The following is a 45,178-nucleotide window of genomic DNA, read 5'->3' on the forward strand; positions in this document are numbered from 1 at the left end:
GGCGCCCGCGATGATGCAGCCCGGGCCGTAGTTCTCGTAGAACGGCTCGAAGATGATGACCTGGTCGCCCGGGTTCAGCACCGCCAGGAGCGTGGCCAGCATGGTCTCGGTCGAGCCGCAGCACACCGTGACGTGGCGGTCCGCCTCGACGTCCATGCCGTAGAAGCGGCGGTACTTCTCGGCGATCGCCTGCCGCAGCCGCGGCGTGCCCCACGTGATCGCGTACTGATGGAAGTCGCCGTCGATGGCGCGGTGGGCCGCGTCGATCAGCTCGCGGGGCGGCGGGAAGTTCGGCATGCCCTGGGCGAGGTTGATGCCGTCGTACTGGTTGTTGACCCGGGTCATCTCCCGGATGACCGACTCGGTGAAGCCCTGGACACGCCTGGAGATCATGACCGCCCGGTTCCACCCACCGGCCTACACACCTCCCGCGATCGCGGGCACGATCGACACCTCGTCACCCTGCTTGAGCGTGGTGCTGGCGCCCTGCAGGAAGCGGATGTCCTCCTGGTTGATGTAGATGTTGATGAAGCGGCGCAGCTCGCCGCCGTTCTCCACCAGCCGATCCCGGAGCCCGGGGTACTGGCTCTCCAGCACGTCGATCAGGTCCTGGACGTTGGAGGCGTCGGCCTGCACCTCGGCGGCGCCTCGGGTCAGCGAGCGAAGGGGGGTGGGAATGCGAACCAGAACGGCCATTCGTTTCTCCTCGGTTCGGCGGCCTACGCCACCGTCTTGGACTCGAGATCGGCCAGCGCCCGGTCGAACGCGGACAGCGACGGCCGGATGGTCACGTCGCGGCTCAGCCGGTCCTGCAGCACGTCCGGGGTCTTCAGCCCGTTGCCGGTGATGCAGATCACGACGGGCTCGTCGCGCGGAATGCGCCCGGACTCGATCAGCTTGCGGGTCGCGGCCACCGTCACGCCGCCGGCGGTCTCGGTGAAGATGCCCTCGGTGCGGGCCAGCAGCCGCATGCCCTCGATGATCTCCTCGTCGGTGGCGTGCTCGCCGTGGCCGCCCGACTCCTTGACCGCCCGGTAGGCGTAGTAGCCGTCGGCGGGATTGCCGATGGCCAGCGACTTGGCGATGGTCTGCGGGCGCACCGGGCGCAGCACGTCGGTGTCGTTCCGGATCATCGTGACGATGGGGCCGCAGCCGGCGGCCTGCGCGGCGTGCATGGCGGTCCGGCCCTCCGGGATCAGGCCCAGGTCCTGCAGCTCCCGGAAGGCCTTCGCGATCTTGGTCAGCAGCGAGCCGCCCGCGCACGGCACCACCACGTGGGCGGGCGCGCGCCAGCCGAGCTGCTCGGCGATCTCGTAGCCGTAGGTCTTCGATCCCTCCGCGTAGTACGGCCGCAGGTTGATGTTGACGAAGGCCCAGTGGTACTTGTCGCCGATCTCGGCGCAGAGGCGGTTGACCTCGTCGTAGGTGCCTTCGACCTCGACGACGGTGGGCTCGTAGACGAGGGTGCCGATGACCTTGCCCGACTCCAGATCGGCGGGGATGAAGACGTAGGACCGAAGCCGCGCCTCCGCCGCGTGCGCGGCCACCGAGTTGGCGAGATTGCCGGTCGACGCGCAGGCCACCGTGTCGAAGCCGAACTCGAGGGCCTTGGCCACCGCCATGGACACCACGCGGTCCTTGAACGACCACGTCGGGTGCGACACCGAATCGTTCTTGAGGTACAGCTCCTGCACGCCCCACGCGTCGGCCAGGTTGCGGGCCCGGACCAGCGGCGTGAATCCGACCGCGGCGCCCACCGGAGGGCCACTCTCCGAGAGATCGAACGGCAGGAGATCGGCGTAGCGCCACATGGATGTGGGGCCGGCCTCGATGCGGGCGCGACTGATGCGGCGGCGGATCGCCTCGTAGTCGTAGTCGACCTCGAGGGGACCGAAGCAGAACTCGCAGACGTGAATCGGGGAGGAAGGGTAGCCGCGGCCACACTCCCGACACTTCAGACCCAGTGCTCTGTCCAATGGCCTCTCCATCGGTAGGGGATTTGAGCCCCGGAATGAGCTGCACGGCTCAGGTTGGCCTCACCTGCGCCACCGATTTGTCGACAACGATTCCGTTTACTTAACACTCGCCGCCGCGGATTGTCAACGCGATGCCGTATGATCGGCACCCGTGACCCGCCGCCGGCTGCTCTCCCGGGCCCCGCTGCCCGCTCTCCTGCTGGCCGCGTTCGCCGTCGCGTTCGGCTGGCGCGCTCTCGGCGGCGGGCTCCTCGTGTTCGACGATCACCCGGGGCAGCTCTATCGGTTGCATCACGCCATCACCGTCGGGCTCGCGCCGTGGCGCTTCGATCCCGGCTGGTGGGCCGGATACGCGGAGCTGCAGTACTACCCGCCGGGCTTCGCCTGGCTCGGTGCCGCGCTCCATCGCGCCGCCTTCGGCGCGCTGGGCCCAGACGCCACGTATCGGATCCTGCTCTGGCTCGCGTGGCTGCTGCCGGGCGCGGCGACGTACGCGCTGCTACGCCGGGCGCTCGGCGAGCCGTGGCTCGCGCTGCCCGGCGCGTTCGTCGCGCTCACCCTGTCGGCCGGCTGCCGGAGCGGCGTCGAGGAGGGGCTGCGGTGGGGCCTCGTGGCCGCGCGGCTCGGCTGGGGCTGCCTGCCCCTGCTGGCGTGGAGCCTCCTGCCCTGGGCCGGGGGCGCCACGCGCCCGCCGCTCGCCGCGCCGGGGCTGATCGCGGCGATCACGCTGCTGCATCCGGCGCACGCGCCGACCGCGGTGGCCATGGTGGCGCTGGCCGCTTCGCACGCGGAGCCACGAACGCGCCGCCTGCGCGACGCGGCGCTGCTGGTGGCCCTGGGGCTCGGCCTCGCCGCGGTGTGGCTGCTGCCGCTGCTCGCGCACCTGGACATGGCGCTGCCACTCGCGTGGCAGGACCTCTCGATCGGCGGGCTCGCCGGGCGCCTGGTCGCCCAGCCGATCGTGCTCGTGCTCGCGCTGCTGACCGTCGTCGCGTGGCGATGGCGCGCGCGGATTCCCGCGGACGCGCGCTGGCTGCTCACGCTCTCGCCCGTCGTGGCCGGCCTCGTGATCGTCGACGCGTTCGTGCTCCGGCCCCTGGGCATCGCGTGGCTGCCCGCCGATCGCGTGATGGACGGCCTCTACTGGGCGCTGGTGATCGGCGCGGCGCTCGGCTTCGGGGTCGCCGCTCGCGCCGGCGCGCGCCCGGCGGTCACCGCCCTCGTCGCCCTGGCCGCCTGCCTGCCCCTGTCGTGGGGCGCCTACGAGCCCGGGCTCTCGCTCTGGCCGCGCGCGCTCGAGTGGCCCAAGGAGACGGCGGTGGTTCGCGGACTGCGCATGGACACGGTGTGGGAGGCGCTCGCGAAGGCGCCGCCCGGCCGGGTCCTGTTCGTGCGCTCGGGCGTGCCGCTGGACTGGCGCCCCGAGTGGTGGCGCCCGCACACCCACATCACCGCGCTGACCCCGATCCGAACCGGCCGCGGCATCCTGGGCGGGACGTTCACGCATCCATCGCCGGTGGCCGGGCTGCTCTACACCGGCTCCGCCGCGAACCGTCCCCTCACGCGGCTGGCCGAGCAGCTGGACGGCGAGAGCCTCTTCGGCCGGCCGCTCGATGCGCTGGAGCCGGCGACCTTCAACCGGTTGATCGTCCGGCTCGGCGTCTCCTCCGTGATCGCGCTCGAGCAGGACGCGAGACGGGCCTCATTTCTCTTGGAGAATCCGTCGGTTGTGCATCGGTACCGCGTAGGGTCCTTCATCGTGTTCTTCCTGGCCGAGTCGCGCACCGGGCCCGAGCCGATCGGCTCGCAGCGCTGGCGTGTGCCGGTCGCCTCCGAGGCGATAGGGGGCTGGGCGCCACTGTCCATCGCCTACTCACCGCTCTGGATCGTCCGCGCCGGCGCGATGGCCGTGCCGGTCCGCCGGAGCGACCTGGGCCTCGTCGAGGTCGCGGTGCGGCCGGGCACCACCGAGGTGGAGATGGAGCATCGTCCCGGCGCGGCCGAGTGGGCCGGCGTCGGGCTCAGCGTGCTGAGCATGGCGCTGCTGGCATCGATCGGCGTTCGCCGCGCCCGCACGTGAGCGGGTCGGAGCGTCTCGGCGGCGTCGCCGCGACCATCCTGCTGGTGTGCTGCGTGGCCTGGGGGCTGAACCAGGTCGCCATCAAGATCAGCCTCGCCGGCATATCGCCGCTCCTGGGCGCGGGCCTGCGCTCCTTCATCGCGGCCGGCCTGGTCTGGGCCTGGTGCCGGCTCCGCGGCGAGCCGCTGCTCACCCGCGACGGCACGTGGGGCTACGGTCTCTTCGTCGGCCTGCTCTTCGCGGCCGAGTTCGTCTTCATCTACGGCGGGCTCGCGTTCACGACCGCGTCGCGCAGCGTGATCTTCCTCTACTCGGCGCCCTTCTTCGTGGCCCTGGGCGCCCACGTGCTCATCCCCGAGGAGCGGCTGACGCGCAGCCGCGTGACCGGGTTGATCGTGGCCTTCGTCGGGCTGTGCCTGGCGTTCGTGGACGGGCTCGCCCTGCCCTCCCGCCGCGAGCTGCTGGGTGACGGCCTCGAGCTGATCGGCGGCCTCCTCTGGGCCGCCACCACCGTCATCGTCAAGGCGCGGCGGGACCGGCGGCTCACTCCGCAGCGCACGCTCTTCTATCAGCTCTCGGTCTCGGCGGCCGCCCTGATCGGCCTGTCCGCGCTCATCGGCGAGCGCGGCGTCACCGCGGTGACCGGGCCGGTGGCCGCCGCGATCGCGTACCAGAGCGTGATCGTGGCCTTCGTGTCCTACCTCATCTGGTTCTGGCTGCTGCAGCGGTATCCGGCCTCGGGGCTCGCCGCCTTCTCGTTCTGGACCCCGCTCTTCGGGGTGCTGGCGGGCTGGCTCGTCCTCGGCGAGCGACTGACCGGCAACCTGGGCGCGGCCGCGGTCCTGGTGGCGGTCGGAATCTACCTGGTCAACCGGCGCGTCTGAGCCCGGCGCTACTCGCTGGCGATCGTCTCGGTGGCCCGCACCTGCCCCTCGGCGTCCACGATGCGCACGGTGAGCCCGCCCGACTCGATGGAGACGTCGCCGAAGTTGGCGACGCCGCCCACGCTGGCGAGCGAGCGCGGGTTCAAGCCCGCGTCGAGGGGTCGGGGCCGGCCCGGAGCCGCCGACAGCGGCCCCGCGATGAGCTCGTGGAAGGACCACTCGGGAGCCGGCTGGTGCCGGATCAGCTCGGCGTGCTGCGCGTCGCCGGTCAGGAACACGAGATTGCGCACGCCGCGCTGGCGGAGGGTGCGAAGGATGGCGTCGCGCTCGAGCGCGTAGCCGCCCCCGTGCTCCTCGGGCACGCCCTGCGCGTTGGCGTTGCTCCAGGAGTCGTGGACCCGTCCCCCCGTCGGCACCGAGAGCGGCACGCTCGACACCACCACCTTCCACACCGCGCTCGAGCCGGCCACCGCCTCGATCAGCCAGCGCCGCTGCGCGGCGCCGAGCATGGTCTTGCCGGGCCCGTCGTGCATGCTGGCGGGGCTGCGGTACTGCCGCGTGTCGAGGATGAACAGCTCGAGCAGGGCGCCCCAGCGGAACTTGCGGTAGAGCCGTCCCGGCTCGTCGCGCGGCGGCTGGATCGGGAAGTAGTCGATGAAGGCGCGGCGCCCCGGGTCCATCAGCGGCTCCGACGGCCCGGCGAAGCTGCCCTTCACCTCTCGGTCGTCCCAGATCGCGTACACCGAGGTGCGCCGGAAGAAGGCCTGCACCGTCGGATCCTCGCGGTTGTAGCGATGCTTGGACCAGAAGTCGGCGAGCCGGCGCGCCACGAAGTCGTAGCCGGCCTGCCGCGCGCCGCCGCCGCACATCTGGTCGGCGTAGATGGTGTCGCCCACGAACACGAAGAAATCGGCGGGGACCTGGGCGAGCGCGCCGAAGATCGGATAGCCCACGCCCGGCTTGCGGCAGTGGCCGTTGCTGCCGAGGCTTCCGCTCCACACGAAGCGCACCGGCAGGGCGATGGTGGGGCCCGGCGCGGTGACGAAGTCGCCCGAGATCTGCGCCGCGTTCTGGGAGACGGTGTAGCGATAGCGGGTGGACGGCTCGAGCGGCTGCAGGAGCAGCTTGCCGGTGAGGTTCTGACTGGGAGTCACCCGGATATCCCCGCGCGCGCCCGCCGGCCCGGTGGGCGGCGGGTCCGACGCGCGGGGCATCGGCTCGTAGCGGATGCCCACCTCGCCCCAGGCGATCCCGCGGACCCAGATGACCGCCGAGGTGTCGGTCACCTCGCCCACCGTCACCAGCAGTCCGGGCTCGACCGCCGCGGCCGGCGCGGCGAGCAGCGCGGCCAGGAGGATCCCGAGCCGGATCAGGTGCGACGGGCGGCGCATCCGCCGCGATCAGACCATCGGGTCGTAGTTGAAGTACTGGCCCGAGGTGTCGAGCGGGGCCAGGTGGTGCTTGAGCGTGCCCGGGAACATGGCGGCGAGGCGCTCCGGCGTCCAGCCGAGGTCGTGATGGATGCTGCGCAGCGGCCGCATGTGCCCGAAGAGCATGACCTCCTTGCCGCGCACCCCGAACACCTGACCGGAGATCTCCTTGGCCTCGTCGGTGGCGAGGAACACCGCCACCGGCGCGATGTGCTCGGGCCCCATCTTCTTGATCTTCTCGACGCGGGCCTTCTGGGCCTCGGTCTCGGTGGGAATGGTGCCGATCATGCGCGTCCACGCGAACGGCGAGATGCAGTTGGCGGTGACGTTGTAGCGCGCCATGTCGAGCGCCACCACCTTGGTGAAGCCCACGATGCCCAGCTTGGCCGCCGCGTAGTTGGCCTGCCCGACGTTGCCGACCAGGCCGGAGGTGGAGGTCATGTTGATGATGCGGCCCCACTTCCGCTCCCGCATGTGGGGCACCGCGGCGCGGGTCACCGCGAAGGTGCCCTTGAGATGCGTGTTGACGACGCCGTCCCACTCCTCCTCGGTCATGTTGAAGATCATGCGGTCGCGGAGGATGCCGGCGTTGTTCACCACGATGTCGATCTTGCCGAAGTGATCCAGAGCGGTCTGCACGATGTGCTGGCCGCCCGCCATGCTCGCCACCGAGTCGTAGTTGGCCGCGGCCTGCCCGCCCTGCCCCTTGATCTCGTTCACCACGTCGTCGGCGGGGCCGCGCGCGTCGCCCGCGCCGTCCGCTCCGCCGCCGTAGTCGTTGACCACGACCTTGGCGCCGTGCTTCGCCATCAGCAGCGCGATCTCGCGGCCGATCCCGCGCGCTGCGCCCGTGACCACCGCCACCTTGTCCTTGAGCATCATGGAAGAGGCCTCCGTCGTGAGTGACTCAGATGATGCGGCGAGCGGCCAGCTGCTCGATCTCCGCCTTCGTGAAGCCCGCCTCGGTCAGCACCGCCTCGCCGTGCTCTCCCAGCCGCGGGGCCGGGGTCCGGATCGTGCCCGGGGTCTTCTCGAGCTTCACGGGGGTGGCCACCGTCTTGAACCGGCCCGCGCGCGGATGGTCCTGCTCGGTGATGAAGCCGGTGGCCATCACCTGCGGATGGCGCACGAGCCCGGGATAGTCGTTGATGGGCGCGCACAGGACGTCGGCCTGCTCGAGCGCCTCCATCCAGTGGGCGACCGGACGCGCGCGGAAGACCGGGGCCAGGATCGCTTCCAGCTCGGCGCGGTGGTCGAGCCGGTCCTTGCGGGTCGCGAAGCGCGGATCGGCCCCGAGAGCGTCGAGCCCGACCGCCTTGCAGAAGGGCAGCCAGAGCCGATCCACCCACGCGGCCACGAACAGCCAGCCGTCGCGCGCCTCGAAGGCCTGGTAGGGCACGATCTCGGGATGCCCGCTGCCGTAGCGCGGCAGCGGCTCGCCGGTCTCGTGGAACACGGAGAGGCGCGCGGTGTGCGCGAACAGCATGCCGTTCAGGAGCGAGGCGTCGACCCGCTGGCCTTCCCCGCTCGCCGCGCGCGCGATCAGCGCGGTGAGAATGCCCTGGATGGCCAGCATCCCGCCCAGGGTGTCGGCCACCGGCGCCCCGCAGAGCACCGGGCCGCCGTCGGGCTCGCCGGTGATGGCCATGAGGCCGCCCAGGGCCTGCGCGAGCGAGTCCAGCCCCGGCTTCTCGCGCCACGGCCCGTCGGGTCCGAACGCGGAGATGGAGCAGTAGATCAGCCGCGGGTTCACCGACTTGATCGCGTCGTAGTCGATGCCGAGGCGCTCGGCCACCCCGCCGCGAAAGCCCTCGATGATCACGTCGGCCCACGCGGCCAGCCGGCGGAAGGCGGCGCGGCCCTCCGGCTGCTTGACGTCGAGGCAGATCGCGCGCTTGTTACGGTTGACGGTGAGGTGCAGCACACCCTCGCCGTTGCGCACCGCGCGCGGATACACCGAGCGGCCCGCGTCGGGCGCCTCGCGCGACTCCACCTTCACGACGTCGGCGCCCATGTCGGCGAGGTACATGCCGCAGATGGGACCGGCGATGAGATGGGCCAGCTCGAGGACCCGCACGCCGTGCAGTGGCGGGCGCAGGGCGTCGACCATGACCGCCACACCCTAGCACAGAGCCCTCCCCTGGGGAGAGGGAGAAGTCAGGCGCGACGGCCCTTCGTCATCAGTGCGGCCGCGAACTCGGCGCCCAGGATGAAGACCACGCCCGAGTAGTACGCGAACATGGCCAGGGCCACCAGCACGCCGAGCGGGCCGTACACCTGGTCGTAGACGCCGAACGAGAGGATGTACCAGCGGAAGAGCTGCTTGGCCGTCTCCCACAGGACGGCGGCGAGGAGGGCGCCGGCGAGCGCGGCTCCGACCGGCACCCGGCGGTGCGGGAAGTAGCGATACGGCACGAAGAAGAACGCGGTGCTGAAGGCCAGGGCCAGCGCGAGCGACCACGAGCGCACCCACTGCGTCGGGGCGCCCATGGTCTGGAAGACCAGGATCTTGAGCCAGCCGAAGATGTCGCTGATGACGAGGCTGCCCAGGAAGAGCACGCCCATCGCGACCACCATCACCACGTCGCGCAGCAGGCCGCGCAGGAAGCCGGGGCCGCCGCGGAACCCGAAGATGTCGCTGAGCACGAGCCGGATCGAGTTGAAGAGCTGGCTCGAGAACAGCAGGAGCACCGCGGTGCCGAGCAGGCTCGACAGCCGCCGACGTCGGATGATCTCGGCGAGGGTGTCGTGCAGCTCGTTCTTGTAGACCGGCACGATCGCGGAGATCTGGCCGAGGACGGCTTCCATCACCGCCCGCCGGCTCAGCACGAAGCCGGCCACCGACACCACGAAGAAGAGCAGCGGGATGAGGCCGACGATGAAGTTGAACGCCAGCCCGGAGGCCAGGAACATCCCGCGGCGGGCGCGGAACGACGCGATCGCCGTCCGAACCGCCGCGATCACCGGGCTCGCGTCCGCCCCCGCCGCCGCGACGGCTAGACCACGCTCCGGATGAGGCCGCCGTCCACCTGCACCGCCACCCCGGTGATGTAGGAGGCGCGGGCGGAGGCGAGGAAGACCACCATCGCCGCGAACTCGTCCGGGGTGCCGATCCGGCCCATCGGGATGTCGGCCGACGAGATCTCCATCTGCTGCTCGAGGGGGACGCCGTTGCGCTTGGCCCGGTCGGTCTGATGCTCGAGGAAGCGATCGGTCAAGATGCGGCCGGGCAGCACCAGATTCACCGTGATGTTGTCCTTGGCCACGTCGCCCGCGAGGGTCTTGAACAGGCCGGCGATGCCGGGGCGAATCCCGTTCGAGAGCACGAGGCCGTCCACCGGCTGCTTCACCGAGCTGGACTGGATGGCGAGGATGCGTCCCCAGCGCGAGCGCTTCATGTGGGGCAGGACTTCTCGAATGAACCGAACGGTCGACAGGTGCACCTGCTCGAAGGCGGCCTTCCACTGCTCGTCGGTCATCGCCTCGAACGGCCCGGGCGGCGGGCCGCCCACGTTGGCAACCAGGATGTCCACACCCCCGAACGCGCGGTTGGCCTCGGCCACCACGCGGGAGATGTCGGCGGCCCGGCTCGCGTCGGCGGGCAGCGCGAGCACCTCCGCGCCGGTCTTCTGCTTCACCTCGGCGGCCGCATCCTTCAGCGCGGCCTCCCCGCGGGCGCACATGACCACCCGAGCGCCCTCGGCGCCCAGCCCGAGCGCGCTCGCCTTGCCCATGCCCTTGCTCGCCGCGACCACCAGCGCGGTCTTGCCCCTGATGCCGAGATCCATCCGCGACTCCTCCTTCGAGTGAGGCTAGGAGATCTGCTTGTAGAAGTCGGCCCGGTCGCCCGCGGTGACGGACAGGCGGCGGACCTCGTTGTCACGCATGACCTCGAGCGTCATCTTCTCGCCCGGGGTGTGGCGCCAGAGCGAGAGATACAGGTCCTTGCGCGTCGGCACCTCGTGGGCGTCCAGCGAGACGATCACGTCGCCTTCCTGGATGCCCGAGCGGGCGCCCGGCCCGTTGGGCACGACGTCCGCGACCACCACGCCCTCGTCGAGCACGTGGGCGAAGACCCCGAGCCACGCGCGCTGCGGCCGGCTCACCACCCGCCCGAAGCGCACGAACTCCTCCCGGTTCCGCCGATAGTACTCGCTCGGGATGGCCAGGGAGCAGCGGGCGATCTCGTTGAGGTTCAGCGAGACCACGCCCACCATCTTGCCCCCCAGCGTGAACAGTGGCCCGCCGCCGAAGCCCGGATTGGCTGCGCTCGACACGATGCCCCGCTCGAGCATGTACTCCCAGTGCGCCTCGAACTCGCCCAGGTAGGTGACGAGCCCGCCGCCCACCCGGCGCTCGCGGGACCCGGTGGAGCCGATCGCGAAGACCGGCGCGCCCCGCTCGAGCGATTCGGAGTCGGCGATCCGCACCGCGGCGAGGCCCTGCCGCTTCACCCGGAGCAGGGCGAGGCCGACCTCGAAGTCCTGGGCCACGATCTCGGCCCGGAGGCCGCGCCCGCGGCCGAGGGTGACCTGGATGGTCTCGGCGCCCATCACCACGTAGTTGACGGTGAGGATGAGCCCGGCCGCGTCCACCACCGCGCCGGTGCCCATCCGCTCGTCGCCCAGGTGTCGTGTGGAGGGATGGGCCGAGGGGATCTCGGCGTGGATGTGCACCACCGAGCCGAGCAGATGCTTGACGAGCTCGACCGACGCGTCCATTGGGAAAAACGTTCGGGCTCACGCTAGCACGCGCCGGGCGGCCCGTGCAATCCGCGGAGGCCGGCTACCGCAGATATCGCGCCAGGAACGCTTCGATCTGCCGGTGCGCGTCGGCCGCCGCCTCGGCCTGGTAGGAGACGGTGGCGCCGTGGCCGCCGGCCCGGTTGTCGTTCTCGACCTCGGCCAGCACCTCCTGGCGCTGTCCTTCCACGTCGAAGTAGTGGTAGGCGCCCGGATAGGTCACGATGCGGGCGTCCGAGCCGCGGGCGCGCATCGACTCGACCATCTCCCGGCACTTGGCGGCGGGGGTCCAGTCGTCGGCCTCGCCGATGAGGACGAGCAGCGGCCGGATCACCTGCTCGTTGACCAGAGAGAAGCAGCCGCCCGGATAGACTCCGATGCCCGCCGCGAAGCCGGTGGCGGGCAGCGCCACGCCGCGTCGCCGGGCCCGCTCGAGGCTCGGGCCGTTGATCACCGACATCGCGTAGACGCCGCCCTGCGACCACCCGATCGCCGCGATCCGGTCGCCCTTCACGTCGGGGAGCGACTGCAGATAGCGCAGGGCGCCGAACGCGTCGTCGAAGCGCGCGGTGACCGGCGGCTCGTCGGGCCCGGAGCGGCAATCGCCCTTCAGCTTCCGCGGGCCGAAGCTGTCCACCACCAGCGCCGCATAGCCGTGATCGGCGAACCAGCGGGCCCACCGATACGACTGTGCCTCGAGGCCGCCGCAGCCGTGCAGCTGCACGATTGCCGGGAACGGGCCGGGCCCGCTCGGGCGCACCAGGGTGGCGTCCAGGGTCATCGGCGCGCCCGGCGTGGCGTTGACGAAGCGGACGGCCTGCCGGCCGGTCGGCCCGGCGCAGGCGGCCAGCAGCACGATCAGCTGCGCGATCCCGGTCACGCGGCGCACGGGCGCGAGGATAGCGCAGTTCGCGCGCGCGTGTCGCGCGGGGGCGCGCCGCCTGCGGTAGAATTGCCCGGCATGGAGCCGGCGACGGAGCACGAGACCGGGGCGCCGGGGACGGTGCGCTAGATGGCGGACGACGAAGCGGCCGGGGCGACGCGCGCGGAGGCTCAGCGCCACTTCCAGCTGGGCTACGAGGCGCAGATGCAGGGGCGGCTGGAAGAGGCGGTCGCCCACTACCAGCGCTCGATCGGGCTCCATCCCACCGCGGAGGCCCACACCTTCCTCGGCTGGGCCTACAGCTTCCAGGGGCGGCCGGACGACGCGATCGCCCAGTGCAAGATCGCCATCTCGGTGGACCCGGACTTCGGCAACCCCTACAACGACATCGGCGCCTATCTCATCGAGCTGGGCCGGCACGACGAGGCGGTGCCGTGGCTCGAGCTCGCCAAGCAGGCGGCGCGCTACGAGCCCCGCCACTTCCCCTACTTCAATCGCGCGCGCATCCACGTCAAGCGTCACGAGATCCGCGAGGCCATCGGAGAGCTCGAGCGGGCGATCGAGATCGAGCCACGCTACGTGATGGCCCGCAAGGAGCTGCACCGTCTGCGGGGCCTGCTGAATTGACCATCGTCCCGCTCCGGTTCTATGACAACCCGCTGCTGTTCGGGCACCACCCGGCGCGCGGGCTGCTCGCCTTCCGCCCCGCCGACGCTCACGTCACGGTCTACGCGCGCGGGTCCGACGGCGCGGTGGTGAGCGCCGAGGAGCCCTTCCGCCCCTTCTTGCTCCTGGCCGATCCGGATCTGGTCGCCGACCTCGAGGACGGGATCACGATGGTCCCGCTCGACGGCGAGGGCACGTTCCGCTGGCTCGCCGAGCTGCCCTCGTGGTCGCAGGCCCTGCGGGCGCGGGATCACTGCCTGCGCGTCTCGGGCCAGAGCGCGGGCTCGCCCGACGCGCCCTATCGCTTCCTCGCCGATCCGATCCACCAGTTCCTGCTGCGCACCGGCAAGACGTCGTTCCTGGGCATGACCTTCGGAGATCTCCGTCGGATGGCCATCGACATCGAGGTCACCACCGGCGCCGGCTTCGAGTTCCCCAACGCAGCCCGCGAGTCCGACCGGATCATCGCGATCGCCATCGCCGACTCCACCGGCTTCACCACCGTGCTCTCGGGCACCGAGATGTCGGAGGCCGAGCTCCTGAGCGAGTGCTCGCGGCTGATCCGCGAGCGCGATCCCGACGTGATCGAGGGGCACAACATCTTCCGCTTCGATCTCGAGTACCTGGAGGCGCGGGCCCGGCGGCACCGTGTTGCCCTCGCGTGGGGGCGCGACGGCTCGACCCTGCGCGGCTTCCCCTCGCGCATGCAGGTGGCCGAGCGGACGATCGGCTATCGCCGCTACGGGGTGACCGGGCGCCACATCGTGGACACCTGGATCCTCGCCCAGCTCTACGACGTGGGCGCCCGCGACCTCGAGTCCTACGGGCTCAAGGACGTGGCCCGGCACTTCGGCATCGCGGCGCCCGAGCGCACCTACCTGCCGCCCGAGGACATCCCGCGCATCTTCCGGGAGGATCCGGAGCGCCTGATGGCCTACGCCCGCGACGACGTCATCGAGACGCTCGGGCTGTCCGCGATCCTGTCGCCCCCCTATTTCGTCCAGGCCCAGATCCTGCCCTTCGACTACCAGTCGACCGTGCTGCGCGGCAACGCGACCAAGATCGACGCGCTGCTGATGCGCGAGTACCTGCACCGCGGGCAGGCGGTGCCCGCGCCGGGCCGGGGCCGCGGGGTGGCCGGCGGGTACACCGCCGTCTTCCAGCGAGGCGTCGCGCGCGGCGTGCTCCACGTCGACGTGACCTCGCTCTATCCCTCGCTCATGCTCGGCCAGGGACTGTTCCCGGCCTCCGATCGGCTCGGCGTCTCGGCCTCCCTGCTGCACGACCTGCGGGAGTTCCGGGTGTCGGCCAAGCGCATGGCCCGCGACGCGGCCACCGACGAGGAGCGCGTGTTCCTCAACGCGCTCCAGCAGACCTTCAAGATCTTCATCAACTCGTTCTACGGCTACCTCGCCTTCTCGCAGGGACACTGGAACGATTTCGACGTGGCGAACCAGGTGACCGGGGAGGGCCGCCGGCTGGTGCAGCTGCTGCTGGACCGGCTGGGCGGGCTCGGGGCCACCGTGGTCGAGGTGGACACCGACGGCATCTACTTCGTGCCGCCGGTGGCGACCCCGGAGGTCCCGACCGACCCGACGGTGCTCGAGGAGATGCTGGTGACCGAGCTGTCGGCCGCCCTGCCCGAGGGCATCCAGCTCGAGCTCGACGGCCGCTACGTGGCGATGTTCAGCTACAAGATGAAGAACTACGTGGTGCTCGACGAGCGCGGCAAGCTCCTGATCAAGGGCTCGGGCCTGCGCTCGCGCGGCATCGAGCTCTTCCAGCGCCGGTGGATGGAGGAGATGTTCCGGCTGCTCCTCACCGGCCGGCGCGAGGAGATTCCCGGCCTGGTCGCGCGCTGGGAGGCGGACTTCCTCGCCCACCGGGTGCCGCTCAAGCAGTTCATGAAGACCGAGACCATCCAGGAGTCGCTCACCGCATATCGGGAGAAGCTGCAGTCCGGGGAGCGCAACGTGGGCGCGGCCTACGAGCTGGCCCTGTCCTCGGCGCGCTCGTACCAGCCGGGCGACCAGGTGTCCTACTACGTCACCGGCGACGACAAGCGGATCGCGGTCAACGAGGCGGCGCGGCTCGCCACCGACTGGAGCGAGAGCGCCCCGGACGAGAACACCGCCTACTACGTGGCCAAGCTGCAGGAGCTCTACGAGAAGTTCCGGCCCCTGATCGAGCAGGACGGCCTGGTCGCGGTGATCGAGGACGAGCCGGTTCCGGCTCCCAGCGCGCCCGAGCAGCTGTCGCTGTGGGACAGCTGAGCCGGAAGGCGTCTCACCAGGACAGCGCGAGCTGACGCGGGCGGGCCGGCGCCTCGGCCCGGACGCGCTCCGCGCGCGTGCGCGACGGGAAGCCGACCTCGACGCTCAGCCGGGAGACCCGCCGCGCGATCTCCTCGCGATAGGCCGCCGGCGCGTTGCCCGGGCGCGGATAGAGCGCGCGGTACCGTCGCTCGGCCCACGGGAATTCCTCGCGCACGAACTCCAGGAAGAAGCGCCAGGTCATCTCGGTTCGCAGGAAGAGCGCCTGGCTGATCGCCTCCCGCGCGCCCGCGGCGAGCGCGGCGGCCAGCAGCTCACGCAGGCCGGCCGCGCCGTCGGTCAGCAGCGGCAGCACCGGCATCAGGAAGAGGCGGGTGCGGATGCCGTCACTCGACAGCGCGCGCATGGCGTGAAGCCGCAGGTCGGGACGCGGAGCGCGGGGCTCGATCTGGCGGAGGAGATCGGCGTCGAGGGAGATCAGCGAGAGGTTCACCCAGAGGTCCGAGGCGCGGGCGATCCGGCCCAGGACGTCGCGATCGCGCAGGATCCCGGTCGACTTCGTGGTGATCCCGATGCGCAGGCCCGGAACCTGGGCCATCGCCTCCAGCACCCGGCGGGTCACCGCGAACCGTCCCTCGGCCGGCTGATAGGGATCGGTGGCGGTGCCGATCGCGATCTCCCGACCGCTCGCCCGGGCGCGCAGGAGACTGGCCCGCAGCTTGGCGTCGCCCGCTTGCTTCACGTAGATGCGCTCCTCGAACTCTTCGGGATCACCGTGGCCCAGGAATTCGTGCGTCGGCCGGGCGTAGCAGTACCGGCATCCCACCTCGCATCCGCGAAAGGGATTCACCGTCCAGCCGAACGGCATGGCGTCGCCGGTCAAGCGGTTCACCAGGTTGTCGGAGTCAAGCTGCTGGAACAGGACGCCGCGCCGACGGTCCACGACGTCGCCGAAGCGCTTCACGAAGCCCGGTGCGGGGGGGACGGCCCGACTCATGAGAGGCTCCCGATCATCTTCATATGACGAGTAGTCTACCATCAAAAAAACCCCGGGGAAGTCTCCCTCCCCGGGGCTCGATGTCGCCTGGCTAGCGGCGCCAACCTCCCCCGCCACCGCCGCCACTGCGCGGTCCGCCCCCGCCTCCGCGAGGCCCGCCACCTCCGCCGGCACCGCGCTGCGGCTGTGGGCGCGCCTCGTCGACCACCAGGTTACGATCCCTGAAGAGACGGCCGTTTAGCATCTCGATGGCCTTGCCCGACTCCTCCTTGGTGGTCATCTCGACGAAGCCAAACCCCCTGGGCCGCCCGGTGAACTGATCGGTGACGATGCGGACGGATTCGACCGTCCCCGCCTGCTGGAACAGCTCACGCAGGTCCTCCTCTGTTGCCTGGAACGAGAGATTGCCGACGAAGAGCTTTGCAGGCATCGCGAACCCCTCCTGCCGCGATCAGGACCGAGTAGCCCACTCCCCGGCTCACCAGCGGCGCATAGGAAACGATCGCTCGCGGCCCTCGCGAATCGAGGGGTCCGCAGCGTGTCCGGAACTCTACGTATGGTCCGACCACGTGTCAAGGGAATATTCAGGAAGAATGTTCCTTATTTCACGATGTTATGCCCTTACGGGGCACGCATGACCGCGCACGAAAACTTGCCTAGAGATAAACCCCGCGGGTGATGCCGCCGTCGATCGTGATGGTGATGCCGGTCAGAAATGATGCACGCTGCGACGCGAGGAAGCAGACGACGTCCGCGACTTCTTCCGGCCGCGCGATGCGTCCGAGGGGCAATTCTTGACTACGTTCCTTTACGTAGCTCTCCAGATCCTGTCCTGCCGCCTTCGCCTGCTGGGCCATCAAGCTGTCCCAGCGCTCGGTCTTGACCGGCCCCGGCGACACGCCGGTCACCAGCACGTTCGAGCGCGCGCCCAGATCGGAGAGCGCCTTGGTGAAATTGATGAGGGCGGCGTTGGCGGTGCCGCCCATCATGTACGTCGCCGCGGGATTCCGTGCCGCGGCGCCCACCACGTTGACGATGCGCCCGCCACCCTGCGTCTGCATGTGCGGCAGCACCTCGCGCGCCATCCGGATGTAGCCGAGCAGCTTCAGGCTCCAGCCGTTGAGCCACTCCTCGTCGGGCGTGGTCAGGAAGTCGCCGCCCTTGATCGCGCCCGCATTGTTCACGAGGATGTCGAGGCGGCCCAGGCGATCGAGGGACGCGACGGCCACCCGGCTCACCTCCTCACGCCGGCTCAAGTCGCCCGGCACCACCTCGACGCGCCGGCCGGTCGCGCGCTCGATCTCCGCGGCGGCGTCCTTCAGCGCCGCCTCGTCGCGCGAGCAGATGGCCACGCGCGCCCCCTCGGCGGCGAGGGTGCGCGCCACCGCGCGCCCGATGCCCTTGCTCCCTCCCGTGACCAGCGCGGTCTTGCCCTCGAGTCCCAGATCCATGACGTGGCTCCTTTCGCCTGGCTCACCTCGCCGGCCAGCGCGGCACCGCGCTCCAGTCGAAGCGACGCGTGGCGTCCGGCTCGAGTTGCGCCATCTCGCGCTCGCAGCGAGCCACCGCGCGCGCGAAGTCGTCCAGGTCGCGGCCGCCGAGGCGCTGACCGAGGAGCTTGGCCGCGCCCTCGTGCAGCAGAGCGCGCGCCCCATCTCCATTGCCGTTGGCCAGATGCTGGAAGCCCACCGCGACCTGGATGAGCCCCTGCAGGCTCTGGCGCGTGGCGCCGTCGGCGCGCATCCACGACGGCTCGAGCAGCTCGTGCACCTCGAAGTACAGGCCCGCGTCGAACAAGGTGGCCGCCTCGTCGAGGAGCGCCTCGAGCGGCGGATCCGCCGGCCCGAGCGGCGCGCCGGCGAGCGCGCCCGCGGCGCGAGACGCCCGCGCGCCCAGGGTCTGCGCGTGCTGGCGGTAGCCCGATCGGATCGTCCAGGCGTCGCCGCGCTTCTCGAAGAGGTCGTCCGGGAAGCGGGCCGGGGGCTCGGCCGAGCCGAGGGCGCACGGATCCGCGCACACCGCGGCGAGCGCCTGCAGACCGCGCCGGGCCGCGCCGTCGTGGAGCGCGTCGAGGATGAGATCGGCGAGCCGGTTGCGCAGAGGCAACGGCAGCGTCACGCGCTCCCGCCACGCCGGCCGGCGCCGGTCAGGCGGCGGCGCGCGGCCGTGATCTGGGCCAGATGGTTCAGGTCGTGATCGGCCCAGTGCGCCAGCATCTGGCCGATGGTGAGCCGGCCGTACTCGGGATGGCGCCCGTGCTGCTTCCGCTGGGCCGTGCTCAGCCGGGCCACGTAGGCGAGGTTCGAGCGGCGCAGCGCGGTGAACGTGGCGAGCGCCTCGCGGACCGGCGTGCGGCGGTATCGCCCGCCTTCGGCCCAGCGGTCCTGGTCCCAGGCCACCAGCGCCTGACGCGGCTCGGCCGCGACCTTGCGGATCCGGAAGGCCAGCGCGATCTCCGCGTCGGCGAGATGGCTCAGGACCTCACCGACGGCCCACTCACCGGGGGCGGGCCGTCGCGTCGCGAGTCGACGCGGCACGCGACGGAGCGCGCGGGTCAGCCGTCCGGGCGCGGCGCGCAGCGCGGCCAGCGGACGGACCGAGCCGAGGTGGGTGTGCGGGGCGCGGCACATCGGACAGGCGGCGGTCGCCATGGGGGACTCCTTGCCCGCTGCGATCCTCGATGATCGCGCGATTTCGGCGGGTATCGTAGCACGGCGCCCGAGAGCCGCGGGGCCGACCGCGCACGGTATAATGCGCGCATGATTTCGGTGCGCGACGCGCAGGCGCACATCCTGGCCCAGATCGGGCGCGCGGTGCCGCCCGAGGTCGTTCCGGTGAGCGCCGCCCTGGGCCGCGTGCTCGCTGAAGACCTGCGCGCCGTCTTCGACGTGCCGCCCACCGACAACTCCGCGGTCGACGGCTACGCGGTGCGCGCGGCCGATCTGCCGGTCTCCGGCACGCGCGAGCTGGCGGTGGTGGCCGGGGTGGCCGCGGGCGCGGTGTTCGAGGGGGCGATCGGCCCCGGCCAGGCGGTGCGCATCATGACCGGCGCGCCGATGCCCGCCGGCGCGGACACCGTCTATCCCCAGGAGATGGTCGAGCGCGAGGGAGGCCGCGTGCGCATTCCCCCCGGGGCCCGCGGCGTCAACGTGCGGCATCGCGGCGAGGACGTGCGCGCCGGCACGGTGGTGCTGCCGGCCGGCCGCGCGCTGCGGCCGCAGGAGCTGGGTGTCGCCGCGTCGCTCGGCCTGCCGCAGCTGCTGGTGCGGCAGAAGCCGCGGGTGGCGATCCTGTCCACCGGCGACGAGGTGGCCGAGCCGGGCGACGAGCGCAAGCCCGGCCAGATCTTCGACTCCAACCGCTTCTCGCTGCACGGCCTCGTGGAGGCCGCGGGCGGACAGGCGACCGATCACGGAATCGTCCCCGATCTCTACGACGTGCTCCACGCCAAGCTGCGGGCCGCCGCGGCCACCGCGGACATGGTGCTCACGTCGGGCGGGGTCTCGGTGGGTGACTACGACCTGGTCAAGGCGGTGCTGCAGGACGCGGGCGGCATCGACTTCTGGCAGGTGGCGATGCAGCCGGGCCGCCCGCTCGCGGTGGGCCGCATCGGCGCCGCGCACTTCTTCGGCCTGCCCGGCAACCCGGTGGCCTCGATGCTCACGTTCCATCTCTTCGTGCGGCCCGCCTTGTGGAAGCTGGCCGGTCGGACCGAGCTGTTTCCGCCGACGTTCCACGCGGTGGCCATGGAGCCGATGACCAAGAAGCCGGGGCGGCGCGAGCTCAAGCGCGGCGTCCTCTCGTACGCCTCGACCGCCGGGGGCGGCGGCCGCTGGGAAGTGCGCACCACCGGCCCGCAGGGCTCGGGTATTCTCACGTCCATGACGCTCGCCAACTGCTTCGTGATCCTCGAGGAGGAGCGCGGGGACGTGGCGGAGGGCGGCACCGTCTCCGTCGAGCTCTTCTCGTCGTCCTGAGGTCGCCGCGATGCCTCACGGGATCGAGACCGGGCTGATCGAGCGCATCACCCCCATGGTGCGGGACCTGTGCGTCGAGCGGGCCCGCGCGCTGCCGGACCTGCACTACGCCGACGTGCGCGTGGAGGTGGCCGAGGGCAAGTACGCGGGCTCCGAGAACGGCGAATCCAAATCCTCGGGTGACGACTACGGCTTCGCCTTCGGCGTCCGGGTGCTCGCCGGCTCGCGCATGCGCGCGCCCGGCTACTTCGGCCGCGGGCTCGGCGCCGCCGACCTGCCGCGGCTCGCCCGTATCCTCGAGGACGGCCTGCTCGCCGCGTATCGCCGGGCGATGGCCAACGCCGAGATGAAGGCCGAGATCCGGGGCAAGTTCGGCGCCCTCGGCGATGCCCTGGGCGACACGCGCCTGCATCCCGTCCAGGTGCGCCAGGAGATCGTCCCCGCCGTCTTCGAGGTGGACCCGCGCACGGTGGCGCTCGGCGAGATGCAGTCGTTCACCACCGACGTCTCGAGACGGGTGGCCGCCTCCCAGCGCGCCGTCGCCTACAACTACATCTCGACCCTCACCCAGCTCAGCCGCGAGCTGTTCGCCTCCTCCGAGGGGGCCCTGATCGACCAGTCCTTCGCCCTCACCCAGGGCATGTGCTACGTGGTGGCCACCGGAGCCGACAACAGCCAGGAGCTGTACGACGTCACCGGTCACCAGCGCGGCTGGGAGATCCTCACGGGTGGCGTCTCCGAGCCGATGATCGAGCTTCAGCCCTTCCCCGAGTTCTCGCTCGCGATGGCCGCCGACGCGGCCGAGCTGAGCGCGGCCCCCGCTCTGGCCGCGCCGCCGGGCGAGGTCACGGTGGTGACCGACCCGCACTACAACACGCTGCTCTCCCACGAGATCGTCGGCCACCCGGTGGAGCTGGATCGCGGGCTCAAGATGGAGACGGCCTATGCGGGCCGGTCGTGGCTGCTGCGCTCGCTCGACGACACCCAGCTCGGCAAGCGGATCGCCTCGCCCCTGGTCACCGCGTTCTCGGATCCCGCCCTGCCCGGCTACGGCCACTACGCCTACGACCACGAGGGCACGCCGGCGCGCCGGGTGGTGCACATCGACCGCGGCGTGTTCACCGGCTTCATGAACAGCCGGCAGACCGCGGCGGTGTTCGGGGGCGATCCCAACGGCCACTGGAAGGCCACCGACGCCTCGCTGGTGCCGCTGGTGCGCATGTCCACCACCGTGTTCGCGGGCGGCCAGCACGACGCGGGCGATCTGATCCGCGACGTCGACCGCGGCTACTACCTGGTCGGCCATCGCACCCCGTCCATCGCGGAGAGCCGCGAGAACTTCCGCATCTCGGCTCGCAAGGTCTACGAGATCCGCCACGGCCAGATCGGGCGGCTCTACCGCGACGGAGGCATCATGGCGGACAGCCGCGACTTCCTGATGCACGTCGACGGCGTGGGCCGCGACTTCCGCCTCTATCCGATTCCCAACTGCGGCAAGGGCCAGCCGATGCAGACCCGCAAGCTCGGCAACGGCGGCCCCACCCTGCGCAGCCGCGCCATCGTCACCGGCGGGGCCTGACCGCGGTGGATCTCTCGCGCGCGGTCCGGGAGGCGCTCGCCCGCCTCTCCGGGCAGCCCGGGGTTCGCGAGGTCGAGGTCTTCGCCGCCTTCAACCGCGCGCTGCTGGCCCGCCTCAACTACACCTCGCACATCGTGTGCAATGGAGTGGAGGAGCCCAAGTCCACCGAGATGTCGGGCCTCGGGGTCCAAGCGGTGTTCGACGGCCCGGACGGCCGGCCGCGGGTGGGCTTCGGGTCGGAGCCGAGCGACCTGACGCCCGCCGGCGCCCTGCGGGCCCTCGACAAGGCGCGGCAGGCCGCGGTCCACGATCCGGAGTTCCGCTCTCTGCCGCGGCCCGGTGCCGTGCGGCGTGCGCTGGTGGACTACCACGATCCGCAGCTGATGGAGATCGCGGACGCGGCGCTGGTGGAGGCCGGCTGGAAGGTGATCGGCGGCGGGCTGCGCGCCTTCATGGCGTCGTCGCGCCTCGCGGACCTGGCCCCGGGCGAGGCGGAGCTGAAGCGGCTGGGCCTCATCCTGGGCGGCGACGTCACCATCGTGCAGACGCGCATCGCGCTCGCCTCGACCGCGATGCCCGAGCCGCAGTCCGACGACTCCGCCTTCATGTCCGCATCGATCACCGCGATGGTCGAGGCGCGCGACGCCAAGGGCTCCGGCTGGTCGGTGGGCACGAAGCTCGAGGACTTCACCGACGAGGCGGGCGGCGAGGCCGCGGCCAACGCGGTGGCCGCCATCGACGGCACGCGGGTGCCGACCGGCGACTACACCGTGATCTTCGGGCCGCAGCCGGTGGCCGATCTCTGCAACAACCTCATCATCCCCTCGTGTCAGGCGGGCGCGTTCTATTCCTCCAGCACCCCGTTCCTCGGCAAGCTCGACCGGATGGTGGCCACCCCCGCGCTCAGCATCGTCGACCACGGGGCCATGCCCGGGCTGGCCGGCTCGCGTGGCATCACCTGCGAGGGGCTGCCCACCGGGCGGACCGATCTCATCCGCGAGGGACGGCTGGTCGGCCTGCTGAGCCACTGGTACGACACCCAGCGCCTGCTCCACGATGCGCACGCCCGCGAGAAGCTCGGGGTCGACCCCGCCGCCGCGGCGGCCGCGCTGGCTCCGCGCAACGGATTCCGCTACGACGGGTCCGGTCGCTCGTTCGAAGCCACGCCGGGCACGGCGGCGTCGAACGTGATCATCGAGGGCGCGGATGCGGTGTCGCTCGATGCGCTGGTCGCGCGCGTGCGCGACGGGCTCTACGTCGGGCGAATCTGGTACACGTACCCGATCAACGGGTTGCGGGCGGGAGACTTCACTTGTACGGTGGTGGGGGATTCTTTTGTCATTCGCGACGGTCGGATCGCGGAGCCGCTGCTGGCGAACGCGATCCGGATCAACGACAACGTGATGCGGCTCCTCGGCGCGATCGTCGGCACCACCAAGGACGCGCGCGGCACCATGGTGTGGGGAGCCGACGAGGTGGTGTACGCGCCGTCGCTCGCGGTGACCGGCGTGCACGCCGATGCGATCGCCGGCCTGGCGGAAGGAGTGGACTGATGGCGAACCCGGACGTGACGAAGCTCGAGTCCATCGCCCGCGAGGGGCGCGTGCAGATCATCCGGATGCTCACCCACGCGGGATCCGGGCATCCGGGCGGCTCGCTGTCGGTGATCGACATCCTCACCACGCTCTACTTCAATCGCATGCGCTACGATCCCGCGCGCCCGCGCTGGGAGGATCGCGACCGGTTCGTGCTCTCCAAGGGCCACTGCGTGCCCGCGCAGTACTACTGCATGGCGAAGGCCGGCTATTTCCCGATGGACCGGCTCATCACGCTGCGCAAGCTGGGCAGCCCGCTCCAGGGCCACCCGGATCGGGTCATGCTGCCCGGCATCGAGGCCGCCACCGGCTCGCTCGGCCAGGGCCTCTCGGTCGCGGCGGGCATGGCGCTGGGGCTCAAGCTGTCCGACAAGGCCGGGCGGGTGTACTGCGTGGTCGGCGACGGCGAGAGCCAGGAGGGACAGATCTGGGAGACCCTCATGTCCGCGCCCAAGCTGGGGGCGCCGGACCATCACCTGGACAACCTCTGCGTGATCCTGGACTACAACGGCATCCAGCTCGACGGCTTCGTCAAGAAGATCCTCGATCTGGAGCCGGTGACCGACAAGCTGAAGTCGTTCGGCTGGCCGGTGCTCGAGGTGACCGGGCACGACATCGCCCAGGTGGACAAGGCGCTCGATCAGGCCGAGGCCACCAAGGGCGCGCCGACCTTCATCGTGGCCCACACCGTCAAGGGCAAGGGCGTGTCGTTCATGGAGAACGAGCCGGAGTGGCACGGCAAGGCGCCGAAACCGGAGGAGGCGGTGCGCGCGATCCACGAGATCGCGGGCGATCCCCTGCCCGCGTGGGCCGCGCCGGTGGTGGCGGAGCTGTCCGCCCTGGGGAAGAAGTGATGGCGGCCAAGGCCTCGCGCGCCGCGTTCGGCGAAGCGCTGATCGAGCTGGGCGCCCGGGACGAGCGAATCGTCACCCTCGACGCCGATCTCGCCAAGTCCACCATGACCACCGGCTTCGCCAAGAAGTTCCCGTCGCGCGCCTTCGACGTGGGCATCGCCGAGTCGGGGATGATCGGGCTGGCCGCGGGGCTGGCCCTCACCGGGCACGTGCCCTTCGCGTGCTCCTTCGCCTGTTTCCTGGTCGGGCGCTTCGAGACGATCCGGGTGTCGGTCGCCTACAGCGACGCCCCGGTGAAGCTCGTGGGCACCCACGTCGGGGTGGCGATCGGCGAGGACGGCTACACCCAGATGGGGCTCGAGGACATCGCCTGCCTGCGGTCGCTGCCGAACATCCCGATCGTGCAGCCCGCCGACGAGATCGAGACGAAGCAGGCGGTCGCCTACGCGGTGGAGCACGCGGGGCCCATCTATCTGCGCCTCACCCGGCAGAACCTCGAGCCGGTGCACGAGGCGGGATACCGCTTCCGGTTCGGGCGAGCCGATGTGCTGCGCCCGGGCAACGACGTGTCGATCCTCACCACCGGCGGCCCGGTGTGGAACACGCTCGAGGCCGCGGGCACGCTCGCGGCCGAGGGTGTTCACGCCGAGGTGATCAACGTGGCCACCATCAAGCCGCTCGACGACGAAGCCATCCTCCGGTCGGCGGGGCGCACCGGCCACGTGGTGACGGTGGAGGATCATTCGATCCACGGCGGCCTCGGCAGCGCGGTGGCCGAGCTGCTCGGCGAGGTGATGCCGACGCCGCTGAAGCGGATCGGCGTGACGACGTTCGGCGAGTCGGGCGACGCCAAGGGCCTGTACGCGCGTCACGGGCTCGATCCCGACGGCATCGCGGCGACCGTGCACAAGTTCCTCGCGCGCTAACAATCGAAGGGGGCCTGGAGGGCCCCCTCCGAGCCACCCCCAGAAGCAGGATTGCGCGGGCGAAGCCCGCGCGCGATCCGAGGTCACTCAACCGGGTTGCGGCCGTCGCGGATCGCGTCGGAGTCAGCGCCGCGGCGGCACCACCCAGAGGTAGACGGGCAGGGCGCGCCCGTTCGCGTCCACCCGGATCCAGGCGTGGGGTCGCCAGTCCCCCATGTCGAAGTTGAACGACACGATCCGCGTCCCCGGGCGCAGCTCGGCCAGGAGCTTCGGCCGGAGCCGGAGGTTGACGTCGCGGGTGAGATAGAGCGTCACCACGGTCGCGCGGGAGAAGTCGGCCTTGAAGAAGTCCTGCTCGACGAAGGTCACCCGATCGGCCACCCCCGCCTGCTGCGCGTAGTGGCGGCTCTTGGCCACCAGCGTCCCGTCGATCTCGATGCCCACGGCCTGGCGGGCGCCGAAGTCCTTGACCGCCGAGATGACGATGCGGCCGTCGCCGGACCCCAGATCGTAGACCACGTCGTCCGGCCCCACCTTGGCCAGCCCGAGCATCTGGTCGATGATCTCGAGCGGCGTGACCAGGAACGGCGCCTCACCGGCCGGGCGCGGCGCGGTGACCAGGAACGGAGAGTCCGGCATCGGCGACGTGCACCCGGCGGTCAGCAGGAGCAGCCCGAGCGCCCGCATCGGCGTGCTAGTCTTCACGCGTGATCTCCGCGATCGTGTCCTCGCTGCACGTGCTCGCGCTGGCCCTGGGCCTGCCCGCGGTGTTCCTGCGCGGCCGGGCGCTCAAGGGCGCGCTGGACGGAGACGGCGTGCGCCGGCTCCTCGCCGCGGACAGCGTGTGGGGACTGGCCGCGCTGCTGTGGATCGTCACCGGGCTGCTGCGCGCGTTCGGCGGGCTCGAGAAGGGCACCGGGTTCTACCTCCAGTCCCGCCTCTTCTGGGTGAAGATGGCTCTCTTCGCTTCGGTGCTGCTGCTCGAGATCCGCCCGATGGTCACCTTCATCCGCTGGCGCGCGCGGCTGGCCCGCGGACAGTCGGTGGACACGAGCTCGGCCCGATCCCTCTACACGATCAACCACGTCGAGCTGGCCATCGTGGTGCTCCTGGTCTTCGTGGCGAGCTTCATGGCGCGCGGGTTCGGCCACTAGCCCGCGCGCAGCGCGCGGACCAGCGCGCCCGCGCTCACCAGCGTCCACACCCCTTCCAGCAGCACGAACCCCCACTGCCCCAGCTGCCACGCGGCCAGCGTGAGCAGGCCCGCGCCCGCCAGGTTCAGCGCGCTGTAGAGCCAGCCGGCCGAATCGACCCGGCGCAGCTGCTGCCCGCCGTAGGCGCCCAGGACGAGAAAGGCGCCGACGAAGGAGACGAGCTGATCCATCTAGCGCGGAGTCGCGGCGACCCGGCCCAGCAGGCCGTTGGCGAAGCCGATCTGAAACGCCAGGTAGAGGCCGAAGGCGAGCGAGAGCGCTCCGGTGGCGAAGGCCAGGACCGGGCGGCTGCGCGCCATCCGCGGCCCGCCGATCGTGAACGGCAGCGAGAGGAGCCCGGTGATCGCGGTCATCCCCAGGATGGTCCCGCCGCCGAAGAGCAACAGGTAGCCGATCGCCCCGGCGGCGCTGCGCATGGTGGAGAGCACCAGGAGGGCGACCGCCGCACTCCCGGCGAGGCCGTGGACGAGCCCGACCAGGGCCGAGCGGAGCGCCTGGGCCGGTCCCACCGTCTGCAGGGCGCGCTGGAGCCGCATCGGCGGGTGGACGTGGGGGTGGCGGTGCGCCACCGCGCCGTGCCGGTGGGGATGGCTGTGCAGCGCGGGCCGCTCGGTCTCGTGCGCGTGCGGCTCGCTCAGGTGCGCGACCGGCACCGGATCCGAGTCGCGGAAGGCCGAGACGATGCGCAGCGTGCCGATCCAGATCAGCATCGCCGCCGCCCCGAACTCGAGCCAGAGCGCCACCTGGGGTGAGAACCCGACGTGGAAGACGACGATCAGGATGCCGACCAGGGTGATCGTCACGGTGTGCCCGAGGCCCCAGAAGGCTCCGACCAGCGCCCCCGCGCTGAAGCGCCGGGTCCGCGCCACGATGGTGGCGACCGCGATGACGTGGTCGGCGTCGGTGGCGTGCTGGATGCCGAAGAGCAGGCCCAGCACGAGCGCGGGCACCGGAACTTCGCTCATGCCGGCGTCACTCGGAGACCTTGAGCAGCAGGCCGGTGCGGCGCGAGCGGGTGACTGCGGCGGCCAGCGCCCAGTGGGCCAGGACCACGTACAGCAGCGACAGGGCGAAGCCGATCGCGAAGGGATGCGCGTAGGCGGACGGGAAGCCGTAGCCGGCGCGGATGCCGTCGAGGAAATAGGTCAGCGGGATGCCGGCCGAGAGGGTCTGGGCCCACCCGGGCAGCACCGAGACCGGATAGTAGATGCCGGACAGCATCACGAAGAAGTTCACCGCCGCCCACGCCGAGGTCTCGGCCCGGGTGCCGAAGAGCAGCACGAGGGCGCAGACGAGCAGGCCGATCACCAGCGCGGTCATGAAGCAGCCCAGCAGGAACATCGCGACCCGCGGCGCGCCCGCGCCGACGAAGTCGAAGCCGAAGGCCCGGCTGCCGATCAGGGCCATGAGACCCCAGACGATCACTCCGCGTCCCACCCCGACCAGCCACGAGCCCAGGGCGAGATGGTGGATGCGTACCGGGGTCAGGAACTGGTGCTTCATGGACTTCGACCAGATGTCGAAGAGCACCGCGTAGGCCACGTCGAGCTGGCACACCTGCACCGCGGAGAGCGCGATGGTGCCGACGAGGATGAACGCGGTCATCGGCGGGGTGAGATCGAGGAACCGCGTGAGCAGCCCGTGCGAGATCATGGCCACGCCCGGCCAGAACGTGAGCTCGAAGAGGAAGAACACGTTGCGCCGGGCCATGATCAGGTTGCGGTAGGCGAACGCGGTGAGGCGCACCCACTCCTCGGCCCACCCCTCGCCGCGCGAGGGGACCGCGGGCAGCGGCTCAGCGCGCGAGCTCAACGAAGACCTCTTCCAGCTCGGGCTCGTGCACCTGGCAATCCCGGACGAGCACACCGTGATCGGCGAGCCAGCGCAGGAGCTCGGGGAGCCGCTTCTCCGACGAATCCACCGTACACTCCACGCGATCGCCGCGCGCCTGCACCTGCATCATCCCGGGCAGCGCGGCGAGGCCGAAGGGCGCGGCCGGCTCCAGGCGCAGCGCGATCACGTCGCCGATGCGGATCTGCCGCTTCAGGTCGTCCGCCGAGCCCTCGGCCAGGATGCGGCCGCCCTTGATGAACGCGATGCGGTCGCAGAGCTCCTCGGCCTCGCGCATGTAGTGGGTGGTGAGGATGATGGTGGTGCCGCGCTCGCGCCGCAGCTCGGCGATCTGGCCGCGAATGCGGATCGACACGTCGGGGTCGAGCCCCAGGGTGGGCTCGTCCAGGAAGAGCACCTCGGGCTCGTTGAGCAGGGCCTTGGCGAGGGCCAGCCGCTGCTTGAGCCCGGTGGACAGCTCGTTGTACTCGGTCTTCAGGTGCGGGAGCAGCTCGAAGCGCTCGACCAGCTCGCCGACTCGGCTCCGCAGCGCGCGCCCGTGCAGCCCGTAGAGTCGACCGTAGAAGGACAGCACCTCGGCCGGCCGCAGGCTCCACACGAACGAGGCGTTGCCGCTGGCCATGTTGAGCCGACGCCGGATCGCGAAGGCCTCGCGCACGACGTCGTGGCCCAGGATCGTCGCGGTGCCGCGATCGGGCAGCAGCAGGGTGGCCAGGATGGACAGCAGCGTGGTCTTGCCCGCCCCGTTGGGCCCGAGGAGGCCGAAGATCGCCCCGCGCTCCACGCGGAGATTGGCTCCGCGCAGCGCCTCCGTCTCGCGGCGGCGGAGCCACCCGGAGCGGAAGGTCTTCGCGAGGTCGCGCACTTCTACCGCGGGCGTTGAGGCGCCCATAACCGGCACATCGTACCACGGAGATTCGGGCGGCCCGCCGCTCGCGACCGCGCGCGCTCGGGCATTTGCCGACGCGGGATCGATCTGCTAGAACCTCTCCGTGGAGCCGACGGAATCCGAGGGGCTGGTGGAGGCCAACGCGCGCTTCTACCGCGTCTTCGAGAGCCAGGACCTCGAGCGGATGGACGCGATCTGGTCTCACGGCGATCACGTGCGCTGCGTGCATCCCGGGTGGTGCCTGCTCGCCGGGTGGGAGGCGATCCGCGGCTCGTGGGAGACGATCTTCAAGAACAGCACCGAGATGCGCTTCAGCCTCGGCGACGTCCACGCGCACGTCGAGGGCGGGCTCGGCTGGGTCACCTGCACCGAGAACATCCTGTCGGAGGCGCGCGGCAACATCTCGGTCACCTCGGTGCTCGCCACCAACATCTTCGAGCGCCACGGCGCGGAGTGGCTGATGGTCCATCACCACGCGTCCCACATCCTGACCGGTGATCCCGCCGCCCAGAGCTGATCGCAGATCGCGAGAGGAGGAGATATGGAAGCGGTCAAGGACTCCAGTCATCTCTACGAAGTCGAGCGTCGCGCCCGCCACGCCGAGCGGCCGGGGTTCCGCATCTCGGAGCTGCAGATCTCTGCCACCCAGCAGGTGCCGTGGCACTACCACACGCGGGTCCAGGACACCTTCTACGTGCTGGAGGGCCGGCTGCGGATCTTCCTGCGGGACCCGAAGGAGGAGGTCCGGCTCGAGCCCGGCCAGACCTACGCGGTGAAGCCCGGCCGCCCCCACCTGGTGACCAACGGGGGGGACGTCTCCGCGGTCTTCCTGGTGCTGCAGGGCCTCGGCGAGTACGACTACGTTCCGCTGACCTGAGGCGAGGCGCCGGTCAGCGCGGGACAGGCGGCGGGCTCGAGCCGGGGCCGAGCCCGCTGTAGCGCTGGTAGCGGCCCACGATGGAGCCGAGCCGGCGCGAGCGCTTGATTCCCGAGCGGTGCAGCAGGTAGCGGGTCACCACCCAGAGGATCTTCACGCCGTAGACGCAGGATGCGGCGAAGCTGGCCGACGAGGCCTCCGGAAAGTAGCGGACCGGCACCGGGATCTCGGCGATCCGGAAGCCTCCCGCCGCCACCTGCGCCACGATCTCCTGGTCGAACACGAAGCCATCGGAGTTCATGCGGAAGTTCACGGCCTCCAGCACGGCCCGGCTGAACGCGCGGTAGCCGGTGTGGTACTCGGACAGGCGCAGGCCGAAGGCCACGTTCTCCACCCCGGTGAGAAAGCGGTTGGCCAGGTACTTCCACCACGGCATCCCCTGCTGGATGGCCGAGCCGGCCCCGGCCAGGCGCGAGCCCAGCACCACGTCGGCGTCGGCGGCCACGATCGGGGCGATGATCTGCGGGACCAGGGTGGGGTCGTACTGGTAGTCCGGATGGACCATCACCACGACGTCCGCGCCGGCGCGCAGGGCTTCCGTGTAGCACGTCTTCTGATTCGCCCCGTAGCCGTAGTTGCGGTCGTGCACGAAGATCTCGAGCCCGAGATCGCGCGCGACCTCGAGGGTTGCGTCGGTCGAGCCGTCGTCGACCAGGATGACCAGGCTCACCGCGTCCTTCGGCAGCTCTTCATACGTCATTCTCAGAGTCCGGCCCGCGTTGTAGGCGGGCATGACGACCACCACCTTGGGCGCCGGCTTCACCCCGCTGCGCGTCGAGAACGGAAGCTGGGTCATCTAGGCGGCCTCCGGAGCTTGGCGACAGATCGCGACGAACTGGTAGGCGAGCCCGCGGGGCCACGCGCGCGCGGCGAGGGCGCTCAGGCCGTGCAGCCCGTTCAGCCACGCCCCGTGCCAGCGCTCCGGCACCACGACCGGCAGCGGGACCGGGGTGACCCGCAACTCGACCACCGTGAGCCCGGCGTCGCGCAGGAAGGCCACGAATGTGCGATGCGTGAAGAAGCGCAGGTGCGTGCGGTCGAGGATGCCGCGGTCGGCGTAGTCGAAGCGGCCCAGCATGAGCGAGAGGCGCATCCAGAGATGCGCCACGTTCGGCACCGATACGATCACCGTGCCGCCCGGCGCGAGGGTGCGGTTCAGGGCGACGAGCGCCGTGCGCGGCTCGCTCAGGTGCTCGAGCACGTCGCCGTACACGATGGCCTCGAACGGCCCGTTCAGCCGCGGGGGTGCCGCCTCCAGGTCGGCCACCACGACCTCCTTGCAGCGGCCGCGGGCGCGCGCGGCCAGCGCCGGGTCGCGCTCGAGCGCGGTGACGCTCCACCCCTGCGCGGTGAGTCGCTCGGAGAGGAAGCCGTCGGCGGCCCCGACGTCGAGCGCCTTGCGTCCACGCCCGTCCCGCAGACGCGCGAGGATCACCGAGTGGCTGGAATGAGGATCGTCCTTGAGGCGATAGGGAGAGGCGCCCATGTCACTGCACCCGAGGACAGGATAGCACCCGTCGGCGGGAAAACCGCGGCTCAGCGCTCGACGCGGACCACCGCGTCCGTCGGCAGACGGTCCAGGAGATGGCCCACCGCGGAGTCCAGGTAGGCGCGGTCCTTGGACTCGAGCGTCACCTTCACCTTGTAGTCGGGGTTCGCGAACTCGGGGTACGAGCCCAGCATCAGATCGGGATGCGCGGCCAGCACCGCGTTCAGATGATCGGCGAGCGTGCCCTCCCCCATGCTGACGTAGACGCAGCAGAGGTGGAACGGGGTCTCGCGGAACCGCTCCTTCAGGGAATCGAACTTCTGGCGGAAGATCTCGGGCACGCCGGGCAGGATGTAGATGTTGCGGACGACCACCGCCGGGAATACCAGCGCACCGTCCGCGGTCAGCTCCGCCCCCTGCGGGATCTCGGCCATCTTCAGACGCGCCTCGTTGAGCTGGCCCTTGAAGTAGCGCTCGAGCACTTCGACCAGCCGCGGCTCCCGGATCACCGGCACGTCGAGCGCGCGGGCCACCCCCTCGATGGTGACGTCGTCGTGGGTGGGCCCGACTCCGCCCGAGGTGAAGACCACGTCGTACGCCGCGCTGAACGCGCGCACCTCGGCCGCGATGAGATCGACCTCGTCGGGGATGACGGTGATGCGGCGCACTTCCACGCCGAGGGCCCGCAGCTCGCGGCAGAGGTACGCGGCGTTGGCGTCCGTGATCTTGCCCGACAGAATCTCGTTGCCGATCAACAGGATGCCCGCCGTCTTCGCCATAGGCGCTCCACATCGTAGCACGGAGTTCTGATAGAATGGCCCGGCGCGAGCACGACATTCCCACACCGAGGATGCCATGACCACCGACGCCTCTCCGATCACGCTGAGCGGCTGGGCTCTGATCCTGGGCGCCTCCTCCGGTTTCGGCGCGGCCACGAGCCTGGCCCTGGCCCGCGCGGGTCTCGACATCTTCGGCGTGCATCTCGACCGCAAGGCGACGCTGCCCAACGTCGAGCGCCTCTCCGCCGAGATCGGCGCGCTGGGACGGCGCGCCCACTTCTGGAACGTCAACGCGGCCGACGAGGAGAAGCGCGCGGAGGTCGCGGCCGAGATGGAGCGCGTGCTGCGCGAGCGCGGCGAGATGGGCCAGGTCCGCGTCATGCTCCACTCGCTCGCCTTCGGCACCCTCAAGCTCTTCGTGGCCGATCCGATGAAGGAGGCGGTGACGAAGGCCCAGATGGACATGACGCTCGACGTGATGGCCCACAGCCTCATCTACTGGGCGCAGGAGCTCGTCTCACGTGGGCTCATGGGCCGCGGTGGCCGCATCTACGCCATGACCTCGTCGGGTGGCGCGCGGGTGCTCCCCTTCTACGGGCCGGTGTCCGCGGCCAAGGCCGCGCTGGAGTCGAACATCCGGCAGCTCGCGGCCGAGCTGGCGCCTCAGGGCATCACCGCCAACTCGATCCGGGCCGGGGTCACCGCCACGCCCGCCGCGCAGAAGATCCCCAACTACGAGGAGTTCTCGCAGCAGGCGGCGCGGCGCAATCCGCATCGACGGCTCACCACCACCGAGGACGTGGCCCGGGCGATCGTGGTGCTGAGTCATCCCGACACCTACTGGATGACCGGGAACGTGATCGGAGTGGACGGCGGCGAAGAGATCGTGGGCTGAGGCGATCGTGCCCGCCTGGCTGTCCGTGGTGATCCTGGGGGTGATCGAGGGGATCACCGAGTTCCTGCCCATCTCCTCGACCGGCCATCTGCTCCTGGTCGAGAACGCCAACCTGGTGAGCCGCCAGTCCGACTTGTTCAATATCACCATCCAGTCCGGGGCGGCGGTGGCGGTGCTGGCCGTCTTCGGCGGCCGCCTCCGCGACCTGCTCGCGCGGGTGACCGAGCCGGATGCGCGCGACTACCTGCTCAAGCTGCTGCTCGCCTTCGTGATCACCGCAGTGGGCGGCCTCGTGGTCAAGCGCCTGGGCTTCACGCTGCCGAAGGAGATCGCCCCCATCGCGTGGGCGACGCTGGTGGGCGGCGTGATCATCATCGCGATCGAATGGGGGCTGCGGGGCCGACGGGCGTTGCCCCGCGACGTGACCTGGGCGGTGGCGGTCGCGGTGGGGCTGGCCCAGCTGCTCGCCGCGGTGTTCCCGGGCACCTCTCGCTCCGCGGCCACCATCATGATGGCGATGCTGCTCGGCCTCACGCGACCCGCGGCCACCGAGTTCTCATTCCTGGTCGGCGTGCCCACCCTGCTCGCGGCCGGCGCGCTCGAGACGGTGCAGGCCCTGCGGCACCCGGCGGGGCCGCCCACCGAGTGGGGCCTGCTCGCGCTGGGCACCCTGGTCTCGGCGGTGACCGCGTTCGTGGTGGTGCGCTGGCTGCTGCGCTGGGTGCAGACTCACGACTTCGTCGTCTTCGGCTGGTATCGCATCGCTCTGGGCCTCGTGATGCTGACCCGGCTCGTCTGAGCGCGAGCCGGCGCTCCAGGAGATTCGACGCAATGACCCACGACGTGGTGGTGATCGGCGGCGGCAACGCGGCCCTCTGCGCGGCTCTGGCCGCCCGCGAGGGCGGCGCCTCGGTGCTGGTGCTGGAGAAGGCGCCCGAGCCCGAGCGGGGCGGCAACTCCTTCTTCACCGCGGGCGGCTTCCGCTTCGCGCATCAGGGCCTCGAGGACTTGCGGCGCGACGTGATCCCGGACCTGAGCGACGAGGAAGCGGCCACCATCACCATCCCGCCCTATACCGAGGACCAGTACTACGACGACATCATGCGGGTCACCGAGGGCCGCTCCGACCTCGACCTGGCCCAGCACCTCGTCCAGCGATCGAAGCCCACCATGATCTGGATGCGCTCGCAGGGCATCCGCTGGATCCTCATGTTCAGCCGCCAGTCCTACAAGGTGGGCGATCGCCACCATTTCTGGGGCGGGCTCAACGTGGAGGCGGTGGGCGGCGGGCCCGGCCTGGTCGAGTCCCTGTTCGAGCGCGCGGCCAAGGTGGGCGTGCAGGTGCGCTACGGCGTCGCGGGTCACCGGCTGATCCAGGATGGCTCCGGCCGCGTGACCGGCGTGGCCACCCGCAGCGCCGACGGGACGAGCGAGATCCCGTGCCGCGCGGTGGTCATCGCCTCCGGCGGCTTCGAGGCCAACCCGGAGTGGCGCACGCGCTACCTCGGTCCCAACTGGGACCTGGCCCGGGTGCGCGGCACCCGCCACAACGTGGGCGAGGGCATCGCGATGGCGCTCGAGATCGGGGCGCAGGCCTACGGCCACTGGTCGTCGTGTCACGCGGTGGCGTGGGATCTCAACGCGCCGATGTTCGGCGACCGGCGGGTGGGCGACATGTTCCAGAAGCACTCGTATCCCCTGGGCCTGATCGTCAACGTCCGGGGCGAGCGCTTCGTGGACGAGGGCGCCGACTTCCGCAACTACACCTACGCCAAGTACGGCCGGGAGATCCTGCGGCAGCCGCAGGAGGCCGCCTTCCAGATCTTCGATCAGAAGACGGTGGGGATCCTGCGCGAGGAGTACCGCATCCGCGAGATCACCAAGGCGGAGGCGCCGACCGTCGAGGAATTGGCCAAGAAGCTCGAGATCGATCCCGAGGGGCTGGCGAAGACGGTGCGCGAGTTCAACGCGGCGGTCATGGATCAGGTGCCGTTCAACCCGGCGGTGCTCGACGGCCGCGGCACCCGCGGCATCACCCCGCCCAAGTCCAACTGGGCGCAGCGCCTGGACGCACCGCCCTACGTCGGCTTCGGCGTGACCTGCGGCATCACCTTCACCTTCGGCGGCCTCCGGGTGGACACGCGCGGCCAGGTCCTCGACACCTGGGACCGTCCGATCCCGGGCCTCTACGCCGCCGGCGAGCTGGTAGGCGGCCTCTTCTACCACAACTACCCCGGCGGCACCGGCCTCATGTCGGGCGCCGTCTTCGGCAAGACCGCCGGCGACTCCGCCGCGGTCGGTCTGAAATAGCGGGGTCAGGTCTTGCATTCCGACATTTTCATGGCGCGCGAAGTTGTCGCCTCGTGTGGCGAAAATGTCGGAATGTAAGACCTGACCCCTTATTCGGTGTCGCGGAGGACGTCGAGGAAGGCGTCGACGATGCGCGGGTCCCAGTAGCCGGCGTCGGTCTCGCGGAGCAGCAGCGACACGGTGTCCGAGCGCGACATCGCGGCCTTGTAGGGCCGATCGGTGTGCAGCGCGTCGAAGACGTCCACCACCGAGATGATGCGCGCGCCGAGCGGGATGGCCTCGCCCTTCAGCCCGTCGGGATAGCCCGAGCCGTCCCACTTCTCGTGGTGGTGCCGCATGATCGGGCGCACCAGCTCCATGCTGCGCAGGCCCAGCACCAGGTCCGAGCCCGCGCCGGGATGCGCGCGAATGCGCTCCTGCTCGATGGCGTCGAGCGGCCCCGGCTTGAGCAGGATGCCGTCGGGCACCGCGATCTTCCCCAGGTCGTGCAGGTAGCCGCCCAGCCGCAGCGCCCGCTTCATCTCCGGGTCCAGGCCCAGCGCGTCGCCCACCGCGACCGCGTAGCGCGACAGGCGATCGCAGTGGCCCAGCGTGTACGGGTCGCGCGCCTCGATGGTCAGCGCCAGCGTGGTGATGACGGTCTCCGCCCGCTCGAGCTGATCGAGCAAGGTCTTGACCCGCAGCAGCGCGCCCAGGCGCGTGCGCAGCTCGACGAACTCCACCGGCTTGGTGAAGAAGGCGTCGGCGCCCGCGGCGAGGCCGGCCACCCGCGCCTCCAGATCGCCCACCGCGGTCAGGATCACCACCGGCGTCAGCTCGTAGCGCGCGTCGGCCTTCAGGCGCGCGCAGAGCTCGATGCCGCTCATGGCACCCAGGTGCACGTCGGTCAGCACCAGGTCGGGGCTCACCACCTCGAGCGTCTCCAGCGCCTGCTCGGCGGAGGCGGCCATGAGGAGGCGATAGCCGAGCGCGCCGAGGAGGCCCGCGAGGACCTCGCGGATGTGGGGATCGTCCTCGACCACGAGGATGGACGGGCGCTCCACCATGCCGGCGGCCGCCGAGAGATCGAGCGGCTCGGCGCTCATCCGATCACCCGCGCCATCCAGGCGAGCACGCCCGCGAAGGGCCGCTCCCAGCCGTCCTCCAGCATCAGCATGTGGGCGTGGCCGGGCGCTTCCTGGTACTCGGCGCGGTAGCGCCGCGCGATGCGGCGCTGCAGCGGAGCCGGCGTGATGCGATCGTCGCCGGCGCCCACGACCAGCGTGGGGCACCGGATCGCGGCCGGATCCACCGGGATCCCGCCCAGGGCCAGCTCGCGCGCGGCCCGTCCCGACTCGGGGCCGAAGGCGGAGAAGGCCCGCTCGCGCTGGTCCGGGCTCAGGCGGTTCAGCAGGAGATGGTCGGCGTGCTCGCGGCTCACCCGAAACGCCTGCGTCCCCAGCATGGCCGGCACGTAGCGCGTCATCCGGGAGAGCACGCCCCACTCGAGCCCGAAGATGCCCCGCGGCGCCGCGCTGGTGAGGAAGACCGCCGCGGCCACGCCGTCACCCTCGGCCGCCTTTTGCGCGACCAGGCCGCCCATCGAATGGCCGACCAGCACCGCGCGGCCGAGCTGGGCCAGGCAGCGGCGGACGTCGTCGACGTAGTCGCGGAGCGAGGCGCGTCCGAGCCCGCCGGGTGCCGGGCTCTCCCCGTGACCGCGGAGGTTGACCGCCCACGCGTCCCAGCCCGACTGGGCCGCCGCGTAGAGATAGTTCCGCAGGTACCAGCTGCCGCCCCACATGCCATGCACGAAGAGGACCGGCTGCGAATGGGCCCGGCCGGCGGGCGCGGCGTGCTCGAGGACGAGGTCGTCGATCCGCTCGGTCAACGCGGCGTCGGTCCGGGTGGCGGGCACGCCGGGCGCGGCGCGGCTCAGACCGCGGCGTTCAGGCGGACGGTCTCGAGGACCAGGCCCGCGGTGAGCACCAGGTCGCGCACGTCCACCCACTCGTTCACGGTGTGGATCTCGCGCATCCCACATGCCAGGTTGGCGATCTCGATGCCGCGCTCCGCGAAGACGTTGGCGTCCGATCCGCCCCCGGTGCCGCGGGTCGCGCACGTGCGCCCGACCGCCTGCGCGGCCGACTGCACGAGGCGCACGATGCCCGCGTCGTCGCGCACGTCGAGCCGCGAGTACTGCCGGTCCACCTGGGTCTCGACGCGCGCCCGATGGTCCCGGTCGCCCACACGCACCGCGTGCCGGGCCGCCGCCTCGTCGAAGCACCGCCGCATGTGGACGGTCTGCGCCTCGAGCTTCTCCAGGCTGAGGCTCCGGGTCTCGCCGCGCACCGTGAGGCTCGCGGGCACGATGTTGCCGGCGAGCCCGCCCTGGATGACCCCGAGGTTCGCGGTGGTCTCGGCGTCGAGCCGGCCCAGTCGCATCGTCGCGATGGCCTCGGCGGCGATCTGGATCGCGCTCATCCCCTGCTCCGGGCAGATGCCGGCGTGCGCGGCGAGGCCCTGCACCGTGAAGGTCAGGCGATTGGCGGCCGGCGCGCGGGTGATCAGCTCGCAGACCCCGTCGACGTCGAGCACCAGCCCGCGCTTCGCGCGCAGCCGGCCGGTGTCGAAGTGCTTGGCCCCGAGCAGGCCGTACTCCTCGCAGATGGTCAGCACCACCTCGATGTCGCCGTGCGGGATGGAGCGCTCGCGCAGGGTGCGGATGGCCTCGAGGATCGCCACCACGCCCGCCTTGTCGTCGCCCCCCAGGACGCTGGTGCCGTCGGTGCGCACCACGTCGCCCTCGACCACCGGATGGATCGTCTCCGCCGGCCCCACCGTGTCCATGTGGCCGGAGAGCAGGAACGGGGGCGCCCCCGGCGCGTTGCCGGGAAACCGGGCGAGCAGGTTGCCGGTGTTGCCGCCGACCTGCTCGCCGGCGCCGTCCACCTCCACGCTGGCGCCCATGCTCTTCAAGATCGTCTCGAGCCGCCGCGCGATGGCGCCCTCGCGCTTGGAGGGGCTCGAGATGGAGGTCAGCTCGATGAACTCTTCCTTCAGCCGTGCCGCGTCGATCATGGAGAGGTCCTTGCCATGCCGGAGAGTTGGGTGACGAGCCAGCGCCGGCTCTCCGCGACGGCCTCGAGGCGATGGCCCATGTCGGTCAGCCGGTGGTCGGCGGCCGCGATGACGTGCAGCCGGCGAGGCTCTCGGGCGCGCTTGAAGAGAAGGCGGCCGTGCCCGGGGGGAACCACCTCGTCGCGGTCGGCCTGGATCACGAGCACGCCAGGAACCCCGGCGGGCGCCTCCCCCCACTGCCCGCGTCTCACTTCCGCGACCAGGGCGGGGCCCGCCTGCTCGGGGTCGGCGCTCGGCAGATCGCGCAGCGACGCGGGCGCGTTCCAGGTTACGACCGGGAGTGGCGCGCCCGCGGCGGCGCGGCTCGCGGCCGCCCACAGGGCCACGAAGCCGCCCAGGCTCGAGCCGAGCAATCCGAAGCGACCGTCCAGCTCCGGGCACTTGGCCAGGTGGTCGAGCACCGCCTCCAGGTCGGCCACGCGGCTCTCGATGGTGGCCTCCCGGTGGGAGCCGCCGGACTCCCCGCTGCCCCGGAAGTCGAACCGCGCGAGCGCGAGGCCGGCGGCGGGCAGCTCGCGGCCGAGCAGCAGGTACTTGTCGCTGTCCTTGGAGGCGCCCATGCCGTGACAGGCCACCACGCAGGGGCTCGGGCGGGATTCGGGCGCGTGCAGCACGCCCACGACGTCGGCGCCGCCGACCGTGACGGTGAAGCGCTGCTCGCTCACGCCCAGACGAGGTCGAAGAGCCGACAGGTGTTGACGGTGAGCTGGTAGGCCGCCTCGTCGGCGGGAATCCTCTTGATCTTGGCGACCTCCTCGGCCACGCGGGCGACGAGCCACGGCCCGGAGGTGACGTTCTCGAACTCGCCCTGGTACGGCCAGGGCGCGTCGCTCTCGACGAGCAGGGACTCGATCGGCACCCGCTCCACCATCTCGCGGTCGCGTGCCCGATACACCACGTCCGGGGTGACCGAGACGAGATACCCGGCGTCCACGATCTCGCGGGTGACCTCGGGCGAGGCCTTGTGCCAGTGGAAGACCGCGCGCTCCACGCCTCGGCGCCGCAGCGCGGCCAGGGCATCGGCCGCCGCCCCGTGGGGCGCGTGCAGGATCACCGCCAGATCGTAGCGGCACGCGAGATCCAGCAGCCGCTCGAGCCGCGCGCGGGCCTCGCGCCGGACCGCGTCGGGATCCGGCAGCGCGCCGAGCCCGTACCACGGCAGCCCGACCTCCCCGACCGCGACCAGCCGCGAGTGGTGCGCGTGAATCTGTGCTTCGACCGCTTCCAGGTCGGCCCCGGTGAGCTTCCACTCGGGATGGAAGCCGAGGGCGGGCCACACGCCCTTGGCGTTCTCCCTCACCGCCTGCAGGGTGCGCTCGTTGGTGGCCGCGTCGCATCCGACCGCGATCACGCCCCACACCTCGTGCTCGGTGGCCCGGATCACGGCGCCCCGGACATCCGCGAAGGCGGGATCGTGCAGGTGGCAGTGGCTGTCGATGATCATGGCGAGCGGCGTCTCCTCTCAGGCTCCGGCCACCGTCATGCGGCCGATCATCACGGTCGGCGCGGCGGTGCGGTCGCGGAACACGAGATCGTTGCCGACTGCTTCCACCGCGTGGAACATGTCGAGAAGGTTGCCGGCCACCGTGATCTCCTCCACCGGGTAGGCCAGCTCGCCGTTCTCGATCCAGAGCCCGACCGCGCCGCGCGAGTAGTCGCCGGTGACGCCGTTGACCCCGAAGCCGATCAGCTCGGTCACGTAGAGCCCGCTCTTCACGCTCCGGATCATCTCGGCCGGATCGGTGTCCCCGGCGGCGAGATAGAGATTGGTCGTGGAGACCGAGACCCCGCTGCCGTCGCGGGCCGCGTGATGGGTGGAGGGCAGGCCGAGCTTGCGGCCGCTGTAGGTGTCGAGGAGATACGAGCTGAGCACGCCGCGGTCCACCACCACGGTGCGGCGGACCGGGAGGCCCTCGCCGTCGAACGGCCGGGAGCCCAGGGCGCCCGGAATGGTGCCGTCGTCCACGACGGTGATCGACGGCGCGGCGATCCGCTCGCCGAGCTTGCCGACCAGGAACGAGGCGCGGCGGTAGAGCGCCGGCCCCGACGCCGCCCCCGTGATGTGGCGCACCAGCGAGGCGGCCATGTCGGGATCGAAGATGACCGGCACCTCGGTGGTCTTCACCCGGCGCGCGCCCAGCCGGCGCAGGGTGCGCCGGGCCGCCACCCGCCCGATGTCCTCGGGCCGCTCCAGCGCCGCCCGCTTGCGGGTGCCGTGGTACCAGGAGTCGCGCTGCATCTCGCCGTTCTCGGCGGCCACCGGAGAGACCGCGAGGCTGAACGACGAGGTCCGGTACTCGCCCGAGAAGCCGTGGCTGGTCGCGTAGGCGTAGCGCGCGCGCCGATCGCCGAAGTCGCCACCCTCCGAGTTGGTGATCCGCGGGTCGGCCTCGAGCGCGGCCGCCTCGCAACGCCGGGCCAGCTCGATCTTGTCCTCGGGCGGCAGATCGTGCCCGTGGGGGTCGTGCAGGTCGAGATCGGGAATGTCGCGCGCGAGCAGGGCGGCGTCGGGCAGACCGGCCAGCTCGTCGGGGCTCGTGACCCGCGCGAGGGAGACCGCCTCGTCCACCAGCCGGGTCATGGCCTCGGCGGTGAGATCGGACGTGGACGCGGCGGCCACCGACTGGCCCACGAAGACCCGCAGCGCCACGTGCTGATCGCGCGCGTGCTTGACCGTGTCCACCTGTCCGAGCCGCACCTGGGCCGAGAAGGCCTGATCCTGCACCACGAATGCGTCGGCGGCGGTGGCGCCCTTGCGGGTGGCCTGCGCGAGGAGATCGGCGAGGAGGTCCCGCATGCGCGCGCTCAGACCTGCGTCCCGCCGACCGTCATGCGGTCGATGCGGATGGTCGGCAACCCGACGCCGACCGGGACGGATTGACCGTCCTTGCCGCAGGTGCCCACGCCCTCGTCGAGCTCGAGGTCGCGGCCCACGCGGCTCACGCGGGTGAGCGATTCGGGTCCGTTGCCGATGAGGGTCGCACCCTTGACCGGGCTGGTGACGCGCCCGTCCTCGATCAGGTAGGCCTCGCTCGCCGAGAACACGAAGCGGCCGTTGGTGATGTCCACCTGGCCGCCGCCGAAGTGCACCGCGTAGAGGCCCTTCTGCACCGAGCGGATGATGTCGGAGGGCTCGTCCTGGCCGGCCAGCATGAAGGTGTTGGTCATGCGCGGCATGGGCGGGTGTGCGTAGGACTCGCGGCGCCCGTTGCCGGTCAGCTCCATGCCCATGAGTCGCGAGTTCAGGCGGTCCTGCATGTAGCCGCGGAGGACGCCCTTCTCGATGAGCACGTTCCGCCGGGTCGGCACGCCCTCGTCGTCGACGTTCAGCGACCCGCGGCGGTTCTGGATCGTGCCGTCGTCCACCACCGTCACCAGCTCCGAGGCGACCGGCTGGCCCAGGCGTCCCGAGAAGGCGGACGTCTTCTTGCGATTGAAGTCGCCTTCGAGCCCGTGGCCGATCGCCTCGTGGAGCAGGATGCCCGGCCAGCCCGGTCCCAGCACCACCGTCATCTCGCCGGCCGGCGCCTCCACCGCGTGGAGCTTGATGACCGCCTGGCGCACCGCCTCGGTCACGTAGTGCTTCCAGCGGTCCTGCTCCAGGAAGAAGTCGAAGGCCACGCGACCGCCGCCGCCGTAGGCGCCGATCTCGCGCTTGGCCCCGTCCTCGACGATCACGGTGACGTTGAGACGCGTGAGCGGCCGCACGTCACCGACCGTCCACCCCGACGGCGTGGCCATGACCACCACCACGTCCTCGCTGCCCAGGGACGCGATCACCTGCCGCACGCGCGAATCGAGCCCGCGGGCCGCCGCGTCCATCTGGCCGAGCAGCGCGAGCTTGCGCGGGAGGTTCGCGGCGATCGGCGGCTCGGCCAGGCGATAGAGATCGTGCGGGGCGCCGTCGTGGCCCACCGCGACCACCGCCGAGGCGCTGGAGCGGTCCGCGATGGCCCGGGCCTGGCGCGCAGCCTCCTCGAGGTTCGGGAGGGCGAGATCGTCGGTGTGCGCGTAGCCGGTGCGCTCGCCCGACTGGGCGCGGATGCCCGCGCCCTGGCTCACGTGGCGGGCCGCCTTCTTGACCGCGCCCTCCTCGAGCACCAGCTCTTCGCTGATGCGGTATTCCAGGAACAGATCGGCGTGGTCCACGCGGCCGGTCAGCGTCGAGCCGAGCAGACGCTCCATGGCTCCCGCGTTCAGTCCGAACCGATCGGCGAAGAAGCGCTCCGGGTGCGCCGGCATCTCTCTATCTCTCCTGGGACTCTCTCAAAAGGGGTTCATCCTAGCATCGGGCCTCGACGGGGCCGGCATGTTTAGTGGCGTACGCGACGATCGATGCTGCACTCTCGATTATCTCAGATATGTCCACGTCTTGCCGCCGCGGCGCGGTCGAACGGGCCGAGCGATCAGTCGCGCTCGCGCAGGGCCTGCTGCACCAGCTCGTGGATTTGACGCAGCCCGACGAGCATCGAGGGCCCGGGGCTCAGCACGTCCGCGCCGTCGATCTCGTGAACGCGTCCGTGCTGCACCGCGCTGACGCGATCCCAGCCGGGTCGGCTTCGAATGACCTCGACGTCGGCGGGCTTGCCGCACCAGGAGACGAGGATGATCTCGGGATCGCGGCGGGCCACCTCGGCGGGGTCGACCACCCGGTCGCGCGCGCCGCGACGGTCGCGCAGATCGCTGAAGACATCGCGCCCGCCCGCCAGCTCGATCAGCTCGGACACCCAGCGGATCCCGGTGATGAGCGGATCGTGCCACTCCTCGAAGTACACGCGGGGGCGGTCCGGCCAGACGCTCGAGAACTCGCGCAGCTGATTGATCTCGTCGTGCATGTCGAGCACCAGCGCGCGCGCCGCCGGCTCGGCGCCGATGACGCCGCCCACCGTGAGGATGGACTGCATGACCTCGTCGACCGAGCGCGGGTTGGTGCAGAAGACGGGTATCCCGGCGCGGATCAGCTCCGCCACCACGTCGGCCTGAAGATCGGAGAAGGCCAGCGCCAGGTCGGGCCCGAGGGCCCGGATGCGGTCGAGCCGGAACGAGGTGAACGCCCCGACCTTGGGCTTGTCCCGCGCCGCGGGCGGGCGGCGCGCGGTGCCCGGCACCCCAACCACCCGGTCGCCCGCGCCGAGCGCGTAGCAGATCTCCACGTGCTCGGTGCTCAGGCACACGATGCGGCGCGGGAACTCGGCCGGCGCGTTACCGTACATGTCACGCTTTCCCCCTCACCCTGCCCACCCTACCCCTCACCCTACCCTCTCCCCCATGGGGAGAGGGATGGCCAGGGCCGAGGAACCGGTTGAGAGACGATCAGAGGTCGGCTGCGTCGTAGGCCTCGGTGCGGGAGACCGAGCGCTGGAACGCGAGGTACGCGTCCTTGGTCAGGCGGGGCGTGAAGCCCTCCAGGATGTTGCGCGCGCCCGCCGCGTCGTCCCAGAGCAGGTCCACCGCCATCAGGGCGAGCTGCTTGGCCGGCTCGAGATACGCGAGCTTCGGATCGGCGATCGTGTAGTCGGCGCCGTGGCCGCTCCCGGTGGCGCCGCCCATGTAAGGATGGAGCGTCGGCATCACGTGGGAGATGTCGCCCATGTCGGTCGAGCCGCTGCGGTGTCCGGACTCGGTGACCTGATCCGCGCCGAGCAGCGCGCCGGCGTTGACCTTGAACTGCTGGGCCATGCCCATGTGGTTGAACAGCGGCAGGTAGCCGGGCAGCGTCTCGATCTCGACCCGCGCGCCCAATGCCAGAGCTCCCGCCTTCAGCGCGCGGTCCACGCGCCGGTTGGCGTCGAGGATCGCCTCCACCGTCTTGCCCCGCACGTAGGTCTCGATGCGCACCTCGCCCGGGATCACGTTCACCTGGCTGCCCCCGTGGGTGATGATCGGATGCACGCGGATCGAGTCCTCATCGCGGAAGGTCTCGCGCAGGGCGTTGATCGCGGACAGGCCGATGTTGGCCGCGTACAGCGCGTTGATCCCGAGATGGGGCGCGCCGCCGGCGTGCGAGGCGCGACCGACGTAGCGCACCGTCTTCACGATGCAGCCGTTGTTCGATGCGGACACGCCCGTCTTCTTCATCTCGGGCTGCGAGGTGGTGTGGATCATCATCGCCAGATCCACGTCGTCGAAGTGACCCAGGCGCAACAGCTCGGGCTTCCCGCCGAGGAACTCGATGCGGCCGGCCCGCGATTGCTCCACGCGCCACTCCACGTCGCCGTACTCCTCGGCGGGCACCGCGAAGAAGACCACGCGGCCGGCCAGGTGATCGAAGGCCCGCGCCTCGAGCAGCCCCATCGCCGCCCCGAGCAGCCCCGCCATCTGCGCATTGTGCCCGCAGGCGTGGGCGGCGCCGGTCTCCGGGTCGGCCACCGGATGGCCGGCCACCACCAGGCCGTCCAGCTCGCCGAGCAGCGCGAAGGTGGGGCCCGGCCGGGCGCCCGACGCCTCGGCGCGGACCCCGGTGACGGCCAGCCCGCTCCGCGGCTTGAGCCCCAGCTCGCTGAACGTCTCCTCGGCGAGGCGCGCGGTCTTGAACTCCTTGAAGCCGAGCTCGGGATGCTTCCGGATGCGCTCCCCGAGCCCGATGATGCGATCGGCATTGCGGTCGATGGCTTCGCAGATGGCTTGCTTGACGGTGTTTTTCTGAGTGGTCATCGGGCTGTCTGTCTCCGTGTGCGTTGGGCCTCTTCGCCCTTCGGGTCTTTGTGAAGCGCCGTGTGGGCTGTCTCGCTGCGTGTGCGTTGGGCCTCTTCGCCCTTCGGGTCTTTGTGAAGCGCCGTGTGGGCTGTCTCGCTGCGTGTGCGTTGGGCCTCTTCGCCCTTCGGGTCTTTGT

45 protein-coding genes and 1 pseudogene are annotated in these 45,178 nt (G+C 71.1%); 14 read left to right on the forward strand and 32 right to left on the reverse strand.

Features of this window, described 5'->3' with window-relative positions; genetic code table 11:
- The 3 genes from VKN16_23240 to thrC form a co-directional block, all read right to left on the reverse strand.
- On the reverse strand, positions 1-393 hold a 393-nt coding region (locus VKN16_23240), incomplete at its 3' end, for an aminotransferase class I/II-fold pyridoxal phosphate-dependent enzyme (protein ID HME97128.1).
- Between the two features lie 24 nt (positions 394-417).
- Complete coding sequence (locus VKN16_23245; GenBank protein HME97129.1) at positions 418-696, reverse strand: ubiquitin-like small modifier protein 1; 279 nt, start codon at positions 694-696, stop codon at positions 418-420.
- A gap of 23 nt (positions 697-719) precedes the next feature.
- Entirely contained in the window at positions 720-1,988 is a 1,269-nt protein-coding gene (thrC, locus tag VKN16_23250; protein HME97130.1) for a threonine synthase, read from the reverse strand.
- 2,023 nt (positions 1,989-4,011) lie between these two features.
- On the opposite strand from thrC, the pseudogene VKN16_23255 reads away from it, so the two are divergent.
- Positions 4,012-4,940, forward strand: a pseudogene (locus VKN16_23255) (DMT family transporter).
- A gap of 8 nt (positions 4,941-4,948) precedes the next feature.
- Here the strand turns inward: VKN16_23255 and VKN16_23260 are convergent.
- The 7 genes from VKN16_23260 to VKN16_23290 form a co-directional block, all read right to left on the reverse strand.
- The gene (locus VKN16_23260) at positions 4,949-6,331 is read right to left on the reverse strand and encodes an alkaline phosphatase D family protein (protein ID HME97131.1); all 1,383 of its coding nucleotides are present in this window, start codon (positions 6,329-6,331) and stop codon (positions 4,949-4,951) included.
- A 9-nt stretch (positions 6,332-6,340) separates the two neighbouring features.
- The gene (locus VKN16_23265) at positions 6,341-7,252 is read right to left on the reverse strand and encodes an SDR family NAD(P)-dependent oxidoreductase (GenBank protein ID HME97132.1); all 912 of its coding nucleotides are present in this window, start codon (positions 7,250-7,252) and stop codon (positions 6,341-6,343) included.
- A 25-nt stretch (positions 7,253-7,277) separates the two neighbouring features.
- On the reverse strand, positions 7,278-8,480 hold the full coding sequence (locus tag VKN16_23270; GenBank protein ID HME97133.1) for a CoA transferase: 1,203 nt from the start codon (positions 8,478-8,480) through the stop codon (positions 7,278-7,280).
- A 47-nt stretch (positions 8,481-8,527) separates the two neighbouring features.
- Positions 8,528-9,334, reverse strand: a complete 807-nt coding sequence (locus VKN16_23275) for a YihY/virulence factor BrkB family protein (protein HME97134.1) — start codon at positions 9,332-9,334, stop codon at positions 8,528-8,530.
- Between the two features lie 32 nt (positions 9,335-9,366).
- Positions 9,367-10,158 (reverse strand): SDR family oxidoreductase, encoded by a 792-nt coding sequence (locus VKN16_23280; GenBank protein HME97135.1) that lies wholly within the window; start codon positions 10,156-10,158, stop codon positions 9,367-9,369.
- A 24-nt stretch (positions 10,159-10,182) separates the two neighbouring features.
- On the reverse strand, positions 10,183-11,091 hold the full coding sequence (locus VKN16_23285; GenBank protein ID HME97136.1) for a trypsin-like peptidase domain-containing protein: 909 nt from the start codon (positions 11,089-11,091) through the stop codon (positions 10,183-10,185).
- A 64-nt stretch (positions 11,092-11,155) separates the two neighbouring features.
- Complete coding sequence (locus VKN16_23290) at positions 11,156-11,992, reverse strand: dienelactone hydrolase family protein (GenBank protein HME97137.1); 837 nt, start codon at positions 11,990-11,992, stop codon at positions 11,156-11,158.
- A gap of 132 nt (positions 11,993-12,124) precedes the next feature.
- On the opposite strand from VKN16_23290, the gene VKN16_23295 reads away from it, so the two are divergent.
- On the forward strand, positions 12,125-12,622 hold the full coding sequence (locus VKN16_23295; protein ID HME97138.1) for a tetratricopeptide repeat protein: 498 nt from the start codon (positions 12,125-12,127) through the stop codon (positions 12,620-12,622).
- Entirely contained in the window at positions 12,619-14,934 is a 2,316-nt protein-coding gene (locus VKN16_23300; GenBank protein ID HME97139.1) for a DNA polymerase domain-containing protein, read from the forward strand. The genes VKN16_23295 and VKN16_23300 overlap by 4 nt, the downstream gene beginning before the upstream one ends.
- Positions 14,935-14,947: 13 nt before the next feature.
- Here VKN16_23300 and VKN16_23305 read toward each other — a convergent pair whose 3' ends face one another.
- The 5 genes from VKN16_23305 to VKN16_23325 form a co-directional block, all read right to left on the reverse strand.
- Positions 14,948-15,931 (reverse strand): radical SAM protein, encoded by a 984-nt coding sequence (locus VKN16_23305; protein HME97140.1) that lies wholly within the window; start codon positions 15,929-15,931, stop codon positions 14,948-14,950.
- Between the two features lie 91 nt (positions 15,932-16,022).
- Positions 16,023-16,361, reverse strand: a complete 339-nt coding sequence (locus tag VKN16_23310) for an RNA-binding protein (GenBank protein ID HME97141.1) — start codon at positions 16,359-16,361, stop codon at positions 16,023-16,025.
- A gap of 226 nt (positions 16,362-16,587) precedes the next feature.
- Positions 16,588-17,382: an SDR family oxidoreductase gene (locus tag VKN16_23315; protein HME97142.1), complete on the reverse strand. Its 795-nt coding sequence runs from the start codon at positions 17,380-17,382 to the stop codon at positions 16,588-16,590.
- A 22-nt stretch (positions 17,383-17,404) separates the two neighbouring features.
- A complete protein-coding gene (locus tag VKN16_23320; protein HME97143.1) occupies positions 17,405-18,049 on the reverse strand; it encodes a DUF309 domain-containing protein in 645 nt (214 codons plus the stop codon).
- On the reverse strand, positions 18,046-18,582 hold the full coding sequence (locus tag VKN16_23325; GenBank protein HME97144.1) for a DinB family protein: 537 nt from the start codon (positions 18,580-18,582) through the stop codon (positions 18,046-18,048). The genes VKN16_23320 and VKN16_23325 overlap by 4 nt, the downstream gene beginning before the upstream one ends.
- Before the next feature lie 108 nt (positions 18,583-18,690).
- On the opposite strand from VKN16_23325, the gene glp reads away from it, so the two are divergent.
- Genes glp through VKN16_23350 form a run of 5 tightly spaced genes read left to right on the forward strand, consistent with a single transcriptional unit; the run spans position 18,691 to position 24,862 of the window.
- The gene (gene glp, locus VKN16_23330) at positions 18,691-19,908 is read left to right on the forward strand and encodes a gephyrin-like molybdotransferase Glp (protein ID HME97145.1); all 1,218 of its coding nucleotides are present in this window, start codon (positions 18,691-18,693) and stop codon (positions 19,906-19,908) included.
- Positions 19,909-19,918: 10 nt separating this feature from the next.
- Positions 19,919-21,487 (forward strand): TldD/PmbA family protein, encoded by a 1,569-nt coding sequence (locus tag VKN16_23335; protein ID HME97146.1) that lies wholly within the window; start codon positions 19,919-19,921, stop codon positions 21,485-21,487.
- Between the two features lie 5 nt (positions 21,488-21,492).
- Entirely contained in the window at positions 21,493-23,040 is a 1,548-nt protein-coding gene (locus tag VKN16_23340; protein HME97147.1) for a metallopeptidase TldD-related protein, read from the forward strand.
- Positions 23,040-23,936, forward strand: coding sequence for a transketolase (locus tag VKN16_23345; protein ID HME97148.1), 897 nt, complete (start codon positions 23,040-23,042; stop codon positions 23,934-23,936). Before VKN16_23340 ends, VKN16_23345 begins: the two co-directional genes overlap by 1 nt.
- Positions 23,936-24,862, forward strand: coding sequence for a transketolase C-terminal domain-containing protein (locus VKN16_23350; GenBank protein ID HME97149.1), 927 nt, complete (start codon positions 23,936-23,938; stop codon positions 24,860-24,862). The genes VKN16_23345 and VKN16_23350 overlap by 1 nt, the downstream gene beginning before the upstream one ends.
- Before the next feature lie 123 nt (positions 24,863-24,985).
- On the opposite strand, the gene VKN16_23355 is transcribed toward VKN16_23350, so the two are convergent.
- On the reverse strand, positions 24,986-25,567 hold the full coding sequence (locus tag VKN16_23355; protein HME97150.1) for a methyltransferase domain-containing protein: 582 nt from the start codon (positions 25,565-25,567) through the stop codon (positions 24,986-24,988).
- A gap of 2 nt (positions 25,568-25,569) precedes the next feature.
- On the opposite strand from VKN16_23355, the gene VKN16_23360 reads away from it, so the two are divergent.
- Positions 25,570-26,016, forward strand: a complete 447-nt coding sequence (locus VKN16_23360; GenBank protein ID HME97151.1) for a DUF2214 family protein — start codon at positions 25,570-25,572, stop codon at positions 26,014-26,016.
- Here VKN16_23360 and VKN16_23365 read toward each other — a convergent pair.
- The 4 genes from VKN16_23365 to VKN16_23380 are packed head-to-tail and all read right to left on the reverse strand — an operon-like array spanning position 26,013 to position 28,792.
- Entirely contained in the window at positions 26,013-26,246 is a 234-nt protein-coding gene (locus VKN16_23365; GenBank protein ID HME97152.1) for a hypothetical protein, read from the reverse strand. The genes VKN16_23360 and VKN16_23365 overlap by 4 nt on opposite strands.
- Positions 26,247-27,041, reverse strand: coding sequence for a high-affinity nickel-transport family protein (locus VKN16_23370; protein HME97153.1), 795 nt, complete (start codon positions 27,039-27,041; stop codon positions 26,247-26,249).
- 7 nt (positions 27,042-27,048) lie between these two features.
- Positions 27,049-27,888: an ABC transporter permease gene (locus VKN16_23375; protein HME97154.1), complete on the reverse strand. Its 840-nt coding sequence runs from the start codon at positions 27,886-27,888 to the stop codon at positions 27,049-27,051.
- A complete protein-coding gene (locus VKN16_23380; GenBank protein HME97155.1) occupies positions 27,872-28,792 on the reverse strand; it encodes an ABC transporter ATP-binding protein in 921 nt (306 codons plus the stop codon). Before VKN16_23380 ends, VKN16_23375 begins: the two co-directional genes overlap by 17 nt.
- A 127-nt stretch (positions 28,793-28,919) precedes the next feature.
- On the opposite strand from VKN16_23380, the gene VKN16_23385 reads away from it, so the two are divergent.
- Together VKN16_23385 and VKN16_23390 are read left to right on the forward strand one after the other, a co-directional pair.
- Positions 28,920-29,333: a nuclear transport factor 2 family protein gene (locus VKN16_23385; GenBank protein HME97156.1), complete on the forward strand. Its 414-nt coding sequence runs from the start codon at positions 28,920-28,922 to the stop codon at positions 29,331-29,333.
- A gap of 24 nt (positions 29,334-29,357) precedes the next feature.
- The gene (locus VKN16_23390) at positions 29,358-29,693 is read left to right on the forward strand and encodes a cupin domain-containing protein (protein ID HME97157.1); all 336 of its coding nucleotides are present in this window, start codon (positions 29,358-29,360) and stop codon (positions 29,691-29,693) included.
- Positions 29,694-29,706: 13 nt separating this feature from the next.
- Here the strand turns inward: VKN16_23390 and VKN16_23395 are convergent, their stop codons facing one another.
- From VKN16_23395 to VKN16_23405, 3 genes are read right to left on the reverse strand one after another with little or no spacing between them, the layout of a single operon-like run.
- A complete protein-coding gene (locus VKN16_23395; GenBank protein ID HME97158.1) occupies positions 29,707-30,549 on the reverse strand; it encodes a glycosyltransferase family 2 protein in 843 nt (280 codons plus the stop codon).
- Positions 30,550-31,239 (reverse strand): class I SAM-dependent methyltransferase, encoded by a 690-nt coding sequence (locus VKN16_23400; protein HME97159.1) that lies wholly within the window; start codon positions 31,237-31,239, stop codon positions 30,550-30,552.
- Between the two features lie 50 nt (positions 31,240-31,289).
- Complete coding sequence (locus VKN16_23405; protein HME97160.1) at positions 31,290-32,021, reverse strand: molybdopterin-binding protein; 732 nt, start codon at positions 32,019-32,021, stop codon at positions 31,290-31,292.
- Positions 32,022-32,097: 76 nt separating this feature from the next.
- Between VKN16_23405 and VKN16_23410 the strand changes: the two genes are divergently transcribed.
- From VKN16_23410 to tcuA, 3 genes are read left to right on the forward strand one after another with little or no spacing between them, the layout of a single operon-like run.
- Entirely contained in the window at positions 32,098-32,916 is an 819-nt protein-coding gene (locus VKN16_23410; GenBank protein HME97161.1) for an SDR family oxidoreductase, read from the forward strand.
- A 7-nt stretch (positions 32,917-32,923) separates the two neighbouring features.
- On the forward strand, positions 32,924-33,715 hold the full coding sequence (locus VKN16_23415; GenBank protein HME97162.1) for an undecaprenyl-diphosphate phosphatase: 792 nt from the start codon (positions 32,924-32,926) through the stop codon (positions 33,713-33,715).
- 32 nt (positions 33,716-33,747) lie between these two features.
- A complete protein-coding gene (tcuA, locus tag VKN16_23420; GenBank protein ID HME97163.1) occupies positions 33,748-35,226 on the forward strand; it encodes an FAD-dependent tricarballylate dehydrogenase TcuA in 1,479 nt (492 codons plus the stop codon).
- An 89-nt stretch (positions 35,227-35,315) separates the two neighbouring features.
- Here the strand turns inward: tcuA and VKN16_23425 are convergent, their stop codons facing one another.
- The 9 genes from VKN16_23425 to VKN16_23465 all read right to left on the reverse strand — a co-directional run bounded on the left by VKN16_23425 (position 35,316) and on the right by VKN16_23465 (position 45,000).
- The gene (locus VKN16_23425; protein ID HME97164.1) at positions 35,316-36,311 is read right to left on the reverse strand and encodes an HD domain-containing phosphohydrolase; all 996 of its coding nucleotides are present in this window, start codon (positions 36,309-36,311) and stop codon (positions 35,316-35,318) included.
- Positions 36,308-37,123, reverse strand: a complete 816-nt coding sequence (locus VKN16_23430; GenBank protein ID HME97165.1) for an alpha/beta fold hydrolase — start codon at positions 37,121-37,123, stop codon at positions 36,308-36,310. Before VKN16_23430 ends, VKN16_23425 begins: the two co-directional genes overlap by 4 nt.
- A 17-nt stretch (positions 37,124-37,140) precedes the next feature.
- Positions 37,141-38,286: a M20/M25/M40 family metallo-hydrolase gene (locus tag VKN16_23435; protein ID HME97166.1), complete on the reverse strand. Its 1,146-nt coding sequence runs from the start codon at positions 38,284-38,286 to the stop codon at positions 37,141-37,143.
- On the reverse strand, positions 38,283-39,011 hold the full coding sequence (locus VKN16_23440) for an alpha/beta fold hydrolase (protein HME97167.1): 729 nt from the start codon (positions 39,009-39,011) through the stop codon (positions 38,283-38,285). The genes VKN16_23435 and VKN16_23440 overlap by 4 nt, the downstream gene beginning before the upstream one ends.
- Entirely contained in the window at positions 39,008-39,790 is a 783-nt protein-coding gene (locus VKN16_23445) for a TatD family hydrolase (GenBank protein ID HME97168.1), read from the reverse strand. The genes VKN16_23440 and VKN16_23445 overlap by 4 nt, the downstream gene beginning before the upstream one ends.
- Before the next feature lie 18 nt (positions 39,791-39,808).
- Positions 39,809-41,143, reverse strand: coding sequence for a TldD/PmbA family protein (locus tag VKN16_23450; protein HME97169.1), 1,335 nt, complete (start codon positions 41,141-41,143; stop codon positions 39,809-39,811).
- An 8-nt stretch (positions 41,144-41,151) separates the two neighbouring features.
- The gene (tldD, locus tag VKN16_23455; protein HME97170.1) at positions 41,152-42,588 is read right to left on the reverse strand and encodes a metalloprotease TldD; all 1,437 of its coding nucleotides are present in this window, start codon (positions 42,586-42,588) and stop codon (positions 41,152-41,154) included.
- A 164-nt stretch (positions 42,589-42,752) separates the two neighbouring features.
- A complete protein-coding gene (locus VKN16_23460) occupies positions 42,753-43,559 on the reverse strand; it encodes a cobalamin-binding protein (protein HME97171.1) in 807 nt (268 codons plus the stop codon).
- Between the two features lie 100 nt (positions 43,560-43,659).
- Entirely contained in the window at positions 43,660-45,000 is a 1,341-nt protein-coding gene (locus VKN16_23465) for an amidohydrolase (protein ID HME97172.1), read from the reverse strand.
- Between the last annotated feature and the right edge of the window lie 178 nt (positions 45,001-45,178).

It is taken from the genome of Candidatus Methylomirabilota bacterium (genome assembly GCA_035315345.1).
In the GTDB taxonomy this organism is placed as follows: Bacteria; Methylomirabilota; Methylomirabilia; order Rokubacteriales; family CSP1-6; genus CAMLFJ01.

Bases quoted from the DNA above. Each gene is read 5' to 3' on its own strand.
- VKN16_23435 (HME97166.1), bottom strand. From the start codon at position 38,286: ATGATCGACGCGGCACGGCTGAAGGAAGAGTTCATCGAGCTGACCTCC.
- VKN16_23460 (HME97171.1), bottom strand. From the start codon at position 43,559: ATGTACGGTAACGCGCCGGCCGAGTTCCCGCGCCGCATCGTGTGCCTG.
- VKN16_23325 (HME97144.1), bottom strand. From the start codon at position 18,582: ATGGCGACCGCCGCCTGTCCGATGTGCCGCGCCCCGCACACCCACCTC.
- VKN16_23395 (HME97158.1), bottom strand. From the start codon at position 30,549: ATGACCCAGCTTCCGTTCTCGACGCGCAGCGGGGTGAAGCCGGCGCCC.
- glp (HME97145.1), top strand. From the start codon at position 18,691: ATGATTTCGGTGCGCGACGCGCAGGCGCACATCCTGGCCCAGATCGGG.
- VKN16_23425 (HME97164.1), bottom strand. From the start codon at position 36,311: ATGAGCGCCGAGCCGCTCGATCTCTCGGCGGCCGCCGGCATGGTGGAG.
- VKN16_23450 (HME97169.1), bottom strand. From the start codon at position 41,143: ATGCGGGACCTCCTCGCCGATCTCCTCGCGCAGGCCACCCGCAAGGGC.
- thrC (HME97130.1), bottom strand. From the start codon at position 1,988: ATGGAGAGGCCATTGGACAGAGCACTGGGTCTGAAGTGTCGGGAGTGT.
- tldD (HME97170.1), bottom strand. From the start codon at position 42,588: ATGCCGGCGCACCCGGAGCGCTTCTTCGCCGATCGGTTCGGACTGAAC.
- tcuA (HME97163.1), top strand. From the start codon at position 33,748: ATGACCCACGACGTGGTGGTGATCGGCGGCGGCAACGCGGCCCTCTGC.
- VKN16_23465 (HME97172.1), bottom strand. From the start codon at position 45,000: ATGACCACTCAGAAAAACACCGTCAAGCAAGCCATCTGCGAAGCCATC.
- VKN16_23265 (HME97132.1), bottom strand. From the start codon at position 7,252: ATGATGCTCAAGGACAAGGTGGCGGTGGTCACGGGCGCAGCGCGCGGG.
- VKN16_23295 (HME97138.1), top strand. From the start codon at position 12,125: ATGGCGGACGACGAAGCGGCCGGGGCGACGCGCGCGGAGGCTCAGCGC.
- VKN16_23245 (HME97129.1), bottom strand. From the start codon at position 696: ATGGCCGTTCTGGTTCGCATTCCCACCCCCCTTCGCTCGCTGACCCGA.
- VKN16_23410 (HME97161.1), top strand. From the start codon at position 32,098: ATGACCACCGACGCCTCTCCGATCACGCTGAGCGGCTGGGCTCTGATC.
- VKN16_23270 (HME97133.1), bottom strand. From the start codon at position 8,480: ATGGTCGACGCCCTGCGCCCGCCACTGCACGGCGTGCGGGTCCTCGAG.
- VKN16_23365 (HME97152.1), bottom strand. From the start codon at position 26,246: ATGGATCAGCTCGTCTCCTTCGTCGGCGCCTTTCTCGTCCTGGGCGCC.
- VKN16_23280 (HME97135.1), bottom strand. From the start codon at position 10,158: ATGGATCTCGGCATCAGGGGCAAGACCGCGCTGGTGGTCGCGGCGAGC.
- VKN16_23445 (HME97168.1), bottom strand. From the start codon at position 39,790: ATGATCATCGACAGCCACTGCCACCTGCACGATCCCGCCTTCGCGGAT.
- VKN16_23370 (HME97153.1), bottom strand. From the start codon at position 27,041: ATGAGCGAAGTTCCGGTGCCCGCGCTCGTGCTGGGCCTGCTCTTCGGC.
- VKN16_23305 (HME97140.1), bottom strand. From the start codon at position 15,931: ATGAGTCGGGCCGTCCCCCCCGCACCGGGCTTCGTGAAGCGCTTCGGC.
- VKN16_23310 (HME97141.1), bottom strand. From the start codon at position 16,361: ATGCCTGCAAAGCTCTTCGTCGGCAATCTCTCGTTCCAGGCAACAGAG.
- VKN16_23335 (HME97146.1), top strand. From the start codon at position 19,919: ATGCCTCACGGGATCGAGACCGGGCTGATCGAGCGCATCACCCCCATG.
- VKN16_23285 (HME97136.1), bottom strand. From the start codon at position 11,091: ATGGACGCGTCGGTCGAGCTCGTCAAGCATCTGCTCGGCTCGGTGGTG.
- VKN16_23345 (HME97148.1), top strand. From the start codon at position 23,040: ATGGCGAACCCGGACGTGACGAAGCTCGAGTCCATCGCCCGCGAGGGG.
- VKN16_23315 (HME97142.1), bottom strand. From the start codon at position 17,382: ATGGATCTGGGACTCGAGGGCAAGACCGCGCTGGTCACGGGAGGGAGC.
- VKN16_23350 (HME97149.1), top strand. From the start codon at position 23,936: ATGGCGGCCAAGGCCTCGCGCGCCGCGTTCGGCGAAGCGCTGATCGAG.
- VKN16_23260 (HME97131.1), bottom strand. From the start codon at position 6,331: ATGCGCCGCCCGTCGCACCTGATCCGGCTCGGGATCCTCCTGGCCGCG.
- VKN16_23405 (HME97160.1), bottom strand. From the start codon at position 32,021: ATGGCGAAGACGGCGGGCATCCTGTTGATCGGCAACGAGATTCTGTCG.
- VKN16_23400 (HME97159.1), bottom strand. From the start codon at position 31,239: ATGGGCGCCTCTCCCTATCGCCTCAAGGACGATCCTCATTCCAGCCAC.
- VKN16_23390 (HME97157.1), top strand. From the start codon at position 29,358: ATGGAAGCGGTCAAGGACTCCAGTCATCTCTACGAAGTCGAGCGTCGC.